General features: G+C 69.6%; 33 protein-coding genes. 11 read left to right on the top strand and 22 right to left on the bottom strand.

What is annotated here, in order from left to right:
• Positions 1-45: 45 nt before the first annotated feature.
• Together DSD19_RS15975 and DSD19_RS15970 are read right to left on the bottom strand one after the other, a co-directional pair.
• On the bottom strand, positions 46-1,980 hold the full coding sequence (locus tag DSD19_RS15975; protein ID WP_113670318.1) for an elongation factor G: 1,935 nt from the start codon (positions 1,978-1,980) through the stop codon (positions 46-48).
• A 253-nt stretch (positions 1,981-2,233) separates the two neighbouring features.
• Complete coding sequence (locus DSD19_RS15970; protein ID WP_113670317.1) at positions 2,234-3,706, bottom strand: NAD-dependent succinate-semialdehyde dehydrogenase; 1,473 nt, start codon at positions 3,704-3,706, stop codon at positions 2,234-2,236.
• Positions 3,707-3,775: 69 nt separating this feature from the next.
• Here DSD19_RS15970 and DSD19_RS15965 point away from each other — a divergent pair, with 69 nt between their 5' ends.
• Positions 3,776-4,567, top strand: a complete 792-nt coding sequence (locus DSD19_RS15965; RefSeq protein ID WP_113670322.1) for an alpha/beta hydrolase — start codon at positions 3,776-3,778, stop codon at positions 4,565-4,567.
• A 7-nt stretch (positions 4,568-4,574) separates the two neighbouring features.
• On the opposite strand, the gene DSD19_RS15960 is transcribed toward DSD19_RS15965, so the two are convergent.
• The 5 genes from DSD19_RS15960 to DSD19_RS15940 form a co-directional block, all read right to left on the bottom strand.
• Complete coding sequence (locus tag DSD19_RS15960; protein WP_113670316.1) at positions 4,575-5,567, bottom strand: P1 family peptidase; 993 nt, start codon at positions 5,565-5,567, stop codon at positions 4,575-4,577.
• Between the two features lie 76 nt (positions 5,568-5,643).
• Positions 5,644-7,092: an aldehyde dehydrogenase family protein gene (locus DSD19_RS15955; RefSeq protein ID WP_075784811.1), complete on the bottom strand. Its 1,449-nt coding sequence runs from the start codon at positions 7,090-7,092 to the stop codon at positions 5,644-5,646.
• 5 nt (positions 7,093-7,097) lie between these two features.
• Entirely contained in the window at positions 7,098-8,669 is a 1,572-nt protein-coding gene (locus DSD19_RS15950) for an ABC transporter ATP-binding protein (protein ID WP_113670315.1), read from the bottom strand.
• Positions 8,666-9,487, bottom strand: coding sequence for an ABC transporter permease (locus DSD19_RS15945; RefSeq protein ID WP_113670314.1), 822 nt, complete (start codon positions 9,485-9,487; stop codon positions 8,666-8,668). The genes DSD19_RS15950 and DSD19_RS15945 overlap by 4 nt, the downstream gene beginning before the upstream one ends.
• The gene (locus DSD19_RS15940) at positions 9,484-10,428 is read right to left on the bottom strand and encodes an ABC transporter permease (protein ID WP_113670313.1); all 945 of its coding nucleotides are present in this window, start codon (positions 10,426-10,428) and stop codon (positions 9,484-9,486) included. The genes DSD19_RS15945 and DSD19_RS15940 overlap by 4 nt, the downstream gene beginning before the upstream one ends.
• Before the next feature lie 243 nt (positions 10,429-10,671).
• Between DSD19_RS15940 and DSD19_RS15935 the strand changes: the two genes are divergently transcribed.
• Complete coding sequence (locus DSD19_RS15935) at positions 10,672-11,889, top strand: aminopeptidase P family protein (RefSeq protein ID WP_113670312.1); 1,218 nt, start codon at positions 10,672-10,674, stop codon at positions 11,887-11,889.
• Positions 11,890-12,055: 166 nt separating this feature from the next.
• On the opposite strand, the gene DSD19_RS15930 is transcribed toward DSD19_RS15935, so the two are convergent.
• On the bottom strand, positions 12,056-13,552 hold the full coding sequence (locus tag DSD19_RS15930; protein WP_113670311.1) for an ABC transporter substrate-binding protein: 1,497 nt from the start codon (positions 13,550-13,552) through the stop codon (positions 12,056-12,058).
• A 138-nt stretch (positions 13,553-13,690) separates the two neighbouring features.
• On the opposite strand from DSD19_RS15930, the gene panB reads away from it, so the two are divergent.
• Positions 13,691-14,521 (top strand): 3-methyl-2-oxobutanoate hydroxymethyltransferase, encoded by an 831-nt coding sequence (gene panB / locus DSD19_RS15925; RefSeq protein WP_075784817.1) that lies wholly within the window; start codon positions 13,691-13,693, stop codon positions 14,519-14,521.
• On the top strand, positions 14,518-15,369 hold the full coding sequence (panC, locus tag DSD19_RS15920) for a pantoate--beta-alanine ligase (protein WP_113670310.1): 852 nt from the start codon (positions 14,518-14,520) through the stop codon (positions 15,367-15,369). Before panB ends, panC begins: the two co-directional genes overlap by 4 nt.
• A 7-nt stretch (positions 15,370-15,376) precedes the next feature.
• Here panC and DSD19_RS15915 read toward each other — a convergent pair whose 3' ends face one another.
• Positions 15,377-16,663 carry an acetylornithine deacetylase/succinyl-diaminopimelate desuccinylase family protein gene (locus tag DSD19_RS15915; protein WP_113670309.1) on the bottom strand — a complete coding sequence of 429 codons (1,287 nt, stop codon included), beginning with the start codon at positions 16,661-16,663 and terminating at the stop codon, positions 15,377-15,379.
• A gap of 134 nt (positions 16,664-16,797) precedes the next feature.
• Between DSD19_RS15915 and DSD19_RS15910 the strand changes: the two genes are divergently transcribed.
• A complete protein-coding gene (locus DSD19_RS15910) occupies positions 16,798-17,064 on the top strand; it encodes a hypothetical protein (RefSeq protein ID WP_075784820.1) in 267 nt (88 codons plus the stop codon).
• 7 nt (positions 17,065-17,071) lie between these two features.
• Positions 17,072-17,695 carry a DUF1523 family protein gene (locus tag DSD19_RS15905; protein WP_113670308.1) on the top strand — a complete coding sequence of 208 codons (624 nt, stop codon included), beginning with the start codon at positions 17,072-17,074 and terminating at the stop codon, positions 17,693-17,695.
• Between the two features lie 26 nt (positions 17,696-17,721).
• Here the strand turns inward: DSD19_RS15905 and DSD19_RS22635 are convergent, their stop codons facing one another.
• The 3 genes from DSD19_RS22635 to DSD19_RS15890 all read right to left on the bottom strand — a co-directional run bounded on the left by DSD19_RS22635 (position 17,722) and on the right by DSD19_RS15890 (position 21,124).
• Entirely contained in the window at positions 17,722-19,683 is a 1,962-nt protein-coding gene (locus tag DSD19_RS22635; protein WP_113670307.1) for an aldehyde dehydrogenase family protein, read from the bottom strand.
• Between the two features lie 4 nt (positions 19,684-19,687).
• Positions 19,688-20,632, bottom strand: coding sequence for a deoxyribose-phosphate aldolase (gene deoC, locus DSD19_RS15895; protein WP_207802481.1), 945 nt, complete (start codon positions 20,630-20,632; stop codon positions 19,688-19,690).
• 129 nt (positions 20,633-20,761) lie between these two features.
• On the bottom strand, positions 20,762-21,124 hold the full coding sequence (locus tag DSD19_RS15890; protein WP_075784825.1) for a hypothetical protein: 363 nt from the start codon (positions 21,122-21,124) through the stop codon (positions 20,762-20,764).
• A 484-nt stretch (positions 21,125-21,608) separates the two neighbouring features.
• On the opposite strand from DSD19_RS15890, the gene DSD19_RS15885 reads away from it, so the two are divergent.
• A complete protein-coding gene (locus DSD19_RS15885; protein WP_113670305.1) occupies positions 21,609-22,586 on the top strand; it encodes an efflux RND transporter periplasmic adaptor subunit in 978 nt (325 codons plus the stop codon).
• The gene (locus tag DSD19_RS15880; RefSeq protein WP_113670304.1) at positions 22,579-25,800 is read left to right on the top strand and encodes an efflux RND transporter permease subunit; all 3,222 of its coding nucleotides are present in this window, start codon (positions 22,579-22,581) and stop codon (positions 25,798-25,800) included. Before DSD19_RS15885 ends, DSD19_RS15880 begins: the two co-directional genes overlap by 8 nt.
• Here DSD19_RS15880 and DSD19_RS15875 read toward each other — a convergent pair.
• Positions 25,790-26,437 (bottom strand): nitrogen fixation protein NifQ, encoded by a 648-nt coding sequence (locus DSD19_RS15875; protein WP_075784828.1) that lies wholly within the window; start codon positions 26,435-26,437, stop codon positions 25,790-25,792. The genes DSD19_RS15880 and DSD19_RS15875 overlap by 11 nt on opposite strands.
• Before the next feature lie 162 nt (positions 26,438-26,599).
• Complete coding sequence (locus DSD19_RS15870; protein WP_075784829.1) at positions 26,600-27,085, bottom strand: NUDIX hydrolase; 486 nt, start codon at positions 27,083-27,085, stop codon at positions 26,600-26,602.
• Positions 27,086-27,486: 401 nt separating this feature from the next.
• On the opposite strand from DSD19_RS15870, the gene DSD19_RS15865 reads away from it, so the two are divergent.
• Positions 27,487-28,965: an inorganic phosphate transporter gene (locus DSD19_RS15865; protein WP_075784830.1), complete on the top strand. Its 1,479-nt coding sequence runs from the start codon at positions 27,487-27,489 to the stop codon at positions 28,963-28,965.
• A 21-nt stretch (positions 28,966-28,986) separates the two neighbouring features.
• Here the strand turns inward: DSD19_RS15865 and DSD19_RS15860 are convergent, their stop codons facing one another.
• The 4 genes from DSD19_RS15860 to DSD19_RS15845 all read right to left on the bottom strand — a co-directional run bounded on the left by DSD19_RS15860 (position 28,987) and on the right by DSD19_RS15845 (position 35,194).
• Positions 28,987-30,498 carry a malonyl-CoA synthase gene (locus tag DSD19_RS15860; RefSeq protein ID WP_113670303.1) on the bottom strand — a complete coding sequence of 504 codons (1,512 nt, stop codon included), beginning with the start codon at positions 30,496-30,498 and terminating at the stop codon, positions 28,987-28,989.
• Positions 30,499-30,622: 124 nt separating this feature from the next.
• The gene (locus tag DSD19_RS15855; protein ID WP_113670302.1) at positions 30,623-32,536 is read right to left on the bottom strand and encodes a monovalent cation:proton antiporter-2 (CPA2) family protein; all 1,914 of its coding nucleotides are present in this window, start codon (positions 32,534-32,536) and stop codon (positions 30,623-30,625) included.
• A 148-nt stretch (positions 32,537-32,684) separates the two neighbouring features.
• Entirely contained in the window at positions 32,685-34,193 is a 1,509-nt protein-coding gene (locus tag DSD19_RS15850) for a DHA2 family efflux MFS transporter permease subunit (protein WP_113670301.1), read from the bottom strand.
• On the bottom strand, positions 34,190-35,194 hold the full coding sequence (locus tag DSD19_RS15845) for an HlyD family secretion protein (RefSeq protein WP_113670300.1): 1,005 nt from the start codon (positions 35,192-35,194) through the stop codon (positions 34,190-34,192). The genes DSD19_RS15850 and DSD19_RS15845 overlap by 4 nt, the downstream gene beginning before the upstream one ends.
• Before the next feature lie 371 nt (positions 35,195-35,565).
• Between DSD19_RS15845 and DSD19_RS15840 the strand changes: the two genes are divergently transcribed.
• Positions 35,566-35,829, top strand: coding sequence for a hypothetical protein (locus DSD19_RS15840; protein ID WP_075784835.1), 264 nt, complete (start codon positions 35,566-35,568; stop codon positions 35,827-35,829).
• Positions 35,830-35,833: 4 nt separating this feature from the next.
• Here the strand turns inward: DSD19_RS15840 and DSD19_RS15835 are convergent, their stop codons facing one another.
• The 4 genes from DSD19_RS15835 to DSD19_RS22110 form a co-directional block, all read right to left on the bottom strand.
• Positions 35,834-37,789 (bottom strand): MacB family efflux pump subunit, encoded by a 1,956-nt coding sequence (locus DSD19_RS15835; RefSeq protein ID WP_113670299.1) that lies wholly within the window; start codon positions 37,787-37,789, stop codon positions 35,834-35,836.
• A 1-nt stretch (position 37,790) separates the two neighbouring features.
• On the bottom strand, positions 37,791-38,960 hold the full coding sequence (locus DSD19_RS15830; protein ID WP_113670298.1) for an efflux RND transporter periplasmic adaptor subunit: 1,170 nt from the start codon (positions 38,958-38,960) through the stop codon (positions 37,791-37,793).
• A gap of 111 nt (positions 38,961-39,071) precedes the next feature.
• The gene (gene murJ / locus DSD19_RS15825) at positions 39,072-40,577 is read right to left on the bottom strand and encodes a murein biosynthesis integral membrane protein MurJ (protein WP_113670297.1); all 1,506 of its coding nucleotides are present in this window, start codon (positions 40,575-40,577) and stop codon (positions 39,072-39,074) included.
• Positions 40,578-40,719: 142 nt separating this feature from the next.
• Positions 40,720-41,016, bottom strand: a complete 297-nt coding sequence (locus tag DSD19_RS22110; protein WP_207802480.1) for a hypothetical protein — start codon at positions 41,014-41,016, stop codon at positions 40,720-40,722.
• A 148-nt stretch (positions 41,017-41,164) separates the two neighbouring features.
• Here DSD19_RS22110 and DSD19_RS15820 point away from each other — a divergent pair, with 148 nt between their 5' ends.
• Positions 41,165-41,632: an Rrf2 family transcriptional regulator gene (locus DSD19_RS15820; RefSeq protein WP_075784839.1), complete on the top strand. Its 468-nt coding sequence runs from the start codon at positions 41,165-41,167 to the stop codon at positions 41,630-41,632.
• Positions 41,633-41,734: the final 102 nt, after the last annotated feature.

Here is a 41,734-nt window from a genome sequence, read left to right as displayed (position 1 = left end):
CGGCCCCCCCCGGGGCCCCCGGGGCCGGTTGGTGACGGGATCGCGTCAGGCCAGCTCGGCGGCGCGGGCTTCGCGGATGCGGTCGGCATCCTTGCCGTGCAGTTCCTCGTAATGGTCGAAATGGCTTTCGAACCAGGCGGTGCCGTGGCTGAGCCCGCCCAGCGCCTGGAACAGTTCCTCCTTGGCGGCGGTCGGGATCAGCGCCTGGAACACGTCCCAGCCGCGCGCCCGCCGATGCGCCTCGAAGCCCAGCACCTGGCCCTTGAGGCTGCTGATCAGTGCCACGAGCGAGCCCGAATGGATCGTCGGCACATGGATCTCGACCCGCTCGATCGGTTGCAGCACCACAGAGCCCGCCTGCTCGAGCGCCTCGCGCACCCCCGCCTTGGCCGCTGTGCGGAAGGCATGGTCCGAGCTGTCGACCGCATGGGTCTTGCCGTCGAGCAGCGTCACCGCGACATCGACCACCGGAAAGCCGAGCGGCCCCCGTTCCATCGCCTCGCGCGCCCCGGCCTCGACCGCGGGAATGTAGTTGCGGGGCACGGTGCCGCCCTTGATCGTCTCGTCGAAGGCAAAGCCCGCGCCCCGGCCCTGCGGCCGGACGGTCAGCACCACATCGGCGAACTGCCCGGCGCCGCCCGACTGCTTGCGGTGGCGGTAGTGGGTCTCGATGGGCCGGGTGATGGTTTCGCGGTAGATCCCCGAGACCGGCTGGTCGGCCGCCTCGATGCCGAAATCCTCGGCCAGCTTGGCCAGCACCCGGCGCAGATGGATCGGGCCTTGCAGATGAACCACCGCATGGCCGGTCTCGCCGTCCTGGGTGGTCTCCATCCCCGGATCCGCGGCCGCCATCCGCCCGAGTGCCGCGGAAAGCCGGGCATCGTCGCGTTCGTTCGCGGGCAACAGCAGGCGCGGATAGGTCGGCGGCCGGCCCCGGGTCCAGCGCGGCAGCGGCTGGCTGCCCTCGGCGGTATAGGCCATGCCCGGATCGAGATGGTCGGACTTGACCGCCACCGCCAGCGTGCCGGGGTCGAGCGGTTCGGCCACCGGCTTGCCGTCGATGCCGGTCAGGTTGCCGATGGACCCGCCGGCCAGAGGCTCGCCATGCCGGATCGAGCTGCCGAGCGCCCGGATCAGGATCGACTTGCCGACATGCTTGCGGGTGTCGGAGGCAACGCCCACGGCCAGCGGCGCCTCGATCCCGAGCCGGAGCCCGATGGTCTCGCGCCCCGGCGCCTCGTGGCGCAGCGCCTTCATCAGCCGGGTCAGCCCGTTGCCATGGCTGGCGGCGCCCAGATAGGCGGCGATGATCGCGCTGTCGCGATGCGCCTCGGCGAGGATGGTGTAGACCTCGCCCGAGGCGGGTTCGCGGTCGTCGATCAGCTGTTCCATCAGGCTGTCGTCGAAATCGGCCAGATGTTCCAGCAGTTCGGCCCGGGCCTCCTGTTCGCGGTCCTGGATGTCCGAGGGGATCTCGATCAGCTTCGAGGGCTGACCCTCTCGGTACTGGAAGGCGCGTTCCGAGACCAGATCGACCGAGCCCACCACATGGCCCTCGGCGTCACGCATCGGCACCTGGCGCAGGACGATGTGGTGGTTGGCATAGGCCTGCAGCGCGCCGACGATGTCGCGGATGCGGGCCTCGTCCTGGTCCATCTTGTTGATGAAGACAAAGCAGGGCACGTCCGACTGTTCGACCAGCCGCAGATAGGGCGCGGCCAGCACCGCCGCCTCGGGGTCGGGCGGCACGCACAGGATGGCGGCGTCCGAGGCGGCCAGCGCCTCGCCCGCATGGCCCAGGAAGTCGGGCCCGCCCGCGATGTCGAACCCGGCCCAGGATTCGCCCAGATAGGAGAACTGGCTGACGGTCAGGGCGTCGGTGAAGGCGGCCGTGACCGGTCGGCCCTCAAGCTCGCCCAGGGCCTTCAGCAGCGTCGACTTGCCCGACTGCGAGGGGCCCAGGATGGTGAAGCAGCGCATGTGATGAAATCCTCCCATCGGTGGCTTCGGACGGGTCGCGCCGCCGCGTCACGGAAGTCCTGCGCCCGGGTCCGGCACGGGCGCGAAGGGCCTGTCCCGGAGGTCGGGTGCGGCCGCCAATGGCGTCGGGCCGCTGCCCCTTATGGGGCGATGTTCGGCCCTTTAACCCTTCGGGGTCAAGGCGGAAATGACCGCAAGCGGGCAGGTGGGACCCGCCCGCTTGCGGCGCTCTGTCGCCCTGCGGGCGCCGGTCTCAGACCGACATGCAGATGTATTTCATCTCGAGGTAATCCTCGATCCCGTGGCGGCTGCCCTCGCGGCCCAGCCCCGACTGCTTGACGCCCCCGAAGGGCGCGACCTCGGTCGAGATCAGCCCGGTATTGACGCCGACGATGCCGTATTCCAGCGCCTCGGCCACCTTGTAGACCCGGCTCAGGTCGCGCGCGAAGAAATACGAGGCCAGCCCGAAGATCGTGTCGTTGGCCATGGCGATGACCTCGTCCTCGGTCTCGAACCGGAACAGCGGCGCCAGCGGGCCGAAGGTCTCGTCTGTGGCGAACTGCATCTCCTGCGTGGCGCCGGTGACGATGGTGGGTTCGAAGAAGGTGCCGCCGCGCTGATGCGGCTTGCCGCCCAGGATCACCTTGGCGCCCTTGGCGGTGGCATCGGCCAGATGCTCTTCGACCTTCTCGCGCGCGGCGTCCGAGATCAGCGGGCCGAGATCGGTGCCGTCATCCATGCCGTCGCCGACCTTGAGCTTGCCGACCGCCTCGGCCAGCTTGGCGGCGAAGGCGTCGTAGACGCCCGACTGCACGTAGATCCGGTTGGCGCAGACGCAGGTCTGGCCGTTGTTGCGGAACTTGCAGGCTATGGCGCCCTTCACGGCCGCATCCAGATCGGCGTCGTCGAAGACGATGAAGGGCGCGTTGCCGCCCAGCTCCATCGAGCATTTCTTGACCTGGTCGGCGGCCTGTCGCAGCAGGATGCGCCCGACCTCGGTCGACCCGGTGAAGGTGATCTTGCGCACCACCGGGTTCTCGCTGAACTCCTTGCCGATATCCGAGGATTTCGACGAGGTGATGACCGAGTACAACCCCTTGGGCAGGCCCGCCCGTTCGGCCAGCACCGCCATGGCCAGCGCCGAAAGCGGCGTCTCGCCCGCAGGCTTGATCAGGATCGCGCAGCCCGCAGCCAGCGCGGGCGCCGCTTTCCGGGTGATCATCGCATTGGGGAAGTTCCAGGGCGTGATCGCGGCCACCACCCCCACCGGCTGGCGGATCACGGTCAGGCGCTTGTCGGGCTGATGGCCCGGAATGGTCTCGCCATAGATCCGCTTGGCCTCTTCGGCGAACCATTCGACGAAGGAGGCGCCATAGGCGATCTCGCCCCGGGCCTCGGCCAGCGGCTTGCCCATTTCGGCGGTCAGGATCAGCGCCAGATCCTCTTGCGCGGCCGTCATCAGGTCGTACCACTTGCGCAGCACGCCGGCGCGCTCTTTCGCGGTCTTCGCGGCCCAGCCCTTCTGGGCGGCGGCGGCGGCCTCGATGGCGCGGGCGGCCTCGGCCCGGCCCATGTCGGGCACCTGGCAGATGGTCTCGCCATTGGCCGGGTTCGTCACGGCGAAACTCGCGCCGTCATCGGCCCCGACCCAGTCCCCGGCGAGATAGGCATCGGTGGCCAGCAGGCCCGGGTCCTTGAGAAGGCTCTTGAGGTCGCGTGCAAGCATCGGTCATTCTCCCTTGGATATTTTCGGTGCAGCATGGAGGCAGGGGGAACGGGGATGCAAGAACAAGCCATCGACTGGGACGACGCCTATGCCAACGCCCCTTATATCCCGTCCGCCGAAGCCTACCCGCCGCGCTGGGCCGCAGAGGCCGCGGCATTCCGGGCCAGGGCACGGGGCCAGACGGGGCAAAGTTACGGACCCCATCCGCGGCAGGGCTTCGATCTGTTCCTGCCCGAGGCAGAACCTAGCGGGCTCGTGGTGTTTGTCCATGGCGGCTACTGGATGAAGTTCGACCGCTCGCTCTGGTCGCATCTGGCGGCGGGGGCCGTGGCGCGGGGCTGGGCGGTGGCGATGCCGTCCTACCGGCTGGCCCCCGAGGTCGCGATCCCCGACATCACCGCCGATATCCGCGCGGCGGTCGAGGCCATCGCCAGCCGCGTCCCCGGCGGGCCGCTGGTGCTGGCCGGGCATTCGGCGGGCGGCCATCTGGTGGCGCGGATGCTTTGCGGCGATACCGCGCCGGGCGCGTCCGCGGACCGGATCGCCCGGGTGGTGCCGATCTCGCCGGTCTCGGACCTGCGGCCGCTTCTGAGCACGCAGATGGCTGGCCCGCTTCACCTCGATGCCGCAACGGCGGCCGCCGAAAGCCCGGCGCTGATGACGCCGCGGGCCGATGTGCCGGTCCATGTCTGGGTTGGCGGCGACGAACGCCCGGTCTTTGTCGATCAGGCGCGCTGCCTGGCCGAGGCCTGGCCGGGGGCGGCGCTGACCGTCGATGAAGGGCGCCACCATTTCGACGTGATCGAGGGGCTGACCCGGCCCGACAGCCCGCTGACCGGGGCGCTGCTCGACGGGCTCTAGGCCTGGCTCAGTCCTGGCCGAACAGCTCCTGCCAGCAGGGCCTTGTGTCGCCCGGCGCTGCGCGCGCCAGATAGACCCCGCGCGCGATGGCCCGCGCCAGACAGACGGCGGCGGCATGGCCCAGCCGCAGCGCCTCGTACCCGCCTTCGGGCAGCGGTTTCGCCCCGGTCGCTGCGGCAAAGACCAGATCGCCGTCGAAAGGCGTATGGCTCGGCACCAGCGCGCGGGCCATGCCGTCATGGGCCGCGACCGCCATCCGCGTCGCCTGCGCCTGGGTCAGCGCCGCATCGGTCGCGACGATGGCGATGGTCGTCGACTGGCCAAGCTTTGCCTCGGGGCGTGGCTCGGCCAGAGGGTCGTGCCGCCCGACACCGTGCCCGCCGAACTCGTCCCCGATCTCGAAGGGCGCGGCCCAGAATTCCGGCCCGCCGCCCATGACCGCAGACCCCAGCGCATTGACCGCAACCAGCGCGCCGACGGTGATGCCGCTCTCCAGCACCAGCGAGGCCGAGCCGAGCCCGCCCTTCAGATCCGCCGTGGTGGCGCCCAGCCCCGCACCCGCGCTGCCCAGCTCGATCTCTTCGCTTGCCGCTGCCAGCGCCGCGCGGCCAAGCGCGCGATAGGGCGCCTCGTCCCAGTCCTTGTGGCCGCCATTCGCCAGATCGAACAGGATCGCGCCCGGCACGATGGGCACCCGCTGCCCCGCGACCTCGAAGCCGCGCCCCATGGCGCGCAGCCCCTCGACCACCCCCGCCGCGGCATCGAGCCCGAAGGCCGACCCGCCCGACAGCACCAGCGCATCGACTTCCTGCACCAGCCGGTCGGGCGCCAGAAGATCGGTTTCGCGGGTGCCGGGCGCGCCGCCCATCACATGCACCCCGGCCACGAAGGGCGCGTCGCCCAAAAGAACCGTCACGCCGGTCTTCACTAGCACATCCCCGGCCTGGCCGACCCTCAGCCCCGCCACATCGGTCACAAGGTTCCGCCGCCCCGGCCGCATCGCGCCCCCTTCCGTCTTCTTCTTGGCAAAAATACCCACGGCACAGCGCCCGACGGAAGGCCGACCTGCGGTCGGCTCAGCCGTGGCGGGCCGCGACCGTCTTCAGCACCGAAAAGCCGTAAAGCGCCTCGAACCCCTTTTCGCGGCCATGGCCCGAAAGGCCCACGCCGCCGAAGGGCAGCTCGACCCCGCCGCCCGCGCCGTAATTGTTCAGATAGACCTGGCCCGCGCGCAGCTTCCTGGCCATCCGCATCTGCCGGGCGCCGTCGCGGGTCCAGACCGCGGCAACCAGCCCGTAGCCGGTGCCATTGGCGATCGACACGGCCTCCTCCTCGTCGGCGAAGGGGATCACCACCTGCACCGGGCCAAAGATTTCCTCCTGCGCCAGCCGGTGCCCGGGCGGCACCCGGGTCAGCAGCCGCGGCGCCACGTAATACCCGCCCGCGGGCGCATTGCCGATGATCCGGCCCTCGGCCGCGGTTTCCAGATCCTGCCCCTTGCCGAGATAGTCCAGAACGATCTCTTTCTGCCGACCGGAGATCAGCGGCCCGAGATTGAGATCCTCAAGCGCGGGGCCGACCCAGAGCGCGCGATAGGCGCCCGCCATGCGCTCGACCAGCTCGTCATAAAGCCGCCGCTCGACCAGGATGCGCGACGAGGCCGAACAGGTCTGTCCCGCGTTCTGCAGCCCGCCATTGACCAGAAACGGCAGCGCGGCGTCGAGATCGGCATCGGCGAAGACGATCTGGGGCGACTTGCCGCCCAGTTCCAGCGTCACCGGCGCCACATGGCGTGCGGCCTCGGCCTGAACCTTGCGTCCGACCGACAGCGAGCCCGTGAACGAGATATGATCGACCCCGGGATGCGAGGCGAGCGCCGCGCCGGCCTCGTCGCCCAGCCCCGGCACCACGTTCAGCGCGCCATCGGGCAGGCCCGCCTCTTCGGCCAGCTTGGCGAAGGCGAGCGCGGTCAGGCAAGCCTCTTCGGCCGGCTTCAGCACGCAGGCATTGCCCATCGCCAGCGCCGCCCCGACCGAGCGTCCGATGATCTGCATCGGGTAGTTCCAGGGGATGATATGGCCCGTCACCCCATGCGGCTCGCGCAGGGTGTAGACGGTATAGCCCTCCATGTAGGGAAGGCTGTGGCCCATCACCTTGTCGGCGGCGCCACCATAGAATTCCAGATAGCGCGCCAGCGTCATCGCATCCGACCGTGCCTGGGTCAGCGGCTTGCCGACATCGGTGGCCTCGATCCGCGCCAGCGTTTCGGCACGGCCGCGCACGAACTGGCCGATTCGGGTCAGAACCCGGCCGCGCTCGGTCGCGGTCATCCGGCCCCAGGACCCCTGCCGGGCCTCGTCCGCGGCGGTGACGGCCGCGTCGATATCGGCAACCTTGCCGCGCGCGATCGACCCGATCGGCGCGCCGGTCGAGGGATTCTCGACCGCAAGAAAATCGCGGCTGGCAGGCGGCTGCCAGACCCCGCCGATAAAGCAGCGGTCGGTTTCGAACCAAAGCTCGCGCATACGTCTTAATCCGGTTCCTTCAGCTTCGGCGCGGCCGACAACAATGCCTTGGTATAAGCATGCGCAGGGTTGTGCAGCACCTTTTCTGTCGCCCCTTCCTCTACGATCCGGCCCGCCTGCATCACAAGCACTCGTTCGGTGCTCGACCTGACCACGGACAGGTCGTGACTGATGAAAAGATAGGACAGACCGAACCGTGCGCGCAGATCGGCCAGCAGATCGAGAATCTGCGCCCTGACGCGAACGTCAAGCGCCGAAACCGCCTCGTCAAGCACGATCAGATCGGGCCGCGCGATCAGCGCGCGCGCGATGGCGATGCGCTGGCGCTGGCCGCCCGAGAATTCGTGGATGAAGCGGTCGCGGTCCTTCGGATCAAGCCCCACAGCCTCGAGCGCCGCGTCGATGCGGTCTGCGGCATCGCTCGGGCGCCCGTCCAGATGAAACGGCTCGGCGATCAGCCGGGCCACGCGGTGGCGCGGATTGAAGCTGCCATAGGGGTCCTGAAAGACCGCGTTCATCTTGCGGCGCAGCCGGGCGGGCATCGCCGCACCGGCCCGCACGACATCTCCGTCCAGCCGGATCTCGCCGCCCTGCAGCGGATCGAGCCCCAGCACGGCTCGCGCCAAGGTCGATTTGCCGCACCCGGATTCGCCCACAAGGCCCAGACTTTCACCGCGCGCGATCCCGAAGCTGACCCCGTCGACCGCGCGATGGGGCGGCAGCCGCCGGAACAGGCCGGAATGGGCCGCCGGATAGCTGCGCCGCGCCTCGCGCACCTCCAGCAGCGGCGGGCCGGGCAGCGGCGGAGGCGTCGCGGGCCGGTGCGCAGACGCTGCCACCAGCGCGCGGGTATAGGGGTGCTTTCGGGCGGCAAGAACGGCCGCGGCCGGGCCCTCCTCGACGATCTCGCCGCGGCGCATCACCGCCAGCCGGTCGGCAAGCCCCGAGATTACCGCCAGATCGTGGGTGATCAGCAAAAGCCCCATCCCGGTCTCGGCCACCAGCCCCTTCAGCAGATCGAGGATCCGCGCCTGCGTGGTCACGTCGAGCGCGGTGGTCGGCTCGTCTGCGATCAGCAGTTGCGGGCGCAGCGCGATGGCCATGGCGATGCAGACCCGCTGACGCTGGCCGCCGGACAGCTCGTGCGGATAGCGCGTGGGCGGAAACCGCTCGGGCGGCAGCCCGACCCGGTGCAGGAGCCGCGCGGCGGCGCGGCGTGCCTCGGCCCGGGTCGCCTCGCCATGCACGATCAGCGTCTCGGCCACCTGATCGCCGATTCGTTGCACGGGGTTCAGCGCGGTCATCGGCTCCTGAAAGATCATGCCCAGATCGCGGCCGCGGATCGCGCACATCTGCCGGTCCGACAGCGACAGAAGATCGAGACCGTTCAGCCGCAGATGGCCGCGAAGCTCGGCGCCCTCGGGCAGAAGGCCCATGATCGCCAGCGCGGTCATCGACTTGCCCGATCCGCTTTCGCCCGCAAGTCCCAGGATCTCGCCCCGCCCGATTTCGAGCGAGACGCCGTTCAGCACCGGACGGCCATGCAGGCTCAGCCCCAGATCGCGCAGCAGGATCACCGGGCGGCTCTCCTGAGGCGCGGGTCGAGCGCGTCGCGCAGCCCGTCGCCCAGAAGGTTCAGCCCCAGCACGGTCAGCACGATGGCCAGCCCCGGCAGGATCGCCAGCCGGGGCGCGGTGTAGATCATGGTCTGCGCCTCGGCCAGCATCCGGCCCCAGCTGGGCGTCGGCGGCTGCGCCCCGAGCCCGACATAGGACAGCCCCGCCTCGGCGAGGATGCCGAGGCTGAACTGGATCGTGGCCTGCACGATCAGCAGGTTGGCGATATTGGGCAAGATATGTTCGGCGCTGATCCGGGCCCTGCCCTTGCCCGCCAGTTCGGCCGCGCGGATATAGTCGAGCGTCCAGAGGCTGAGCGCGGCGCCCCGCGTGACCCGGGCGAAGACCGGGATGTTGAAGATGCCGATGGCCAGGATCGCGTTCAGCGCCGAGGGGCCGAGGATCGCGGTGATCAGGATCGCGATCACCAGTGCCGGAAAGGCGAAGATCAGGTCGTTCATCCGCATGACGATCTCGTCAAGCCAGCCGCCGCGGGCCGCCGCCGCCATCAGCCCCAGCGGCACGCCCGCGCCCATGCCGATGCCGACCGCGACCAGCGCCACCGCGATCGAGGACCGCGCGCCGACCATCAGCATCGACAGCATGTCGCGGCCCAGCTGGTCGGTGCCCAGCAGATAGGCGCCGCCCGGCGGGCGCAGCCGCTCGGCGATGTTCAGCGCGGTCACGTCATGGGGCACCCAGACCAGCGACAGCGCCGCCAGCGCCAGCACGGTGCCGCTGAGCACGCCGCCCGCGATCAGGGTCGGCCGTGCGCTCATCGGCGCCTCAGCCGCGGATCGACCGCGGCATAGGCCAGATCGACGAGGAAGGTGACGAGGATCACCGCGAAGACCAGCAGCATCACCACGCTTTCGACCACGATCAGGTCGCGCTGGGTGATGGCCTGAAAGATCAGCCGCCCGAGCCCGGGCAGGAAAAAGACGTTCTCGATGATGATGGCCCCCGCCAGCAGAAAGGAGAATTGCAGCCCGAGGATGGTCAGGACCGGGATCAGCGCGTTGCGAAAGGCATGGCGGCGCAGCGCCTGGGCCCGGCTCAGCCCCTTGGCGCGGGCGCTGCGGATATAATCCTGCCCCAAGGTCTCGATCAGCGCCGAGCGCATCACCCGCGCGAGGATCGCGGCCTGCGGCAGGGCCAGCGCCACCGCCGGCAGGGTCAGCGCCTTCAGCCCGTGGCCCAGCCCCGCCTCCCAGCCCGGAAAGCCGCCCGCCGACACCCAGCGCAGCTTGACCGCGAAGACCAGCACCAGCAGCATGGCGAACCAGAAATTCGGCACCGCGATGCCCAGCTGCGTCGCCGCCATGATGCCAAGATCGGCCGCCCGTCCGCGCCGCGCCGCGGCCCAGAGCCCCACCGGCAGCGCGATCGCCGTCGACAGCGCCAGCGCATAGGCGGCAAGCGGCAGCGAGACGGCCAGGCGCTGCGCCACCAGATCGGCCACCGGCACGCGATAGGTGTAGGAGATGCCGAAATCGCCGGTCGCAAGCCCCGAAGCCCAGTCGAGATAGCGCGCCCAGACCGAGCCCGACAGCCCCAGCTCGTCGCGCAGCGCCGCCACCGTCTCGGGCGCCGCGTTCAGCCCCAGCATGTAGGCGGCGGGGTCGCCCGGGATCACCTCGATCGCCGCAAAGATCGCGATGCTGGCCGCGATCAGGCTCAGCGACAGCGACAGGAGGCGGGTCAGGGCGTAACGCAGCATGCGCCTGAATCTAGGCCAAGGCGCGGGCCTGGCGCCAGTGCAATCGCCGCCGCCTCTGGCCGCGATCCAGCGCTTGCCAGACGGCGCCGACCGGCTATGCTCGGCCCCGGGCACCGTGCCGATGGCGTCGTGCGCGGGGGGCGTGACGCCCCCGATGCCCGGCGGTTTCCGCCTGTCCTCCTGTACGCCGGGAACATCCGATGTCCCGGCCCGCGCGCCGGGATGGCCTGTCAGGGAGCTCCCATGACCCGACCTGAAATCCGACCCGACTTCTACTGTTTCGCGAATGGCGAGAAGGCCGCGCTGCCCTTCGCGCCCGAGGAATACGACACCCGCCTGATGGGGCTTCGCGCCGCGATGGACGCCACCGGCGCCGAGGTCGCGGTGCTGACCTCGATGCAGAACGTGGCCTATTATTCGGGCTTTCTCTATTGCAGCTTCGGCCGGCCCTATGCGCTGGTGGTGACCGCCTCGCAGTCGGTCCTGATCGGCGCGGGCATCGACGCGGGCCAGCCCTGGCGGCGCTGCCATGGCGAGGCGCTGACCTATACCGACTGGGCGCGCGACAATTTCTGGCGTGCGGTCGCCCATGTCGCGGGGCAGGGCCGCCGCGTCGGGATCGAGGCCGACCACCTGACCCTGGCCCGGCGGGACGAGCTTGACACCTTCCTCGCCCCCGCGGGCACGGTCGATCTGGCCCCCGCCACCATGCGGCAGCGGATGCGCAAGAGCCCGGCCGAGCTTGACCTGATCCGGGCCGGGGCGGCGGTGGCCGACCTTGGCGGCCACGCGATCCGCGCGGCGGTGCGCGAGGGGGCGCGCGAGATCGACGTGGCGATGGCCGGGCGCGATGCGATGGAGCTGGAAATCGCCCGCCGCTTTCCCGAGGCCGAATACCGCGACACCTGGGTCTGGTTCCAGTCCGGGCCGAACACAGATGGCGCCCATAACCCGGTCACGGGCCGTGTCCTGCAGCGTGGCGACCTGCTGTCGCTGAACGCCTTCCCGATGATCTCGGGCTACTACACCGCGCTGGAACGCACGATGGTTCTGGGCGAGCCCGACCCCGCGACGCTGGGGATCTGGGAGGCCAACGTGGCGGCCCATGACTACGGCATATCTTTGCTGAAACCGGGCGCTTCCTGTGCAGAGATCACCCATCGCATCAACGACTTCCTCGCCGAGAGGGACCTGCTGCAATATCGCAGCTTCGGCTATGGCCACAGTTTCGGGGTCTTGTCGCATTACTATGGCCGCGAGGCCGGGCTGGAGCTGCGCGAGGATATCGGGACCGTGCTGGAACCCGGTATGGTGATCTCGATGGAGCCGATGCTGACCATCCCCGAAGGTCGTCCCGGCGCGGGCGGCTACCGCGAACACGACATCCTGATCGTCACCGGGGACGGGGCGGAAGACATCACCCTCTATCCCTACGGGCCCGGATTCAACGTGATCGCCTGACCGGAGGCGTGGCGCCCGGCCGTGCTGTCGCGAACCGGGTATTTGGACCAAGAAGAAGATGCATGCGGGGGGCTCTTCGGTCCTTCTTCTTGGTTCATATACCCCGAGAATCGCCTGCCCCGTCAGGGGCAGGCCAGAGGGCGTGCGCCGCAGGCGCCCGCCTGGATCAGTCGGCCCAGCGCACGGCGGTCAGGTCGTTGGCCTGGGTCGGTGCGTTCTCCCAAAGCCCTTCGATCTTCGCATTGGCGACGCCGGTCTTGGCCAGCTGGAAGAGATAGACGTTGACGTGGTCCTCGGCGATCATCCGCTGCGCCGCCTTCAGGATCTCGGACCGCTCGTCGGGGGCGGTTGCGCCCGCAAGCCGGTCCATGAGGGCCAAGAAATCCGGCTTTCCATAGCCGAAATAGTAATCGGGCCGGGCATAGATGCCGATATCCATCGGCTCGGTATGGCTGACGATGGTCAGGTCGAAATCGTTCCGCTTGAACACCTGGTCGAGCCATTGCGCCCATTCGAGGTTGGTGATCTCGGTCTCGATCCCCGCGGCGCGCAGTTCGGCCGCCACGATCTCGCCCCCGCGCCGCGCATAGCTTGGCGGGGGCAGCGCCAGCCGCAGTTTCAGGTCGGTCTGTCCCGCCTCGGCCAGAAGCGCGCGGGCCTTCTTGAGGTCGTGCCGCGACAGGCCGGTCAGGTCGACATAGTCGGGATGGTGCGGCGCGAAATGCGTGCCGATGGGCGTGCCATAGCCGAACATCGCCCCGTCGATGACATCCTGCCGGTCGATGGCATGGGCGATGGCCTCGCGCACCCGGATGTCGTCAAGCGGCGGGCGGCGGTTGTTGATCGCAAGGATTGTCTCGCCCTCGGTGGTGCCGACGATCACCTTGAACCGCGGGTCGGCCTCGAATTGCGGCAGCGTTTCGGGCGCGGGAAAGTTCGGGAAGGCATCGACATCGCCCGCCATCATCGCCGCATAGGCCGCGTTCGGGTCGGGGATGAACTTGAAGGTCGCGCGGGCGAGCGCCGGGGCCGGACCCCAGTAATCGGGGTTGCGCACCAGCTCGACCCGGTCGCCATGGACCCAGCGGTCGAACCGGAACGGGCCGGTGCCGACCGGGGCGGTGGCTTCGGTCCCGGCCGTCTCGGGGGCGACGATCACCGCATCGCCCCAGGCCATCTTGAAGGGAAACGCCCCGTCGGGCCGGGCAAGCGTTACCGTCACGGTCAGCGGATCGGTTGCCGCGATGCTGTCGATCCCGTCGAACAGCGCCTTCTGGGCGTTGGTGCTGTCGGGGCCCCGGGCGCGGTCGAGGCTGAAGGCCACGTCATCGGCCTCCATCGCCGTGCCGTCATGAAACCGCACCCCCTCCCGCAGATGGAAGGTGTAGACCGTGGCGGTCCCGTTCGTCTCCCAGCTGGCGGCGAGGCCCGGCACCACGGTGCCGTCTGGGGCAAAGCGCGTCAGCCCCTCGAAGACATTGGCATAGACCACCTCGTCGGTCGCGGCGGCGGCGCCGGAGGTCGGGTCGAGGTTCGGCGGCTCCAGCACCATGCCGAGGGTAATCGCATCCGGCGGCGCGGCGCGGGCGGGGACGGCCGCAAGGCTCAGTCCGAAAGGCAGGGCCAGGACCAGGGTCCGGGCGATGATCCGAATGGGGCGCATCCTGCGGTCTCCTTTCCGTTCCGTCCCCATCTGAGGCCGGGCGGGGGCGCAAGGCAAGGCCCAGGGCATGGCAGCGGGCTGGATTCTGCGCTGCAGCACGCTATAAGGCGCGCCAATTGCAGCGCCGGGGAGGAGAGGATGAGTGCAAGTGCCGAAAGCCGCCAGATGACGGTGGCAGAGGTCCGGGCGAGGAAGGGGGCCGCGCCGCTGGTCTGCCTCACCGCCTATACGACGCCGATGGCCGAGGCGGTCGATGCCGCCTGCGATGTCGTTCTGGTGGGCGACAGCGTGGGCATGGTGCTGCACGGGCTTCCTTCGACGCTGGGCGTCAGCATGGAGATGATGCTGATGCATGGCCGGGCCGTGGCGCGCGGGCTGAGCCATGCGCTGATGGTCGTCGACATGCCCTTCGGGAGCTATGAGGAAAGCCCCGAACAGGCGTTCCGCAATGCCGCGCGGCTGATGGCCGAGACCGGCTGCGGCGCGGTCAAGCTGGAAGGCGGGGCGGCGATGGCCGGGACGATCCGGTTTCTGAGCGCGCGCGGCATTCCGGTGATGGCCCATGTCGGGCTGACGCCGCAGGGCGTGATGGGCTTCGGCGGCTACAAGGTGCAGGGGCGCGGCGCGGACGGGGCGCGGGTGCTGGCCGATGCGCAGGCGGTGGCCGAGGCCGGCGCCTTCGCGGTGGTGCTGGAAAAGGTGCCCGCGGCGCTGGCCGACCGGATCACCGACGCGGTTCCGATCCCGACCATCGGCATCGGCGCCTCGGCGGGCTGCGACGGGCAGATCCTTGTCGTCGACGACATGCTGGGGGTCTTCACCGGCTTTCGGCCGAAATTCGTCAAGCGCTATGCCGAACTGGGCAGTGCCGCCCGCGCGGCCGTGGCCCTCTATGCCGAAGAGGTCCGCGCCCGGCGCTTTCCGGGCCCCGAGCATGTCTTTGCCGACGAGACCGGAGGTGCGGCATGACCGCGCCGATCCTGCGCAGCCTTGAGGCGCTGCGCGCTGTCAGGGCCGAGTGGCGGGCCGAGGGCGCCCGCGTCGCCGTCGTGCCGACCATGGGCGCGCTGCATGACGGGCATCTCAGCCTTGCCGCTGCCGCGAAGGCTGCCGCCGACCGGGTGATCGTCACGATCTTCGTCAACCCCAGGCAGTTCAACGATCCGGGCGATCTGGCGCGCTATCCGCGCACCGAGGCGCGCGATGCCGAGAAACTGGCGCCGCTCGGCGTCGATGCGCTTTATGTGCCCGCGGCCGATCAGGTCTATCCGCCGGGCTTTGCGACCTCGGTCTCGGTTTCGGGCGTCAGCGAGGGGCTCTGCGGCGCGCACCGGCCGGGCCATTTCGACGGGGTGGCGACGGTCGTGACCAAGCTGTTGCTGCAGACCGGCGCCGATTGCGCCTTTTTCGGCGAGAAGGACTTTCAGCAGCTGATGGTGGTGCGGCGGCTGGTGCGCGATCTGGACATTCCGGTCGAGATCGTGGGCTGCCCCACGGTGCGCGAGCCCGACGGGCTGGCATTGTCCTCGCGCAATGCGCTTCTGCCCGGCGATTCGCGCGCCATGGCGCCCGCCCTTTATCGGGCGCTCGAGGCCGCGCGACAGGCGCTCGAGGCCGGGGCCGGGGCAGAGACGACACTGGCCACGGCGCGAGCCGCGATCATGGCGGCGGGCTTTGCCGAGGTCGAATATCTCGAACTGCGCGCGGCTGCCGATCTGGCGCCGCTCGAGGCTGCGGACGTGCCTGCCCGGCTGCTGGTCGCGGCACATCTGGGCGGGGTGCGGCTGATCGACAATATCCCGGTGGCGGCGCGCTGAGGCGCCGTCAGCCGTCGAGCAGGTCGGACAGGGTCAGCGCCATCACCTGGGCGGCCTCGACCATGTCGTCGATGCCGACCCATTCGTCAGGCTGATGCGCCAGATCGAGAATGCCGGGCCCATAGGCGATGCAGTTCCTGAGCCGCCCGATCCGGTCGATATGCTTCTGGTCATAGGTGCCGGGCGAGACGACGAAATCGGGCGCAGTCCCCAGCACCCGGCCGATGGCGCGTTCGACCGCCTGAACCACCGGGGCGCCGCGGTCGGTCATGCTGGGGCGGACCTCGAACAGCTCGCGGATCTCGTAGTCAAAGCCCGGACGGCGGGCGCGGACCCGCTCCATCAGCGCGCGGATCTCGCGCTTGACCTCCTCGGGGTCCTCCTCGATCAGCACCCGCCGGTCGATGGTGATGCGGCAGCGGTCGGGCACGCAGGGCGCGGGCAGGCCGTCATAGTCCGCCTCCTGTTCGGGCTCGCCGCCATGGATCGCGTTGATGTTCAGCGTCGCGGCGCGGGCGCCCTCGGGCACCACGGGCATCGCGGTGTGCCGCCCCGCCAGCAGCGGAAACAGCGTGGCCTCCATCTCGGCCAGCACCGCGCCCATATGGCGGATCGCGCAATCGCCGAGGAAGGGCATCGAGCCATGGGCGATCCGGCCCTTCGTCTCGATCTCGGCCCACCAGACGCCGCGATGGCCCAGACAGATCCGGTTCTTGTTCAGCGGCTCGGGGATGATGACATGCTGGACGCGCTCGGGCGCGAACCAGCCGCGCTCGGCCAGCCAGGCGACCCCGCCGAAGCCGCCCGATTCCTCGTCGGCGGTGGCGCTGATCTCGACCGCGCCGCGATAGGCGGGGCAGGTGGCAACGAAGGTCTCGGCCGCCAGCACCGCCGCAGCGATGCCGCCCTTCATGTCGCAGGCGCCCCGGCCCCAGACCCGGCCGTCGCGGATCTCGCCGCCGAAGGGATCGACGCTCCAGCCATGGCCGACCTCGACCACGTCGTGATGGCCGTTGAAATGGACGCAGTCGCCGCCCTCGGTGCCCTCATGCCGCGCGATCATGTTCCAGCGCGGATGGGCGTCGCTGTCGGCGGGCGCGCCGCGGGCCCGGACATAGCTGACCTCAAAACCCTTCGCGGCCAGCCGCTCGCCCAGATATTCGCAGATTTCCAGATAGTTGCGCCCCGGCGGGTTCAGCGTGGGAATGCGGATCAGATCGCGCGTCAGCGCGGCTACCTCGTCGCGCCTTGCCGCGACCGCCCGTTCCAGACCATGCCCCGGAGATGTGTCCATGCCCGATCCTAGCGCCTCGCGCTCCCTGCGGCAATCGCGCCTAGGCTGCGTCCGGCCGCTGGCCTGTCGTGCAAATCGCACGGGGCATGCCTATATTCGGCAGCGAGGGCGGGATCTCCGGGGAGGACGGAACCATGTTTGCATTCCTGCGTTTTGCTCTTGCGGGGTTCGTGATCCTCACGGTGATCTATATTGCCGTGTCGCTCTATTCCCGTGCGGTCAGACGCGGCAAGCTCGGACGGGAATGGGACGAGGACATCCGTATCGGCGACCGCGATGCTTACGTCGAGGAGGGGCTCCGGCAATATGACCGCTCGCTCCGGCGCAAGCTGATCCTCGGGGTCTATGTCGTGCCGGCCATCGTCGTCGGCACGATCATCTATATCACGAATTACATGTGAGGCTCGAATGGCATACGTCAAATGGACCATCGTCACCATCGTCGTCCTGGTGATCGCGGGCTTCCTGCACTACACGCTGCCCCAGCATGACGTGGTGCGGATCACCGCGACCAAGGAACGTCAGATCAACTTCGGCGAGAACCGGATCTTCTTCGCCAGCGACGGCGCCGGGAACAGCGAAGGCGACAATACCCGCTTCGTCAATTTCATCGAGACGTTCAACCCCGACGGCAAGCCGGTCGTCTTCCGCAACGAGGATACCAGCTGGGGCTGGCCGCCCTATTTCAAGTTCGACAGCTCGAACCTTCAGGCCAAGGCGAGCGACATGATCTCGGACAAGGAAAATCCGGAATGGGTGGTCGTGACCCATTACGGCTGGCGCAACGAATACCTGTCGATCTATCCGAATGCGGTCGAGCTCCGTCCGGTGGACAGCCCGGATGACAGCCCCATTCCGTGGTTCAACATCCTCTTCCTCGGCGCGCTGGGCGCGCTGGTGATCTGGATCTGGCAGATGCTGGCCCGGTTCAAGGAAGACCGGATCGAGCCGATGCTGGACGAGATGGGCGAATCGCTCGAAACGGTGGGCGACCGTGCCGAGGGGTTCTGGCGCCGGGTGTTCTCGCGCTGATCCGCCATACCGCCAGGCCGGGGCGCTCAGGCGCCCCAGCTTGTCCGGATCGTCTGAGCGCGGGTGGCCGCCCGCAGAAAGGCCTCGCTTGCGTCCCCCGGGTCCGACCAGGCCCCGGGGGCGGCTTGCGCCAGCCATAGCGCCGGGCCGCCGGATGCCGCCCGGACGGGCAGGGTGTCCGGCAGGTCGTCTCCCTCGCAACACCAGAGCGCGTCGAGATCGACCCGTGCGGCGAGGCGGAGCGCCACAGCCGCTGGCGCGCCCGACAGGATCTGGACCAGCCCGGCGGGCAGTCCGGCCGCTTCCAACTCCGTCACCAAAAGACGCAGCCGGGTCTCGTCGCCGGGGTGCGGCAGCAGCACTGCGGCGTTTCCCGCGGCCAGCACCGGCCCGAGGATCGAGGCTGCCGCGAGGGCCGGGGTTTCGGCCGGGCAAAGCGCGGCGATGAGGCCAAGCGGCCTGTGACGTCTCAGCGTGGCGCGGCCTGGCCCTTCGGACCAGGTGGCGCAGGCGGTCGCGGTCCGCGCGGCGCAGGCGGCCAGCGGGGCGGCGGCCTCTTCGGGCATCCGGGCGGCGGCACGGGCCAGAACGGCGGCGCGCCCGGTGGCGCCCCGCCCGGCCCAGCCGGGCTGCACGCGGCGCGCCGCAGTCAGCGCGGCCGTTGGGTCGGGGCCCCGGTCGGCCGGTGCGGGGGCCATGGGCCGGGCCGGGGCAAGACCCGCAGGCCGTTGCCAGAGTTCCAGAGGGTCCGGGGCGGGGCCAAGATCGGTGCCGTTCACGCAGACCGTTCCGGCCTCAAGCGCGGTGGCAAGATCGAGCGCGACGGCCAGCGTCTCGCTCCAGAGACTTGCGGAGGGTGCGGGCGGCCCGGCATTGGCCAGCAGGATGGCCTCGGCCGGGCTGCGGAAGGTGATCGACAGCAGCACCGGGCCGGGCAGGCCGGTCTCCATCTCGGGCGAGGCCGGGGCGAGGCCCGGAATCAGGGCAGGCGCGAAATAGAGGCCCGTGTCGGGCAAGCGGGGCAGCGGCTGGATCGGGGTGCTTGTGCTGTTGGCCAGCGCGGCGGTCAGCCGGTCGCGCAGCCCGGCCCCCGGCAGCGGCCCCAGATCGGTCGCCGGATCCAGCGGGTCGCCGACGATCAGCCGCGCCATGCGCCCGGCCAGCCGGGAATGGACCCGCTCGGCCACCGAGTCCTGAACCAGCAGGCGCTGCCCGGTCGTGCCGGGCGGCGGATTGCCCAGAGCCTCGGCGATGGCGTCGGCGGCGGCGTCGAGATCGGCATCCTCCAGCACAAGATGCAGGCAAGGGCCGCCAAGCTCAGGGACGGGTGGCCGCGCGAGACCGAGCAATGGCTCGGCGGGGCCGGTCAGCACCGTCAGCAGGCCCGCGGGCAGCCCGGCCTCTGCCGCGGCCTCGGCCAGGCACAGGGCGGCAAGCGTGCCGCCGCCCGGGCCGGGCGCGAGCATCGCGGCATTGCCTGCCGCCAGCGCCGGACCGATCCGGCCAAGCGACAGGCCGGGCGCGACGATCCCCAAAGGCACGAGGCCCGGTCGGTTTGCCAGGCCCAGCAAGGCCTGATCCGCCGCTTGTCGCAGTGCCGCTCTTCCCTCGGCCAGCCAGGTGCGGCCATGCCGCACCGGCCGCCCGGTTTCCAGCGCCAGAAGCTGGGTCAGGCAGGCGGCGCGGGCCTCGATCGCCTCGGCCCAGACCCGCAGCCGAACGGCCCGCGCGGGGCCGGACAGCGCGGCCCAGTCGGCTTGCGCGCTTCCGGCGGCGGCACGGGCGTCGGCGATCTGCGACGGCGTCGCCTCGGCCAGCTCGGCAAGGTCGGTCCCCGTCGCGAGCGCGATCAGGGTCCGGCGCGGCCCGTCCGGCGTAACCGGCCCGCCGATCCAGGGACCGAAGCGGCCCTGCTTCCGGGCGATCCAGGCGCGGGCCTCGGCATCGGGGGCGCGGCCGGGGCCGCGGTCGAGAGTGGTGGGCGGCATCGCTCTAGCCCGGCGCGTGGCGGCGAGGGGTGCTGCCCGCCCCGAAGGCGATCTCGTCCAGCCGCCGCTCGATCGCGCCCAGAAGCGAGGAGGCGCCGAAGCGGAACAGCGCGGGTTCCTGCCAGCGCGGCCCGAGTTCCTCGCCCACCAGCCCCAGCCAGTCGAGCGCATCCGTCGCCGTCGAGATCCCGCCCGCGGGCTTGAAGCCGACGTCGATGCCGGTCGCCTCGCGATAGGCGCGGATCATCCGGCACATGGTCAGCCCGACCGGCAGGGTCGCGTTCACAGGCTCTTTGCCGGTCGAGGTCTTGATGAAATCGGCCCCCGCCATCATCGCGACCAGACTGGCGCGGGCGACATTGGTCAGCGTGCCCAGCTCGCCCGTGGCAAGGATCGCCTTCATGTGGGCGGGGCCGCAGGCGGCGCGGAAGGCCGCGACCTCGTCATACAGCGCCTGCCAGTCGCCCAACAGGACGTGACGCCGCGAGATCACGATGTCGATTTCGGCCGCTCCGGCCGCGACGCTGGCCTCGATCTCGGCCAGCCGGGTGGAAAAGGGCGACAGCCCGGCGGGAAAGCCGGTCGAGACCGCCGCGACCGGCAGACCCGAGCCCTCGAGCGCCGCCCGCGCAGGCGCGATCATCTCGTGATAGACGCAGACCGCAGCCGTGGTCACCGGCCCGGCGCCAAGCGCCGCCCTGAGATCGGCGCGCAACGGGTTCCGGGCCTTGGCGCACAGCCTGCGGACACGGCCCGGCGTGTCGTCGCCCGACAGTGTCGTGAGGTCGATCAGCCCGACCGCGCGCAGAAGCCAGGCCGCTTCGGCCGCCGGATCGGCCGGGCGCCGCGCGGCAAGACCCGCCACATGGCGTTCGGCCGCCGGACGGTTCACCCGGGTGGCAGCGACCCAGCCGGTATCGAGCGGCAGGCCGGCATTGTGCTTCTGCACCGGCTGCGTCCCGGCGGTCCGGGCGGGTGTTGGGGTCTTCTCGCCTGGCAAAATGCGTCCCCCTGCAAGTTCACGGTTCCCCTTGCTCGCATGCGGGCACGGGGCTTGGCAAGGCGGCGTCCGGGCGGATCAGAGGTTCAGGAAATAGGGGTCCGAGCTGTGCCAGTAGGCCGCGAAGTCGGCCGCGCGGGCATGCGGCAGGCCGAGGCTCTGCATTGCGTAAAGATCGGCCGACAAAAGCCCCGCCAGCCGGAACCCGTTCTGCGCCGCGGTACGGGCCGGGCTGCCTTCGGAGAAGATCGCCTCGATCTGGGCAGAGGCGTTGACCAGCGCGAAGATCACCGCCAGCGGCCGGGAATTGGGCCAGACCGCCACGCTTTCGCGGGCAAAGGAGCGCCATCCCTCTGGCGAGGCCAGAAGGGATTCAAGCGCAAATTCCGTGAGCCCTTCGGTGGGGTCGACCCCGGGCTCGGGACAGCTTGAGTCTGGCATGGCACGTAACGTCAACATCATCCGCGAAACTGGGCCGGGCTGCACGCCGGGTGCCCGCCTCCCCGGCTAACAAATAACGTTATAAATGCGGTCGTGTCGGTGCCGCCTCCTCCGGCTTGCCGAGACGGAAAGAAAGATAGACGTCAGGCCCCTTCCAAACAAGCTTATCAGTCGCCTTTTAGGCGGATCGCTGCGCGGCCGATGGCGCCTTTCCGGCGGGATTCCGACAGGCCGATGGCGGCGCGGAATGTCGCAGTCGGGCCCGGCGAAGCCCGCCGGATTCGGCCGCGGTGGGGTCATCGTTCTGTAACAAATCGGTTTTTACACCAGATCGCCGGGCGCCGGACAGGATCCGGAATGGGCGGTCGGTCCGGAGCCCTTGCAAATGCGACGGAACCGGCTCATACATTCAATAAATTGCATTTGTTGGTCTGGGGGCGAACCGGTTCGCCCGGGCAGGTGCGATCCGGGGAAAGGTGCGGCGATGGGCGGGCGACTCATTACGATTCTGGCGCTGCTGACGGCAGTGCCCGCGGCGGCGGCCGAAACGGTGCTGGCGCCGGTGACGATCACCGAATGGAAGCCGGTCTATGGCGAGGTCGAGACCCGCAACCGGGTGCCCGCGCGCAGCCGGATCGGCGGCACGGTGGCCGAACTGAAGGTGACCGAGGGCGATCCGGTCGAGGCCGGGCAGGAAATCGCGCGGATCGAGGACGACAAGCTGACCTTCCAGATGCGCGCGCTTGACGCGACGCTGAAGGCGCTGACCGCCCAGCTCGACACCGCGCGGCGGGATCTCGACCGGGGCAGGGCGCTGCGCGAGCGGGGCGTCGTCACCCAGCAGCGGCTGGATCAACTCACGACCCAGGTGGCCGAGCTTGAGGGCCAGATCGACAGCACCGCCGCCCGGCGCCGGGTGATCGAGCAGCAGGTCGCCGAGGGCGCGGTGCTGTCGCCCGGCAGCGGGCTTGTGCTGTCGGTGCCGATCTCGCCCGGCTCGGTGCTGGTCGCGGGCGACACCGTGGCCGAGATCGGCGGCGGCGGGCTGTTCCTGCGCCTCGCGATCCCCGAACGGCATGCGCTGGCGCTGCGCCCGGGCGACCGGATCGCCGTCGGCGACAGCACCGGGCGCGACGGCCAGAGCGGGCGGCTGGTCAAGATCTATCCGCAGATCGAAGGCGGCCGGGTGCTGGCCGATGTCGAGGTCGAGGGGCTCGACGGGCGTTTCGTCGGGCGCCGGGTGCCGGTCCGGCTGCCGGTCGGCACCCGGCAGGCCCTGCTGGTGCCGCCGGGCGCGGTGACGCATCGGGGCGGGCTCGATTTCGTCGCGGTGGCGGGGCCCGATGGCCCGGTCGAGCGCGTGGTGGTGCCGGGCGAACGGCTGCGCCATGACGGCCGCGACCGGGTCGAGATCCTGACCGGGCTGGAACCCGGCGACCGCGTGGTGAGCCCCGATGAGTGACGAGACCCGCCCCGCCGCCCGCCGCCTCGGTCTTGCCGGATACCTGACCAAGGGGTTCATCCGCTCGCCGCTGACACCGCTTCTGTTGCTGGCGGCGCTTGCGCTGGGCCTGATCGCGCTGATCGCCCTGCCGCGCGAGGAAGAACCGCAGATTTCGGTGCCGCTGGTCGATATCCATGTCCGGGCCGACGGGCTTCGGGCGGTCGATGCGGTCAAGCTGGTGACAGAGCCGCTCGAGACCATCGTCAAGGGGATCGACGAGGTCGAGCATGTCTATTCCCAGACCTATGACGACCGGGCGATGGTGACCGCGCGGTTCAAGGTGGGGCTGAGTCAGGACACCGCGATCTTGCGCGTGCGCGACAAGATCCTGGCCAACATGGACCGCATCCCGGTCGGCATTCCCGAACCGCTGGTGGTCGGGCGCGGCATCAATGATGTGGCGATCGTCACGCTGACCTTCACCCCGGTCTTTGGCCAGACCGCGGTGACCGCAGCCGATCTGACCCGAATTGCCCGCGAGGCCGAGACCGAATTGGTCCGGATCGACGATGTCGGGCTGACCTATCTGGTCGGCGAGACCGAAGAGGCGCTGCGCGTCGCCCCCGATCCGCAGAAGCTGGCGCTGTACGGGATCACGCTGCAAGAGCTGTCGCAGAAGGTCGCGGGTGCCAATGCCGCCGCCCCGGCGGGGCTGGTGCGCGACGGCGGCCAGCAGGTCGGGCTGGTGCTGGGCCGGACGCTGGCAACCCCGGCCGAGATCGGCAATCTGGAGCTGACCGCGCGCGACGGACGCACCGTCTATCTGCGCGATCTGGCCGAGATCGGCTTCGCCTCGGATCTGGACGAACACCATGTGGCGAGCCTTGCCCGCGGCCCCGAGGGCGAGATCGTCCGCCGCCCCGCGGTCACGCTGGCGCTGGCCAAGCGCGCGGGCGCCAATGCCGTGGTGGTGGGCGAACAGGTCCTGCAGCGGCTTGAGCAGATGAAGGGCGGGCTTATCCCCGATACGGTCGCGGTCGAGGTCACGCGGAATTACGGCCATACCGCCTCGGAAAAGGCCAACGAGTTGCTGTTCCATCTGGGGCTGGCGACGGTCTCGATCGTGGCGCTGGTGCTTTTTGCCATCGGCTGGCGCGAGGCGCTGGTGGTGGCCATCGTCATTCCGGTGACGATCCTGCTGACGCTCTTTGCCGCCCATGCCATGGGCTACACGCTGAACCGGGTGTCGCTGTTCGCGCTGATCTTTTCCATCGGCATTCTGGTCGATGACGCCATCGTGGTGATCGAGAACATCGCCCGGCACTGGGGGATGATGAAACCGGGCGACAGCCGGGTGCGGGCGGCGGTCGAGGCCGTGGCCGAGGTCGGCAACCCGACCATCGTCGCGACCCTGACCGTTGTGGTGGCGCTTTTGCCGATGCTGTTCGTCTCGGGGATGATGGGTCCTTACATGAGCCCGATCCCGGCCAATGCCTCGGCCGCGATGATCTTTTCCTTTTTGGTCGCGGTGACGATCACGCCCTGGCTGATGCTGAAGATCGCGGGCCGGGCGCCTCTGCATGCGGGGGGCGCGGGGGCGGGTCATCCGGGCGGGCGGCTGGGGCGGCTTTACGCCCATCTCGTGCGGCCGATCCTGTCGCGCAAATGGATCAGCCTGGTTTTCCTGCTGGGGGTGGCGACGGTCTCCTTCGGCTCGATGGCCGCGCTTTACACCAGGGACGTGACGGTCAAACTGCTGCCCTTCGACAACAAGTCGGAACTGGCCATCGTCATCGACCTGCCCGAGGGCGCCTCGGTCGAGGCGACCGACGCGGTGGCGCAGGCGGCCGCGCGGGTGGCGCTGGCCATGCCCGAGGCGGTATCGGCCCAGACCCATGCGGGTACCGCCGCGCCCTTCAACTTCAACGGGCTCGTCCGGCATTACTTCCTGCGCGAAAGCCCCGAACAGGGCGATGTGCAGGTCAACCTCTCGCCCAAGGATGCCCGCGACCGCACCAGCCATGCCATCGCGCTTGACCTGCGCCAGCGGCTGGGGGCGCTCGATCTGCCCGCGGGGACTGTCCTGAAAGTGGTCGAGCCGCCGCCCGGGCCGCCCGTCATCGCGACGCTGCTGGCCGAGATCTACGGCCCCGATGGCGATACCCGCCGGGCGGTCGCGGCCAAGGTCCGGCAGGCCTTCGAGGACACGCCCTTCATCGTCGATGTCGATGACAGCTTCGGCACCCGCGCCCGCCGCATCCGGGCCGAGACCGATCCGTCCGATCTGGCCTTCTTCGATGTCGCCGAGGCCGATGCGCTGGACACGCTCAGGATGCTGAACGGCGCCACCACGGTCGGCTATTCGCATCGCGGCGCGGGCCGGGCGCCGATCCCGATCGTGGTCGCGCGCGACAAGGCCGACCGGGTGCTCGATGAACGGGCGCTGGCGACGCCGGTTCCGGCCAATGTGCTGCCCGGCGGGCGCGGCGTGGTCGAACTGGGCGATGTGGTGCGGCTGACCGAGGAACAGGCCTCGTTCCCGATCTTCCGCCATAACGGGCGCTATGCCGAGATGGTCCAGGCCGATCTGGCGGGCGATTTCGAGGCACCGCTTTACGGCATGCTGGCGGTTCAGGACCGGCTGGCCCGGGTCGACTGGGAAGGTCTGCCCGCGCCCGAGATCCGCCTGCATGGCCAGCCGTTGTCGGAGGACAAGCCGGTCCTCTTGTGGGACGGTGAATGGGAGGTGACCTGGGTCACCTTCCGCGACATGGGCGCGGCCTTCGGGGTGGCGCTGGTCGGGATCTACATCCTCGTCGTGGCGCAGTTCGGGTCGTTCCGGCTGCCGCTGGTGGTGCTGACGCCGGTGCCGCTGACCTTTCTGGGCATCATGCTGGGCCACTGGCTGTTCCATGCGCCCTTCACCGCGACCTCGATGATCGGCTTCATCGCGCTGGCGGGGATCATCGTGCGCAACTCGATCCTGCTGGTCGATTTCATCCGCCATGCCGACCCCGAGGGCCGGATCACGGTCGAGACGCTGGTCGAGGCCGGGGCCACGCGGGTCAAGCCGATCCTGCTGACCGCGCTGGCCGCGATGATCGGGGCGGCGGTGATCCTGGCGGATCCGATCTTTCAGGGGCTGGCGCTGTCGCTGCTGTTCGGTCTGGCCTCCTCGACCCTGCTGACGGTGCTGGTGATCCCGGCGATCTACCGGATCTTCAAGACCTGACCCTGCCGTCCGCCCGTGCCGGGGGCGGGCTGCCGTCCGGCGGCTCGGCCCGGCCCGCGCGGGCCAGCCGCGATTCGCCGCTTTCCTCGCCGAAGCACATGTCGAAATCGGCGCAGTCGGTGCAGACCGGCGTCGCGCAGAGAACGAAGCCCTCCTCCTCGCAGATCAGCCGGTAGAAGAACCGCTTCCATTTCATGTTGGCGGTGTTCTTGGCCGCGAGCGGGCCGAAATGCCGGGTCAGCATCGCCGAAAGCTCGCCGCGGTTGCGCAGGCCCAGATCCTGCCATAGGTGATCGGGCTCCATCGCGCGGCGGGCGATCATCGAGGCCAGCGGCACCGCCAGCGCCGTGCCGCCCGCATGCGCCAGCAGCAGCGTGCGCAGCGAGTCTTCCTCGATGCCGCGGGGGACTGCGCCGATGCCGCGCAGAAACTCGCGCGGCGCCGCCGGAAAGAGGGCGCCCAGCAGCCCCGCCAGTTCGGCCGCGTCCAGACCGCAATGGGCGGGCAGGTCCTCGGGAACCGGGGCTTCGGACAGGGCGAGCGCCAGGATCGAGGCGGCAACATGCAGGTCGGCCGCGTCCCAGCGGGCGCGGGCGGCCCCGGCCATCAACCGGTCATAGGCGGTGTCAGCTGTCATCTTTGCGCTCCTGGGATACAGCCTTGGATCTCGGCCCGGCGCCGTCAAGCGATCCGCCGTCCGGCCGGGCCGACAGGCGTGCCGTGCCGCATTGCTGGGCGGCGATGACGCTGTCGGCGGCACTGCGCGAACGCCGGCCGCCCCGGGCGCCCCCGATCCGGGTCAGGCCGACCGGATCAGGTCGCGGATCACGGGCACCTTCTGCGGCTTGCCCGACAGCGACCGCAGCAGCGTGGCCAGTTCGGGTTCGTCGACCCGCCGGGCCGCGGCCTTGGGGCTGAACCAGCGGCGGGTGCGTTCGCGCCGCTCCTTCCAGTCGCGCTTGAGCGTCTTCACGATCATCGGAAACACCTCGACCCGGCAGCGCAGCACCGAGCCGTCGTCGAGCCGTTTGTCATAATCGTAGGTGCCGATGCTCTGGGTCGCGATGAAGCCCTCGGCCCCGGCCTCTTCCAGCGCCTCGATCTCGGCGGCGACCCAGGGCTTGCGCCCGTCCATGGTCCAGCCTTTGGGCATGACCCAGCGGCCCGTCCCGCGGGAGGTGACCATGAGCACGCTCAGGCGGCCATTCTTGTCACGTCGAAACGGCAGCGCCGCGATCTGGCTGCCGACCGGTGACTTTGGCTCGGTCGCCAAATTCCCGTCCATTTTTTCCGCTCGCATCCTGCGCGGTCGGGGCTGCGTCCGCGCTGTTCTTCCTCCGGGCCTCTCCGGAGGGGCGCGCTTTGCGCGACCGACTGTCGCGAATCATAGACGCCATACTTTGGGAGATGTGCAAAAATATAGCGTCATCAACCGCAAATACGACACGCTCTGGGGCCCATTCGGCCCGATTGGGATGAGAAACCGCCAGGGTCGGCCCCGGCGGGTCTTGTGAATGTGACGTTTCAGTGACATTGACCCCGCCGTGACGGATCGTCCGCGCGTGCGGACCTGCGGCGCGCTGCGGTTTCTGGGCCCCTCAATCGCAGGAGGCCCCGCCGCAGGGTGTCTCATAGCAGTGAGCGGCGTGCGTCCCCGACGGACGGCCGAACGAGGAAAGGCTTCCCTTGTCAGACAGTTTCAAGGACCGCCAGTGGAAGACGCTGGACAAGGACCTCAAGCGCCTGTCGCAGGTTGGAACCGCCGCGCAATCCGTGTCGCGCCCGCTGGTGGGCGTCGGAATCTCGCTGGCCTTCATCATCGCGGCGGCGCTGGCCGCGGCACTGGTGACGGGAAACACGCCGGGCCTTCTGTTCGTGATGGCGGCGGCGGCCTTCGGGGCCTACATGGCCCTGAACATCGGGGCCAATGACGTCGCCAACAACATGGGTCCTGCGGTCGGCGCCAACGCGCTGTCGATGGCCGGGGCCATCGCCATCGCAGCGATCTGCGAAAGCGCGGGCGCGCTGATCGCGGGCGGCGATGTGGTCTCGACCATCTCCAAGGGGATCATCGCGCCCGAAAGCGTCGCGGATTCGGCCACCTTCACCTGGGCGATGATGGCCGCGCTGCTGGCGGCCGCCGTCTGGGTCAATATCGCCACCTGGATCGGGGCACCGGTCTCGACCACCCATTCGGTGGTGGGGGGCGTTCTGGGCGCGGGCGTCGCTGCGGCGGGCATTACCGCGGTCGACTGGCCGACCATGGGCGGCATCGCCGCCAGCTGGGTGATCTCGCCCTTTCTGGGCGGGGTGATCGCGGCCGGGATGCTGGCCTTCATCAAGTGGAAGGTGGTCTATCGGGACGACAAGATCGCGGCGGCCCGGGTCTGGGTTCCGGTGCTGATCGGCGTGATGTCGGCCGCCTTCGCGACCTATCTGGCGATGAAGGGGCTGAAACACCTCTTCGATATCGGGCTCGGGCATGCGGTGCTGATCGGGGTGCTGGTCGGGGTTCTGGCCGGCCTGGTCTCGGTGCCTTTGATCCGGCGCCAGTCCGAGGGGCTCGAGAACCGGAACCGGTCGCTCAAGGTCATGTTCACCGGGCCTCTGGTGATTTCGGCGGGGCTTTTGTCCTTTGCCCATGGTGCCAACGATGTGGCCAATGCGGTCGGGCCGCTGGCGGCCATCGTCCATGCCCAGCAGGATGGCGAGGTCGCGGGGCAGGTCGCGATTCCGGTCTGGGTGATGGTGATCGGTGCCTTCGGGATCTCGTTCGGGCTGATGCTGTTCGGACCCAAGCTGATCCGGATGGTGGGCAGCCAGATCACCAAGCTGAACCCGGTCCGGGCTTATTGCGTGGCGCTGTCGGCGGCGCTGACGGTGATCGTGGCGTCCTGGCTGGGGCTGCCGGTCAGCTCGACCCATATCGCCGTCGGCGGGGTCTTCGGCGTCGGGTTTTTCCGCGAATGGGATGCCGAGCGGCGCTGGCGCCGGATGGACCAGACGCTGCCGCAGGCCAAGCGGCTGGCCCCGGAAGAACGCCGCCGCCGCAAGCTGGTGCGCCGGTCGCATTTCATGACCATCGTCGCGGCCTGGGGCATCACCGTCCCGGCGACTGCCCTGCTGTCGGGCGGGCTTTTCGCCGCGATCATGGCCCTGAAATAGCCGCCCGGGCGAGGCGCGGGCTCAGGCGAAGCTGTCGCGATACTCGGCGCGAAGCATGGCCTTCTGCACCTTGCCCATCGCATTGCGCGGCAGCGCCCGGGCCAGCGCCATCCGGCGCGGCTGCTTGAACGCGGCCAGCCGGGACCTGAGGTCGGCGGCGATGGCGTCCAGATCGGGCTCCGCCCCGGACGCGGGCACCAGCACCGCCACGACCGCCTCGCCGAAATCGGGATGGGGCACGCCGATCACCGCGCTTTCCAGCACCCCGGGCTGGGCGTCCAGCGCCTCTTCGATCTCTTTGGGGTAGATGTTGAGCCCGCCCGAGATGATCAGGTCCTTGGCCCGGCCGACGATCTGCACATAGCCGTTCTCGTCGATCCGCCCCAGATCGCCGGTCAGGAAGAACCCGTCCTCGCACAGCTCTTCGCGGGTCTTTTCGGGCATCTGCCAGTAGCCCTTGAAGACATTGGGGCCCCGGACCTCGATCTGGCCGATCTCGCCCTGCGCCAGCTCGGCCCGGGTTTCGGGATCGGCGATCCTCAGATCGACCCCGGGCAGCGGCAGGCCCACGGTGCCCGCGATGCGCTTGCCCTCATAGGGGTTCGAGGTCGACATGTTGGTTTCGGTCATGCCGTAGCGTTCGAGGATGCGGTGGCCGGTGCGCGCCTCGAAGGCGCGGTGGGTTTCGGCCAGCAGGGGCGCGCTGCCCGACACGAACAGCCTGAGAGGGGCGGCAAGCGCGCGGTCGAAACGGGGATCGTCCAGCAGCCGGGTATAGAAGGTGGGCACGCCCATCATCGCGGTGGCGCGGGGCAGCGCCGCGATGACCGCATCGGTGTCGAATTTCGGCAGGAAGATCATCGACCCGCCCGCCAGAAGCAGGATGTTCGTGGCGACGAAAAGCCCGTGGGTGTGAAAGATCGGCAGGGCGTGCAGCAGCACGTCCCGGTCGGTGAACCGCCAGACATCGGTCAGCACCTCGGCATTGGAGATCAGGTTGGTCTGGGTCAGCATCGCCCCCTTGGACCGCCCCGTGGTGCCCGAGGTGTAGAGGAATGCGGCCAGATCCTCGGCGTCGCGCGGCACGGTCGGATAGGTGCCGGATTTGGCGCGGGCGATCACCGTGAAGCTGCCCGAGCCATCGGCATTCAGCGTGGCGATGCGGGCGCCCGCGGCCTCGGCGAACGGCGTCAGCGCGCCCATCCGGCGGCCGTCGCAGATGAACAGCCGCGCCCCGCTATCGGACAGGAAATAGGCCAGCTCGTCCGGGGTATAGGCGGTGTTGAGCGGCAGGAAGATCACCCCGGACTGGGCGCAGGCTGCATAAAGCGCCAGCGCCTCGGGCGATTTCTCGACCTGCACCGCCAGCCGGTCGCCGGGGCCGAGCCCGAAGGCGTTCAGCGCATGGGCAAAGCGGGCGGCGGTGGTCAGAAAGGCCGCATGGGTCAGGGTGCGGCCGTCGGCCAGATGCAGGAAGGGCGTCTCGCGCCCGGCATGGCGGCCGAAAAGCTGGTCGTAAAGCGGGTTGGCCATGGGCGGGCTCCGGTCTGTCGCGTGGGCGGTCGGGGCGGGTCCGGCATCGGGTCCGGCCCGGCCAGTCTGCGGGACGGCGCCCATGCCGGTAAAGCGCGCCAAGCACCGCACCCCGGACGGGCGATCAGCGCGGCTCGGGCAGGGTGTCGGATTCGGCCAGCACGTCGGTCGGCGTCGTGGTCTCGCTTTCGCTTCGCAGCGCGGCGGCCTCGTGCAGCAGGCTTTCGGCGAAGGCGCGTTCCAGATCGGACTGAAGCTTGCTGTTCAGCTCCATGTATTCGGCATTGTCTTCCAGCGGCACGCCGGGCTTCCAGACCTTTGCCAGCTCGCGCAGCGCCGTGCGGTCGAAGCTGAACAGCGTGTCTTCGGCATTCTCGGCCTCGTAGGCGGTCAGCCCGGTCTTTTCCAGCACCCGGCGCCCGCAGCGCAGCGCGCTGTCGAAGACCTCGCGCACGGTCTCGTCGGCGCCTGCGCGGTACAGCTCGAAGACATGTTCGCGATCGCGGGCGCGGGCGATGATGAAGAGATCGGGCCGCACGCGCCGGGCGTAGCGCACCAGCGTGGTCGCGGCCCGGGCGTCGCCGATGCAGACCACCAGCACCTCGGCGGTGTCGATGCCCGCGGAATCGAGCAGCGCGGGCCGGGTCGCGTCGCCGTAATAGGCCTTGAAGCCCAGCCGCCGGACTCGCCGCACCGCGCGCAGGTCGTCGTCGATCACCGTGGTCCGTCCGCCGGTCAGCGCGATCATCCGGTTCACCGTCAGCCCGAACCGGTCGATCCCGGCGATGATGACGGGATGGTGTTCGTCGATCTGGTCGGCATCGGGCCGCGGCCCGCCGCGCGCCTGCAAAACCCGGGCGATGATGTCGTGCAGGATGAAGAGCGCGGGCGTGATCAGCATCGACAGCGCGATCACAAGGCTCGACATGGCGACGATGTCGGGCGGCATGATCCGCTGGGACGAGGCGAAACCCACCAGCACGAAGCCGAATTCCCCGGCCTGCGCCAGCCCCAGCGTGAACAGCCAGCGGTTCGACCGGTCGAGCTTGAAGGCGAGCGCCAGCCCGTACAGCACCGCGACCTTGATCAGCACCAGGCCGGTCACATAGACCGGCAGAAGGATCGGCGCGTCCCAGAACACCGAGAAATCCATGCCCGCGCCGACCGTGATGAAGAACAGTCCCAGCAGCAGGCCCTTGAACGGCTCGATCGAGCTTTCCAGTTCGTGCCGGAATTCCGAATTGGCCAGCACCACGCCCGCGAGGAAGGTGCCAAGCGCGGGCGACAGCCCCACCATCAGCATCAGCGAGGCGATCCCCGCCACGATCACCAGCGCCATCGCGGTGTTCAGCTCGCGCAGCCGCGCCGCCTGGACGTAACGGTAAAGCGGGCGCACCAGATAGTGACCGGCCAGCACCGTGCCCGCGACCGCGCCCAGCGTGACCAGCGTCACGCCCCAGGCGGGCAGCTCCTCGATCAGATGCATCGCGCCATGGGTGCCCTCGGTCTCGGCCGCGCGCATCTCGGGCGAGGCGAGGAAGGGCATGATCGCCAGCATCGGGATCACCGCGATGTCCTGCATCAGCAGCACCGAAAACGCACTGCGCCCGCCGGGCGTGTTCATCAGCTTCTTTTCGGTCAGGGTCTGCAGCACGATGGCCGTCGAGGACAGCGAGAAGATCATCCCCATGGCCAGCGCCGACTGCCAGGTCTGGCCGAAGACAATGGCGGCCGCGGTGACCAGCGCCACCGTGATCAGCACCTGCAGCCCGCCCATCCCGACCAGCTTGTCCCGCATCGCCCATAGCGCGCGGGGGTCGAGCTCGAGCCCGATCAGGAACAGCATCATCACCACGCCGATTTCCGAGACATGGCGCAGCGTGATCATCTCGGCACCGGCAAGCCCCAGCACCGGCCCAACAACCAGCCCGATCAGAAGATAGCCCAGGACCGAGCCAAGCCCCAGCCGCGTGGCCAGCGGAACCGCAAGCACGATGCACAGCAGATAAAGCGTGGCGTTGAGCAGGAAGCCTTCCATATACCGTCCCGGTGGGCGATCCGCCGCCGGCCGGACGGGCCGAAGGGTGGTGTCGCATGCGTCGCACCCTAGCGATTGGGGCGAGTGCTGCAAGCATCTGGACCGGCGAACGCGAACGGGGCGTTGTCGCAGCGGGGGCCGCGGACGTTCAGGCGGTCGCGGTTTCGGCGGGCGCGCCCGGGCGCGGCTTTTGCAGGACCAGTGCTGCAGGGATCATCGCGAAGGCGGCAAGCCCTGCCAGCAGGAAGGCGTCCTGATAGGCCAGCATCGCCGATTGTGCGCGCAGCGTCTGGGCCAGCCAGGCCGCGCCTTCCGGGCTGGTCGGGGTCAGCCCCCGGGGGGCCAGATACTGGGCCACCGCCTGGCGCGTCGCGGTCAGTTCCTCGCCCAGCAGAGCCCAGTGCACCTGACTGCGCTCGGACACCTGCCAGCCCAGGATGGCGACGCCGATCGACGAGCCGATCGACCGGGTGACGCCATAGATGCCCGAGGCCTCGTCCTGCCGCGCCGACGAGATGTTCTGGAAGGCCAGCGTCGACATCGGCACGAAGAAGAGCCCCATCCCGAAGCCGGTCACCACGCCGGGAAGGCCGAGATCCCAGAACCCGGCATCGAGGTTCAGCCCGCTCAGCAGCACATTGCCCAGCCCGGTCAGCCCAAGCCCCGCGACCACCAGAAGCCGCGCATCGATGCGTTTCAGAAGCACCGCGCCGGTCAGGACCATCGACACGCCCGCTGCCAGCCCGCGCGGAATGAACAGATAGCCCGCGTCGAGCACCGGGTAGCCCAGAAGCCCCTGCACGAAGAGCGGCAGGATGGCGATGGCGCCGAACATCGACACCCCGAAGCCCAGGATGGCCACATTCGCCGCGGCAAAGCTGCGGTCGCGCAGCAGCGAGAAATCGACGATGTTGTCGCGCTTGTGCCAGCCCCGCACGACGAACAGCGCCCCCGCAACAGCCGAACTCAGCGCGGTGACCTGGATCAGCTTCGAGCCGAACCAGTCACGGGTCTCGCCCAGATCGAGCGTCATCTGCAGACAAGCGATGGCCGTCAGCATCAGCGCGAGCCCCGCCCAGTCGACCGGCAGCGCCCGGGTCTCTTCGGCCTCAAGCTCGCCAGCGATCAGCATCAGCGCGAAGGCCGCCAGCGGCAGGTTGACGTAGAAGACCGCGCGCCAAGAGAAATACTCGGTCAGAAGCGCCCCAAGCGTCGGGCCGAAGACCGGTGCCACCACCACACCCAGCCCGAAGAAGGCCATGGCCTGGCCGCGTTTCTCGCGCGGGAAGGCGTCGAACAGGATCGATTGCGACAGCGGGATCAGGAAGGCTCCGCACAGCCCCTGGCCGATCCGGAACAGGACCAGCGCGCCGACCGACCAGGACAGCCCGCACAGCATCGAGAAGCCGGCAAAGCCCAGGATCGCCGATGTGATCAGCCGCCGCCGGCCGACCCGCCGCACGAAGAACCCTGTCAGCGGCATCACCGCCACCGAGGCGACGATGTAGCTGGTGACGATCCAGACGGTCTGGTCCGAGGTCAGCCCGAAGGCCGCCTTTATATGGGGCAGGGCGACGTTGACGATGGTCATGTCCATGACCTCGAGGATCGCGGTCAGCACCACCGCCAGGACGATGGGCCAGCGCGCGGCGCTCATGGTCCGGGCGCGGCCGTAGTGTCGACGGTCGCGGTCGCGCTGGCGCCCGCCTTCAGGCAGAAGCGCGCGGCCTCGGGCACCGGGTCAAGCGCGATCCGGACCGGGATGCGGCGGGTGACCTTGACCCAGTTGCCGGTGGCGTTCTGCGCGGGCAACAGCGAGAAGACCGCCCCCGCCCCCGGGCCGATGCTGGCGACCCGGCCCGTCAGATCGAGCGCGGGGCAAAGGTCGATGCCGATGGCGGCAGGCTGGCCGGGGCGGATGCGGGTCAGATCGGTTTCCTTGAAATTGGCCTCGATCCACCATTCGGCATCGCCCACCAGCGAGAAAAGCGCCTGCCCGGCGGTCACGACAGACCCGGGCCTGAGGTCGATATTGGCGATCCAGCCGCTTTCGGGGGCTGTGACGGTCGCGTGGTCGAGGTCGATCTCGGCCATCTGCAGCGCGGCCAGCGCCTCGCGGACCCCGGCATTCCGGTCGCCCTCGTCGCCGAGGCTGGCCTGCGCCCGGGCCAGTTGCTGGGCCGCTGCCGTCTCTTCGGCAAGGGCCCGGTCGCGCGCGGCCAGCGCCCTGTCGAGCGCCGATTGCGACACGTCGTTGCGGCGAAACAGCCCCTCCTGACGCAGGTAGTCGGCCTCGGCCTCGCGGCGGGCGGCGCGGGCCACGTCGAGCTCGGCCTCGGCGGCGGCGACCTCGCGGGCGGCGGCGCCCGCCGATTGCAGCGCGGCATCGGCCCGGGCCCGGGCCTGATCGACCGCAGCCTTCAGCGCGCGATCCTCGATCCGGAACATCAGATCGCCCGCCGCCACATGGTCGTTCTCGTCGACGGCCAGCTCGGCGATGCGGCCGCTCACCTCGGGAACGACGGTCAGTACATGGGCCCCGACATAGGCATCGTCGGTGCCGGGATAGACCCGTTCATGGCCCCACCACCAGACCAGCCCCCCCGCCAGCGCCAGCACCGCCAGCCCGGCCAGCACCGGTTTGCGACCGAGCCTCATCGCCCCGCCCTTTCCTGTTCTACCGGGCACATGCGTCGGCCCGTTCTTTTACGGCTTCGCGGGCGTCTGCTCCCGCGGCATGGCCGAGTCTCGGGTCCGGTGCAACATCCGCGCCGCGCCGGGCGCGCGGACCCTAGCACGCCTCGGATCGCGTGCCCCTGTCGGCCGGATTACAGTTTCGCAATCCAGCTGTCGAAACCGGGGCGGCCGCCGTCCTTCGGGGCGATCGGGGCGGCGATAGAATTGTCTTTATCCGCCGCCCTCCGCCCGCATTGGCGCGCGATTTCGGCCCGATTTCGGGCAGAGGCAGGATGCATCGAGGTCCGGGCCGCCTCTGGTCCGGGCGAATGCGCTGGGTGTGAGGACCTGCCATGACCGATATCTCTGCCGTTTCCGGCTCTACCCTCGCGGATGGCGGCCCGAATGTCGCCGTCGCCGTTCTGGCCGCGCTGTTGCTGGGTCCGTTCGGACTGTTCTATGTCAGCCGCATGGCGGCGATCGTGATGATCGTGCTGACCTTCGTCATCGCCCTGCCGACGCTGGGCTTCGGCGTTCTTCTGACCCTGCCGCTTGGCATGCTCTGGGCCGGGATCGCCGCGATCCGGCTGCGCCGCCGGGCGATGCGGGCCGCCTGAGGTCCTATTCCCGGCTCAGGGCGACCACCGGGTCGAGCCGCGCCGCCGCCCGGGCCGGGAGAAACCCGAAAGTGACGCCGATCAGCGTCGAGGACAGGAACGCGACCGCGATGGCCGTGCCCGAGAAGGACAGCCGCACCTCGGTCGCGACCCGGTCGACGATCTCGCCCGTCAGCAGCGCGCCTGCGATCCCCAGAAGCCCGCCGATCAGGCAGACCAGCACCGCCTCGATCAGGAACTGCGCGACGATGTCGGACCGGCGCGCGCCGATGGCGATGCGCACCCCGATTTCACGGGTCCGCTCGGTGACCGACACCAGCATGATGTTCATCACCCCGATGCCGCCCACGATCAGCGAAATCACCGCGATCATCGCGACCAGCGCGGTCAGGGTCCGGGTCGTGCTGGTGATGGTCTCGCGGATCGAGTCGCTGTTGGTGAGGAAGAAATCCTTGCTGCCATGGCGGGTCAGCATCAGCGCCAGGATCGCGTCCTGCGCCTTTGTCATGTCATAGCCATCGGCGATCCGGACCGCGATGCTGCTGAAATGGTCCTGCCCGGAAACCCGCGCCATCGAGGTCGTGTAGGGGATCCAGACATTCAGCGAGGATGGGCCGAAGGTCGCCCCGGTCGCGCGCACCAGCCCGATGACCCGGACCGGCACCCGGCCCAGCAGCAGCACCTCGCCCAGCGGGTCGGCCCCCGCGCCGAAGAAGGTGTCGCGGGTGTCCTCGTCGATCACCGCGACCTGTTCGCGGGCGGCGATGTCCTCGGGGCCGAAGACGGTGCCTTGCAGGGTGGTATAGGCATGGACCTGGAAATAATCGCCGCTGACCCCGCCGATCGAGGCGGTCGAGGTCACGTTCCGGTAGCGCACCGACAGGCTGTCGGACACCGCCGGCGAGACGCTGTCGGCAAAGTCCTGCAGTGCCAGCGCATCGGCATCCGAGGGCACCAGCGTCTCGAAGCGGTTGGCGTCGCGCGCGCCGAAGCCGCTGCCCGAGCGGATGGTGATGGTGCTGGTCCCGAGCGAGCTGATGTTTTCCAGCACCTTCTGCTGGCTGCCATTGCCAAGCGCCACCACCAGCACCACCGAGGCGATGCCGATGATGATGCCCAGCATGGTCAGCAGGCTGCGCACCCGATGCGCCAGAAGCGCCCGCGCGGCCATGGCCAATGCCTCGATCTGGCGTCTCAGCCCGGCGCCCGCGCGGATCCGGCGGACCGGGCGGTCGGGCCTGTCCGCCCCGGTCCGGGCGGCGGTGGGGGTGTCCGACACGATCCGGCCGTCGCGGATCTCGATCACCCGGTGGGCATGGGCGGCGACGCGCGGGTCATGGGTCACCATCACCACCGTATGGCCCTGCCGGTTCAGATCCAGCAGCAACGCCATCAGCTCTTCGCCCGAGGTGGAATCGAGCGCGCCGGTCGGTTCGTCGGCCAGGATCACCTCGCCGCCGTTCATCAGGGCGCGCGCGACGGACACGCGCTGTTGCTGGCCGCCCGAAAGCGCGCTCGGCCGGTGGTCCAGCCGGTCGCCGAGGCCGAGCCGCCGCAGCAGGTCCGTCGCCCGGGCGCGCCGCGGCCCGGCGCCTTCGCCCGCATAAACCGCCGGAACCTCGACATTTCCGACCGCGTCGAGATCGGGCAGCAACTGATAGCGCTGGAAGATGAAACCGAAATGCTCGCGCCGAAGTTCGGCCAGCGCGTCGGGACCCAACGCCGAGACATCCTGCCCGTCGAAGAGGTAGCGGCCGGAACTCGCCCGGTCGAGACAGCCGAGAATGTTCATCAGCGTCGACTTGCCGGACCCCGAGGCGCCGATGATCGCCACCATCTCGCCCGCGCGGATCTCGATATCCACGCTGTCGAGAACGGTGATGGTCTCGTCGCCCGCCTGAAAGCTGCGGGTGATGCCGCGCGCCGCAATCAGCGGCTGGCCAGGTTCGGTGCCGTCCATCTCAGAACCCCATCGGCGGGCGCATCCGCCGCGATCCGCTGCCTTCGGCCGCCGGAGCCTCGGCCGATCCGGTCACGACGCGGTCGCCTTCGGACAGGCCCGAGACGATTTCGGCGGTGACCTTGTCGTTCAGCCCGACCTTGACCGGTTGCGGGCTGACCTTGCCGGTGGCGGGGTGGTACAGGTCGACCTCGGCGCCGCCCGGGCCGGTCCTGATCGCCGAGGCGGGCACGGTCAGCACGTTCTGGGCGCGGTCGAGCACGATCGAGACCTGGGTCGTCATGCCGATCCTCAGCTTGCGGTCGGGATTGTCGACTTCGAGCAGGCCGTTGTAATAGATTGCCTCGTCGGTCGAGATTGTGTCGCTGTCCTCGATCTCGCTCGGCGCCGGTTCGACGTCGCGCACGGTCGCGGTGAACGGGGTGTCGGGTTCGCCGAGGATGGTAAAGCGCACGTCCTGCCCGGGCCTGACATGCACGACGTCGGCCTCGGAGATTTCGGCCTTCACCACCATCCGGTCGAGATTGGCCAGCTTGACGATGGTCGGCGCGTCGTTGACCGCATTCACGGTCTGGCCCTCCTCGACGACGATGGCGACGACGGTGCCGGTGATCGGTGCGGTGATCCGCGTGCGTTCCAGCGCGATCTTAGCGGTCGAAACCGTCACCTCGGCGCGTTTGCGCTGGGCTTCGAGCGCCTCGAGATCGGCGCGGTCGACATCGACATCGGCCTGCGCCGCCTCGACATCGCCGTCAGAGACATAGTTCTGCGCGGCCAGCCTGACCTGCCGGTTCAGCGTCAGTTCGTCCTTCTTCAGGCTCGCGGTCTTGGCCGCGATCTGGGCCAGGATATTGGCCAGATCGGCCTCGGCCTGCAGCACGTCGTTCTGCTGGTCGAGCGAGTCGATCTGCGCGATCAGATCGCCCGCCGTCACCTCTTGTCCAAGTGCGACCGCCAGCGTCTCGATCTGGCCCGAGACCCGCGCGCCGACGCTGACCAGCTGGCTTGCCTCGACCGTGCCGGTGGCCAGAACCGTCCGTTCGACCGTGCCGCGGGTCGCGGCGGCGGTGGCGGGCGTGCCGGTGGCGGTGTCGCGCAGCGAGACCGCCCAGGCTCCGGCGCCCAGCGCGGCGGCGGCCAGAAGGATCAGAAGGCGCAGTCTGGTTTTCATCGGGAAAGGCTCGCAATGCGGCGAAAGGGGCGTTGCAGGCTGATACGGGCCGCGGGCGGGTTTCCGTCGCCGGGCAAGCCGCCGGGAGCGGGCTTCGGCCTGGGCCGCCGTTCAGGCCGGGCGCCAGCCGCGCAGGAAAAGCAGGCTGCCCGCCGCCTGGATCGCAAGCCCCACAAGCCCCAGCGCGATCAGGGCTGCGGCCAGCGTGCCCCCGGGCAGCGCCGCCTCGGCCGCTGCACGCAGGGGCGCCTTCAGGGCCAGCACCGCCGCCGCCATCACGGCGGTCGTCGCCAGAAGCCCGGCGACGCGCCCGCGCGGCAGCGCCGAAGCATGGCCGCGCCGCCGCGACAGGACCCACAGCAGGCCGGCATAGACCGCCATCCCCGCCGAGGTCGCCAGCGCCAGACCGACCGCGCCCAGCACCGGGGCCAGCGCGAGCTTGAGCCCCAGATTGGGGATCGCGGCCAGCATCAGCGCCGTCAGCGGCGTGCGGGTGTCGCCCCGGCCGTGAAAGCCCGCGACCAGCGAGCGCACCGAAAGCGCGGGCACCAGCCCCAGCGCATAGGCGGCGAGGATCGTGGCCGAGGCGCGCGCGGCCTCGGCATCGAAGGCCCCGCGCCGGAACAGCACCTCGACCGCCCAGTCGCCCAGAAGCGCCATCAGCACGGCCATCGGCAGGCCCGTCGCGAGGCAGACCATCGCCGCGCGGTCCAGCGCCCGGCGCATCCCGTCGGCATCGCCAAGCCCTGCCCGCCGCCCGATATCGGGCAGCAGCACGGTGCCCAGCGCGACCCCGATCAGCCCGATCGGCAACTGGTACAGCCGGTCGGCATAGTAAAGCGTCGACAGCGACCCGGCGGGCAGGAAGGTCGCCAGAACCGTATCGGCCAGCACCGAGATCTGCAGCGCGCCCGCCGCCAGCATCGCCGGGCCGAGGCGTCGGAAGAAGGTCCGGGTCTCGGACGACAGCCGCGGCGGGGCGACGCTCAGCGCGATCCCGGCGCGGGTCGCGGCCACGGCCAGCAGCACCACCTGCGCCACGCCCGAGAGGGTGACCCCCACGGCCGCCGCCTGCGCCACGCCCGGAAAGAGCGGCGCGGCCCAAAGCGTTGCCAACATGCAGAGATTGAGCAGGATCGGCGCGGCGGCGGTCGCGGCGAACCGGTCGCGGCTGTTCAGAAGCGCACCCAGATAGGCCACGACCGACATGCACAGAAGGTAGGGAAAGGTGATCCGCGTCAGCGTGATCGCCAGCGCCCGGGTCGGGTCCTCGGCGCCAAGCCCCGGTGCCAGGAGGCTCAGCACCCATCCGGTCTGGGTCAGCGCCACCGCGAGCAGCACGAGATTGGCCAGCAACAGCCAGCCCAGCACCTCGGCACCGAAGCGCTTGGCCGGACCGCCCGAGGCCGACAGCGCGGCATATCCAGGCAGGAAGGCTGCGTTGAAGGCGCCCTCGGCCAGCAGCGCGCGGAAATGGTTCGGCAAGCGGAAGGCCAGCATGAAGGCATCGGCCACCGGCCCTGCGCCCAGCGCCGCGGCCAGAACCGCGTCGCGCAGAAACCCGAAGATCCGGCTGAGCAGGGTCAGCCCGGACACGGTGCCGAGTTTGCCAAGCATGGGACAGCGACTCCTTGACCCGCGCCGTCCGGGCGGGTCCCGGGGCCGCCTGCTTATCGCGCCTTTCCCGGTCCGGAGCCAGTGGCCGCCCGGGTCGGGCGCTCGGTCCCCCGGCGGATGGGCGCCGAGGGGCTTTCGGGTGTTACCGCCCCGCGTTCTGGCTGTGGCCGGTGGCAGAACTCGGCTGGGTCCAGAGGCTTTCGGGTGTCAGGATGAAGGCGAAGAGGGCCAGATAGGCGACCAGAAAGACGATCAGCGCGACGGCATTGCGCCGCCCCATTGTCACAAGCCCGCCGAAACCCGCTCTTGGAGCTGGCTGCATGGTGCGAATCCCCCATTGTGGCCAGTTAAGTCTACAGAAGTTGTCGTGATAAATCCTCCCGTCCTTTCCGGTTTCGGTCGAGGGATTGCCCCGGGCGGGGACGACGGCTGGCGTCATGTGGACAAAAACGCCATGGCTTTGGGCAGGTCTTCGGTGTCAAGCCACTGTATCTTAAGAATTCGTCTTTCGGGGTGCCGAGCGCGGCCGGGACGGTCCGGCAACAGCCGCGCTTGATCGTCGCGGGTTTCGCTCGTATGCGTGGCCTATGATCACCCAGAAGACCAAGTATGCCTTGAAGGCCCTGATCGCGCTCGCGGAAGAGGCCGCCGGGGACGGCGAGGCGTTGACCATCGAGCAGATCTCGCAGAGGTCCGGCGCGCCCAAGCGGTTTCTGGAACATATCCTGCTGGATCTCAAACGCACCGGCTATCTCGGCTCGCGCCGGGGCCGGTCGGGCGGTTATCTGCTGATCAAGGCGCCGCGTCAGGTCTCGATCGGGGAGTTGCTGCGCGAGGTCGACGGGCCGATCGCGCCGCTGCCCTGCCTGTCGCGCCGGGCCTACCAGCCCTGCGACGACTGCGAGGACGAGGAAAGCTGCCGCATCCGCAGGCTCTTCGGTCAGGTCTTCTACGCCTATCTGCTGCTGATCGAGTCGCTGACCCTCGCCGACCTGCTGGAAAGCCCCGAGCGGATCGAACGGCTGGCGGCGGATGCCGCCCTGCCGCCCGTCTGAGAGCGCCTCCGCCCCGTTCCGGTCAGCCCCTGTACCCTTGTGACTGGAACCATTTCCAGGCGTCCTGGATCATGGTGGGGAGGTCGGAGCGTTCGGGGACCC

The sequence above is a fragment of the Rhodovulum sp. BSW8 genome, assembly GCF_003314725.1.
In the GTDB taxonomy this organism is placed as follows: Bacteria; Pseudomonadota; Alphaproteobacteria; order Rhodobacterales; family Rhodobacteraceae; genus Rhodovulum; species Rhodovulum visakhapatnamense.
Note: the sequence above shows the minus strand (reverse complement) of the source record. Positions and strands in the feature narration are given on the sequence as shown.

What these genes read in the sequence shown, in the direction of transcription:
- DSD19_RS15905 (WP_113670308.1), top strand. Translation starts at nt 17,072, where the DNA reads ATGGCATACGTCAAATGGACCATCGTCACCATCGTCGTCCTGGTGATC.
- DSD19_RS15860 (WP_113670303.1), bottom strand. Translation starts at nt 30,498, where the DNA reads ATGGCCAACCCGCTTTACGACCAGCTTTTCGGCCGCCATGCCGGGCGC.
- DSD19_RS15915 (WP_113670309.1), bottom strand. Translation starts at nt 16,663, where the DNA reads ATGGACACATCTCCGGGGCATGGTCTGGAACGGGCGGTCGCGGCAAGG.
- DSD19_RS15830 (WP_113670298.1), bottom strand. Translation starts at nt 38,960, where the DNA reads ATGAAAACCAGACTGCGCCTTCTGATCCTTCTGGCCGCCGCCGCGCTG.
- DSD19_RS15975 (WP_113670318.1), bottom strand. Translation starts at nt 1,980, where the DNA reads ATGCGCTGCTTCACCATCCTGGGCCCCTCGCAGTCGGGCAAGTCGACG.
- DSD19_RS15955 (WP_075784811.1), bottom strand. Translation starts at nt 7,092, where the DNA reads ATGCGCGAGCTTTGGTTCGAAACCGACCGCTGCTTTATCGGCGGGGTC.
- DSD19_RS15835 (WP_113670299.1), bottom strand. Translation starts at nt 37,789, where the DNA reads ATGGACGGCACCGAACCTGGCCAGCCGCTGATTGCGGCGCGCGGCATC.
- DSD19_RS15850 (WP_113670301.1), bottom strand. Translation starts at nt 34,193, where the DNA reads ATGAGCGCCGCGCGCTGGCCCATCGTCCTGGCGGTGGTGCTGACCGCG.
- DSD19_RS15890 (WP_075784825.1), bottom strand. Translation starts at nt 21,124, where the DNA reads ATGCCAGACTCAAGCTGTCCCGAGCCCGGGGTCGACCCCACCGAAGGG.
- DSD19_RS15935 (WP_113670312.1), top strand. Translation starts at nt 10,672, where the DNA reads ATGACCCGACCTGAAATCCGACCCGACTTCTACTGTTTCGCGAATGGC.
- DSD19_RS15840 (WP_075784835.1), top strand. Translation starts at nt 35,566, where the DNA reads ATGACCGATATCTCTGCCGTTTCCGGCTCTACCCTCGCGGATGGCGGC.
- DSD19_RS15940 (WP_113670313.1), bottom strand. Translation starts at nt 10,428, where the DNA reads ATGCTGCGTTACGCCCTGACCCGCCTCCTGTCGCTGTCGCTGAGCCTG.
- DSD19_RS15885 (WP_113670305.1), top strand. Translation starts at nt 21,609, where the DNA reads ATGGGCGGGCGACTCATTACGATTCTGGCGCTGCTGACGGCAGTGCCC.
- DSD19_RS22110 (WP_207802480.1), bottom strand. Translation starts at nt 41,016, where the DNA reads ATGACGCCAGCCGTCGTCCCCGCCCGGGGCAATCCCTCGACCGAAACC.
- DSD19_RS15855 (WP_113670302.1), bottom strand. Translation starts at nt 32,536, where the DNA reads ATGGAAGGCTTCCTGCTCAACGCCACGCTTTATCTGCTGTGCATCGTG.
- DSD19_RS15945 (WP_113670314.1), bottom strand. Translation starts at nt 9,487, where the DNA reads ATGAGCGCACGGCCGACCCTGATCGCGGGCGGCGTGCTCAGCGGCACC.
- DSD19_RS15880 (WP_113670304.1), top strand. Translation starts at nt 22,579, where the DNA reads ATGAGTGACGAGACCCGCCCCGCCGCCCGCCGCCTCGGTCTTGCCGGA.
- panC (WP_113670310.1), top strand. Translation starts at nt 14,518, where the DNA reads ATGACCGCGCCGATCCTGCGCAGCCTTGAGGCGCTGCGCGCTGTCAGG.
- DSD19_RS15820 (WP_075784839.1), top strand. Translation starts at nt 41,165, where the DNA reads ATGATCACCCAGAAGACCAAGTATGCCTTGAAGGCCCTGATCGCGCTC.
- murJ (WP_113670297.1), bottom strand. Translation starts at nt 40,577, where the DNA reads ATGCTTGGCAAACTCGGCACCGTGTCCGGGCTGACCCTGCTCAGCCGG.
- DSD19_RS22635 (WP_113670307.1), bottom strand. Translation starts at nt 19,683, where the DNA reads ATGCCGCCCACCACTCTCGACCGCGGCCCCGGCCGCGCCCCCGATGCC.
- DSD19_RS15845 (WP_113670300.1), bottom strand. Translation starts at nt 35,194, where the DNA reads ATGAGGCTCGGTCGCAAACCGGTGCTGGCCGGGCTGGCGGTGCTGGCG.
- DSD19_RS15870 (WP_075784829.1), bottom strand. Translation starts at nt 27,085, where the DNA reads ATGGACGGGAATTTGGCGACCGAGCCAAAGTCACCGGTCGGCAGCCAG.
- DSD19_RS15930 (WP_113670311.1), bottom strand. Translation starts at nt 13,552, where the DNA reads ATGCGCCCCATTCGGATCATCGCCCGGACCCTGGTCCTGGCCCTGCCT.
- DSD19_RS15970 (WP_113670317.1), bottom strand. Translation starts at nt 3,706, where the DNA reads ATGCTTGCACGCGACCTCAAGAGCCTTCTCAAGGACCCGGGCCTGCTG.
- DSD19_RS15910 (WP_075784820.1), top strand. Translation starts at nt 16,798, where the DNA reads ATGTTTGCATTCCTGCGTTTTGCTCTTGCGGGGTTCGTGATCCTCACG.
- DSD19_RS15960 (WP_113670316.1), bottom strand. Translation starts at nt 5,567, where the DNA reads ATGCGGCCGGGGCGGCGGAACCTTGTGACCGATGTGGCGGGGCTGAGG.
- panB (WP_075784817.1), top strand. Translation starts at nt 13,691, where the DNA reads ATGAGTGCAAGTGCCGAAAGCCGCCAGATGACGGTGGCAGAGGTCCGG.
- DSD19_RS15875 (WP_075784828.1), bottom strand. Translation starts at nt 26,437, where the DNA reads ATGACAGCTGACACCGCCTATGACCGGTTGATGGCCGGGGCCGCCCGC.